Annotated in this window: 47 protein-coding genes (1 of these 47 running past the window's edge); 14 read left to right on the top strand and 33 right to left on the bottom strand. The window is 61.7% G+C overall.

Translation table 11 applies throughout. The features are described from left to right. Positions 1-250: the final stretch of an OprD family porin gene (locus tag ACO6VD_RS15855; protein WP_422420398.1), read on the top strand. The gene continues 1,013 nt to the left of window position 1, outside the view; only the last 250 of its 1,263 coding nucleotides appear in the window; its start codon lies beyond the left edge, outside the window; it ends in the stop codon at positions 248-250. 58 nt (positions 251-308) lie between these two features. Here the strand turns inward: ACO6VD_RS15855 and ACO6VD_RS15850 are convergent, their stop codons facing one another. Continuing rightward, entirely contained in the window at positions 309-1,331 is a 1,023-nt protein-coding gene (locus ACO6VD_RS15850; RefSeq protein WP_422420396.1) for a YeiH family protein, read from the bottom strand. Positions 1,332-1,423: 92 nt separating this feature from the next. On the opposite strand from ACO6VD_RS15850, the gene ACO6VD_RS15845 reads away from it, so the two are divergent. Then, complete coding sequence (locus ACO6VD_RS15845; protein ID WP_422420395.1) at positions 1,424-2,308, top strand: LysR family transcriptional regulator; 885 nt, start codon at positions 1,424-1,426, stop codon at positions 2,306-2,308. A gap of 88 nt (positions 2,309-2,396) precedes the next feature. Here the strand turns inward: ACO6VD_RS15845 and ACO6VD_RS15840 are convergent, their stop codons facing one another. From ACO6VD_RS15840 to ACO6VD_RS15790, 11 genes are all read right to left on the bottom strand, one after another. Continuing rightward, on the bottom strand, positions 2,397-3,749 hold the full coding sequence (locus ACO6VD_RS15840) for a DUF1329 domain-containing protein (RefSeq protein ID WP_422420394.1): 1,353 nt from the start codon (positions 3,747-3,749) through the stop codon (positions 2,397-2,399). Then, positions 3,749-5,569 (bottom strand): DUF1302 domain-containing protein, encoded by a 1,821-nt coding sequence (locus tag ACO6VD_RS15835; protein WP_422420393.1) that lies wholly within the window; start codon positions 5,567-5,569, stop codon positions 3,749-3,751. The genes ACO6VD_RS15840 and ACO6VD_RS15835 overlap by 1 nt, the downstream gene beginning before the upstream one ends. A 96-nt stretch (positions 5,570-5,665) precedes the next feature. Then, a complete protein-coding gene (locus ACO6VD_RS15830) occupies positions 5,666-7,000 on the bottom strand; it encodes an MFS transporter (protein ID WP_422420392.1) in 1,335 nt (444 codons plus the stop codon). Between the two features lie 63 nt (positions 7,001-7,063). Next, positions 7,064-7,798: a carboxymuconolactone decarboxylase family protein gene (locus ACO6VD_RS15825; RefSeq protein ID WP_422420390.1), complete on the bottom strand. Its 735-nt coding sequence runs from the start codon at positions 7,796-7,798 to the stop codon at positions 7,064-7,066. A 29-nt stretch (positions 7,799-7,827) separates the two neighbouring features. After that, the gene (locus tag ACO6VD_RS15820; protein WP_422420389.1) at positions 7,828-8,655 is read right to left on the bottom strand and encodes an SDR family NAD(P)-dependent oxidoreductase; all 828 of its coding nucleotides are present in this window, start codon (positions 8,653-8,655) and stop codon (positions 7,828-7,830) included. Positions 8,656-8,718: 63 nt separating this feature from the next. Continuing rightward, positions 8,719-9,774 (bottom strand): 3-keto-5-aminohexanoate cleavage protein, encoded by a 1,056-nt coding sequence (locus tag ACO6VD_RS15815; RefSeq protein WP_422420387.1) that lies wholly within the window; start codon positions 9,772-9,774, stop codon positions 8,719-8,721. A gap of 159 nt (positions 9,775-9,933) precedes the next feature. Continuing rightward, positions 9,934-10,980, bottom strand: coding sequence for an AraC family transcriptional regulator (locus ACO6VD_RS15810; RefSeq protein WP_422420385.1), 1,047 nt, complete (start codon positions 10,978-10,980; stop codon positions 9,934-9,936). Between the two features lie 23 nt (positions 10,981-11,003). Further along, positions 11,004-12,782, bottom strand: a complete 1,779-nt coding sequence (locus ACO6VD_RS15805; protein ID WP_422420383.1) for an acyl-CoA dehydrogenase C-terminal domain-containing protein — start codon at positions 12,780-12,782, stop codon at positions 11,004-11,006. Between the two features lie 13 nt (positions 12,783-12,795). Next, on the bottom strand, positions 12,796-13,995 hold the full coding sequence (locus tag ACO6VD_RS15800; protein WP_422420381.1) for a 3-oxoadipyl-CoA thiolase: 1,200 nt from the start codon (positions 13,993-13,995) through the stop codon (positions 12,796-12,798). A gap of 23 nt (positions 13,996-14,018) precedes the next feature. Further along, positions 14,019-15,536, bottom strand: coding sequence for a 3-hydroxyacyl-CoA dehydrogenase (locus tag ACO6VD_RS15795; protein WP_422420380.1), 1,518 nt, complete (start codon positions 15,534-15,536; stop codon positions 14,019-14,021). A 3-nt stretch (positions 15,537-15,539) separates the two neighbouring features. After that, positions 15,540-16,310 carry an enoyl-CoA hydratase gene (locus ACO6VD_RS15790; protein WP_422420379.1) on the bottom strand — a complete coding sequence of 257 codons (771 nt, stop codon included), beginning with the start codon at positions 16,308-16,310 and terminating at the stop codon, positions 15,540-15,542. A 285-nt stretch (positions 16,311-16,595) separates the two neighbouring features. On the opposite strand from ACO6VD_RS15790, the gene ACO6VD_RS15785 reads away from it, so the two are divergent. The 4 genes from ACO6VD_RS15785 to ACO6VD_RS15770 all read left to right on the top strand — a co-directional run bounded on the left by ACO6VD_RS15785 (position 16,596) and on the right by ACO6VD_RS15770 (position 22,285). After that, complete coding sequence (locus tag ACO6VD_RS15785) at positions 16,596-17,408, top strand: IclR family transcriptional regulator (protein ID WP_422420377.1); 813 nt, start codon at positions 16,596-16,598, stop codon at positions 17,406-17,408. A 16-nt stretch (positions 17,409-17,424) separates the two neighbouring features. Next, a complete protein-coding gene (locus tag ACO6VD_RS15780) occupies positions 17,425-18,582 on the top strand; it encodes an acyl-CoA dehydrogenase family protein (protein ID WP_422420375.1) in 1,158 nt (385 codons plus the stop codon). Continuing rightward, the gene (locus ACO6VD_RS15775) at positions 18,582-20,126 is read left to right on the top strand and encodes a class I adenylate-forming enzyme family protein (RefSeq protein WP_422420373.1); all 1,545 of its coding nucleotides are present in this window, start codon (positions 18,582-18,584) and stop codon (positions 20,124-20,126) included. The genes ACO6VD_RS15780 and ACO6VD_RS15775 overlap by 1 nt, the downstream gene beginning before the upstream one ends. Before the next feature lie 389 nt (positions 20,127-20,515). Next, the gene (locus ACO6VD_RS15770; RefSeq protein WP_422420371.1) at positions 20,516-22,285 is read left to right on the top strand and encodes a GMC oxidoreductase; all 1,770 of its coding nucleotides are present in this window, start codon (positions 20,516-20,518) and stop codon (positions 22,283-22,285) included. Positions 22,286-22,356: 71 nt separating this feature from the next. Here ACO6VD_RS15770 and ACO6VD_RS15765 read toward each other — a convergent pair whose 3' ends face one another. The 8 genes from ACO6VD_RS15765 to ACO6VD_RS15730 form a co-directional block, all read right to left on the bottom strand. Further along, positions 22,357-22,944, bottom strand: coding sequence for a flavin reductase family protein (locus ACO6VD_RS15765; RefSeq protein ID WP_422420369.1), 588 nt, complete (start codon positions 22,942-22,944; stop codon positions 22,357-22,359). Positions 22,945-22,990: 46 nt separating this feature from the next. Continuing rightward, positions 22,991-24,634 carry a fatty acid--CoA ligase gene (locus ACO6VD_RS15760; protein ID WP_422420368.1) on the bottom strand — a complete coding sequence of 548 codons (1,644 nt, stop codon included), beginning with the start codon at positions 24,632-24,634 and terminating at the stop codon, positions 22,991-22,993. An 11-nt stretch (positions 24,635-24,645) separates the two neighbouring features. Further along, the gene (locus tag ACO6VD_RS15755) at positions 24,646-26,424 is read right to left on the bottom strand and encodes an acyl-CoA dehydrogenase C-terminal domain-containing protein (protein ID WP_422420366.1); all 1,779 of its coding nucleotides are present in this window, start codon (positions 26,422-26,424) and stop codon (positions 24,646-24,648) included. Continuing rightward, on the bottom strand, positions 26,417-28,888 hold the full coding sequence (locus ACO6VD_RS15750; RefSeq protein ID WP_422420364.1) for an efflux RND transporter permease subunit: 2,472 nt from the start codon (positions 28,886-28,888) through the stop codon (positions 26,417-26,419). Before ACO6VD_RS15750 ends, ACO6VD_RS15755 begins: the two co-directional genes overlap by 8 nt. Positions 28,889-28,917: 29 nt before the next feature. Further along, a complete protein-coding gene (locus ACO6VD_RS15745) occupies positions 28,918-29,985 on the bottom strand; it encodes a WD40/YVTN/BNR-like repeat-containing protein (protein WP_422420362.1) in 1,068 nt (355 codons plus the stop codon). Positions 29,986-30,081: 96 nt separating this feature from the next. Further along, positions 30,082-31,440 (bottom strand): DUF1329 domain-containing protein, encoded by a 1,359-nt coding sequence (locus tag ACO6VD_RS15740; RefSeq protein WP_422420360.1) that lies wholly within the window; start codon positions 31,438-31,440, stop codon positions 30,082-30,084. Positions 31,441-31,481: 41 nt separating this feature from the next. After that, the gene (locus tag ACO6VD_RS15735) at positions 31,482-33,437 is read right to left on the bottom strand and encodes a DUF1302 domain-containing protein (RefSeq protein ID WP_422420358.1); all 1,956 of its coding nucleotides are present in this window, start codon (positions 33,435-33,437) and stop codon (positions 31,482-31,484) included. A gap of 85 nt (positions 33,438-33,522) precedes the next feature. Beyond that, positions 33,523-34,089, bottom strand: a complete 567-nt coding sequence (locus tag ACO6VD_RS15730; protein ID WP_422420356.1) for an RBBP9/YdeN family alpha/beta hydrolase — start codon at positions 34,087-34,089, stop codon at positions 33,523-33,525. 276 nt (positions 34,090-34,365) lie between these two features. On the opposite strand from ACO6VD_RS15730, the gene ACO6VD_RS15725 reads away from it, so the two are divergent. Beyond that, entirely contained in the window at positions 34,366-35,373 is a 1,008-nt protein-coding gene (locus tag ACO6VD_RS15725; RefSeq protein WP_422420354.1) for an AraC family transcriptional regulator, read from the top strand. Positions 35,374-35,419: 46 nt separating this feature from the next. Here ACO6VD_RS15725 and ACO6VD_RS15720 read toward each other — a convergent pair whose 3' ends face one another. The 7 genes from ACO6VD_RS15720 to ACO6VD_RS15690 all read right to left on the bottom strand — a co-directional run bounded on the left by ACO6VD_RS15720 (position 35,420) and on the right by ACO6VD_RS15690 (position 41,787). Continuing rightward, positions 35,420-36,430, bottom strand: a complete 1,011-nt coding sequence (locus ACO6VD_RS15720; RefSeq protein WP_422420352.1) for a YeiH family protein — start codon at positions 36,428-36,430, stop codon at positions 35,420-35,422. Continuing rightward, entirely contained in the window at positions 36,427-36,753 is a 327-nt protein-coding gene (locus ACO6VD_RS15715) for a Rieske (2Fe-2S) protein (protein WP_422420350.1), read from the bottom strand. The genes ACO6VD_RS15720 and ACO6VD_RS15715 overlap by 4 nt, the downstream gene beginning before the upstream one ends. After that, complete coding sequence (locus tag ACO6VD_RS15710) at positions 36,750-37,403, bottom strand: DsbA family oxidoreductase (RefSeq protein WP_422420348.1); 654 nt, start codon at positions 37,401-37,403, stop codon at positions 36,750-36,752. Before ACO6VD_RS15710 ends, ACO6VD_RS15715 begins: the two co-directional genes overlap by 4 nt. Then, positions 37,400-38,716, bottom strand: a complete 1,317-nt coding sequence (locus tag ACO6VD_RS15705) for an MFS transporter (protein WP_422420346.1) — start codon at positions 38,714-38,716, stop codon at positions 37,400-37,402. Before ACO6VD_RS15705 ends, ACO6VD_RS15710 begins: the two co-directional genes overlap by 4 nt. Before the next feature lie 108 nt (positions 38,717-38,824). Continuing rightward, on the bottom strand, positions 38,825-39,877 hold the full coding sequence (locus ACO6VD_RS15700; protein WP_422420344.1) for a 3-keto-5-aminohexanoate cleavage protein: 1,053 nt from the start codon (positions 39,875-39,877) through the stop codon (positions 38,825-38,827). A 67-nt stretch (positions 39,878-39,944) separates the two neighbouring features. Further along, positions 39,945-40,793 carry a TauD/TfdA dioxygenase family protein gene (locus ACO6VD_RS15695; protein ID WP_422420342.1) on the bottom strand — a complete coding sequence of 283 codons (849 nt, stop codon included), beginning with the start codon at positions 40,791-40,793 and terminating at the stop codon, positions 39,945-39,947. Between the two features lie 13 nt (positions 40,794-40,806). Next, positions 40,807-41,787 carry a quinone oxidoreductase family protein gene (locus ACO6VD_RS15690; RefSeq protein WP_400170183.1) on the bottom strand — a complete coding sequence of 327 codons (981 nt, stop codon included), beginning with the start codon at positions 41,785-41,787 and terminating at the stop codon, positions 40,807-40,809. A 193-nt stretch (positions 41,788-41,980) separates the two neighbouring features. Here ACO6VD_RS15690 and ACO6VD_RS15685 point away from each other — a divergent pair, with 193 nt between their 5' ends. From ACO6VD_RS15685 to ACO6VD_RS15675, 3 genes are all read left to right on the top strand, one after another. Next, positions 41,981-43,480, top strand: coding sequence for a PLP-dependent aminotransferase family protein (locus ACO6VD_RS15685; protein ID WP_422420340.1), 1,500 nt, complete (start codon positions 41,981-41,983; stop codon positions 43,478-43,480). Between the two features lie 112 nt (positions 43,481-43,592). Further along, the gene (locus tag ACO6VD_RS15680) at positions 43,593-44,654 is read left to right on the top strand and encodes a sugar phosphate isomerase/epimerase family protein (protein ID WP_422420338.1); all 1,062 of its coding nucleotides are present in this window, start codon (positions 43,593-43,595) and stop codon (positions 44,652-44,654) included. Between the two features lie 36 nt (positions 44,655-44,690). Then, positions 44,691-45,959: an MFS transporter gene (locus ACO6VD_RS15675; RefSeq protein WP_422420336.1), complete on the top strand. Its 1,269-nt coding sequence runs from the start codon at positions 44,691-44,693 to the stop codon at positions 45,957-45,959. Positions 45,960-46,017: 58 nt separating this feature from the next. Here the strand turns inward: ACO6VD_RS15675 and ACO6VD_RS15670 are convergent, their stop codons facing one another. Both ACO6VD_RS15670 and ACO6VD_RS15665 read right to left on the bottom strand, forming a co-directional pair. Continuing rightward, the gene (locus ACO6VD_RS15670) at positions 46,018-47,919 is read right to left on the bottom strand and encodes a potassium transporter Kup (protein WP_422420334.1); all 1,902 of its coding nucleotides are present in this window, start codon (positions 47,917-47,919) and stop codon (positions 46,018-46,020) included. Between the two features lie 224 nt (positions 47,920-48,143). Beyond that, a complete protein-coding gene (locus tag ACO6VD_RS15665) occupies positions 48,144-49,022 on the bottom strand; it encodes a Dyp-type peroxidase (protein ID WP_422420332.1) in 879 nt (292 codons plus the stop codon). A 135-nt stretch (positions 49,023-49,157) separates the two neighbouring features. Here ACO6VD_RS15665 and ACO6VD_RS15660 point away from each other — a divergent pair, with 135 nt between their 5' ends. Then, positions 49,158-50,054, top strand: coding sequence for a bile acid:sodium symporter family protein (locus ACO6VD_RS15660; protein ID WP_422420330.1), 897 nt, complete (start codon positions 49,158-49,160; stop codon positions 50,052-50,054). 61 nt (positions 50,055-50,115) lie between these two features. Here the strand turns inward: ACO6VD_RS15660 and ACO6VD_RS15655 are convergent, their stop codons facing one another. The 3 genes from ACO6VD_RS15655 to ACO6VD_RS15645 form a co-directional block, all read right to left on the bottom strand. After that, positions 50,116-51,387 carry a filamentous hemagglutinin N-terminal domain-containing protein gene (locus ACO6VD_RS15655; RefSeq protein ID WP_422420328.1) on the bottom strand — a complete coding sequence of 424 codons (1,272 nt, stop codon included), beginning with the start codon at positions 51,385-51,387 and terminating at the stop codon, positions 50,116-50,118. 105 nt (positions 51,388-51,492) lie between these two features. Beyond that, entirely contained in the window at positions 51,493-53,115 is a 1,623-nt protein-coding gene (locus tag ACO6VD_RS15650; protein WP_422420326.1) for a ShlB/FhaC/HecB family hemolysin secretion/activation protein, read from the bottom strand. Between the two features lie 256 nt (positions 53,116-53,371). Beyond that, on the bottom strand, positions 53,372-53,518 hold the full coding sequence (locus ACO6VD_RS15645) for a hypothetical protein (protein WP_422420325.1): 147 nt from the start codon (positions 53,516-53,518) through the stop codon (positions 53,372-53,374). 227 nt (positions 53,519-53,745) lie between these two features. Between ACO6VD_RS15645 and ACO6VD_RS15640 the strand changes: the two genes are divergently transcribed. The 3 genes from ACO6VD_RS15640 to ACO6VD_RS15630 are packed head-to-tail and all read left to right on the top strand — an operon-like array spanning position 53,746 to position 57,283. Then, positions 53,746-54,510, top strand: coding sequence for an ABC transporter ATP-binding protein (locus tag ACO6VD_RS15640; protein ID WP_422420323.1), 765 nt, complete (start codon positions 53,746-53,748; stop codon positions 54,508-54,510). After that, positions 54,507-55,937 (top strand): ABC transporter permease, encoded by a 1,431-nt coding sequence (locus tag ACO6VD_RS15635; protein ID WP_422420321.1) that lies wholly within the window; start codon positions 54,507-54,509, stop codon positions 55,935-55,937. Before ACO6VD_RS15640 ends, ACO6VD_RS15635 begins: the two co-directional genes overlap by 4 nt. Beyond that, entirely contained in the window at positions 55,934-57,283 is a 1,350-nt protein-coding gene (locus ACO6VD_RS15630; protein WP_422420319.1) for an ABC transporter permease, read from the top strand. Before ACO6VD_RS15635 ends, ACO6VD_RS15630 begins: the two co-directional genes overlap by 4 nt. A gap of 138 nt (positions 57,284-57,421) precedes the next feature. Here the strand turns inward: ACO6VD_RS15630 and ACO6VD_RS15625 are convergent. After that, positions 57,422-57,671: transposase (locus ACO6VD_RS15625; RefSeq protein ID WP_422420317.1), on the bottom strand; the 250-nt coding region annotated here is incomplete at its 5' end.

The raw sequence follows: 57,671 nt of genomic DNA, 5'->3' as shown, positions 1-57,671 counted from the left end.
GTTGGGAGTCAAGTACGCCAAGGGTGAAGACGTCGACCCGACCATGGTCAACACCTCCCAAGCGGCAGGACTACGCGCCAGCGGTGAGTCCGGCAAGGAATGGGAACGCATGACCGACATCACCTATGTGGTCCAGGGCGGGCCGGTAAAAGGACTTGCCGTGCAATGGCGCAACTCCACCAACCGCTCTACCTATGCCGACAGCGCCAACGAGAACCGTCTGATCCTGCGCTACACCTTCAACTACTAACCCCCTCCCCTCAAGCTCATCGCGGGTCATGCCCGCGGTGAGCCCAATAACGTAGCCTTTATATAAGCGTCAACGCACCACCCACGATCATCAGCTGCAGCGTCAACGCAGCTGCCAGAATCAACGGTTTGAGCCCCGCTTTGCGCAAATCGATCAAACGCGTACTGAATCCCAGGGCGGCCATTGCAGCGGCGAGCAGCAGGTCATCGAAGCTGACCAGCACCTGATGCAGGGTTTGATCCAGCGGCAGCCACGAGTTGATCAGCATGCAGGCGATAAAGCCCAGGACAAACAGCGGCACTTTCACCGCCGTAGCGCTGTGCCCGCTGTCAGCTTTGCGGCTTAACCAGATGCCCAGGCCGAGCAGAAAAGGCGCCAGCAACAATACCCGGATCAGCTTGGCGACCACAGCGGCTTCGGCGGCTTGCGGGTCCATGGCCTGCCCTGCGGCGACCACCTGGGCAACCTCATGCAGGGTCGCACCGGTAAAAATCCCGAAGCCGTGGCTATCGCCGAACAGCGTAGGCATCACGCTGAACAGCCAGGGATAGAGCAACATGCCGAGCGTGCCGAACAGCACCACACAGGCAATCGCCACGGCAACCTGATCATTACGCGCCTTGACCACTCCGGCACTGGCCAGAATCGCCGCAGCGCCGCAGATGGCATGCCCCGCGCCGATCAGCACCGCGGTGCCACGCTCCATGCCCAGCACGCGGGTGCCCAGCCAGATCGCCAGGCTGATGGTCGAAAGAATCAGCAGTGCATCGGTGACAAACGCCTGCACACCCAGGGCCTGCACCTGTTGCACCGTCAGGCGGAAGCCATACAGCGCCACACCCACACGCAGCACAGGCTGCTTGCACAGCTGCACACCGGCAGCGGCCACACGATGAACGCTGCCCGGCACAAGGTTGCCGACGGCCAGTCCCAGCAGCATGGCCAGGGTCAGGGTGCCGATACCACTGCCGTGTAATACTGGCGAGGTCGACAGCCACATGGCCAGTGCTGCCAAGGCCAGGCTGCCGGTGACGCCGGTAAGCAGGCCATAGGGAAGCTGGGTACGACTGAGAACAAGCATAACGAAACCTCGTTTGTGGTGACGCTAGCTTGCAATCTCTTATAACCTATATGAAGCTATATATTCTTATTGGTCATATCAGGAAAGCTGATATGCAGTGCCGAATTACGCTTAAACAGCTGGCAACCTTCGTCGCCGTCGCCGATCACGGCAGCGTCACGCGCGCCAGCAAAGACCTGAGCTTGAGCCAGGCTGCGGCGAGCATGTCGCTGCAAGACCTCGAGCACCAGCTCGGCACCCGGCTGTTCGATCGTCATGGCAAACGCCTGGTGCTCAACGAGCACGGACGGCGGTTTTACCCTCATGCCAAGTCCACACTGGAAGGCGCCCAGGAGGCAGAAACGCTGTTTCAGCAGCAACTGACCTGCCACCTGCGCATCGGCGCCAGTACAACGATTGGCGCTTATCTGCTGCCGGAATTGCTGGCCAGCTTCCTCGCCGCCGAACCGCATAGCCGTCTGGAACTCAAGGTCGAGAACACCGAGCGCATCGTCGAGTCGCTGTGTAACTTCACCATCGATGTCGGTTTTGTCGAAGGACCGGTACAGCATCCGGATATCGACGTACGGCCCTGGCGCGAAGACGAGCTGGTGTTGATCGCCGCGCCCAGCCACCCCTTGAGCCGCCTGGCCCAGCCCGACGCTCAGGAGCTGGCCAGTGCCCGCTGGATTACCCGCGAGCAAGGCTCGGGAACGCGCAACATGCTCGAACACCTGATCGGTCCGTGGCTGGGCAGCCCGCAGCAATTGCTCGAGGTGTCCAATGGCGAAGCGATCAAGCACTGCGTGATCGCCGGCGCGGGCATCGCCTGTGTGTCTCGGGTGATGGTGCGCGGCGAACTGGCCCTCGGTCAGCTCTGCACCCTGCCCTGCCCCAGCGGCCCGCTCAAACGCACCCTGTACCGGGTAATCCACAAAGACAAGCAGCCGACCCGCGGCCTCGCGCGTTTTCTCGAGTTCTGCCAAAGCCCGATGTAGCCGCCGCAGCAAATGGCGGACATAAAAAAACCGCTGCATCAGCAGCGGTTGGGTAAAGCGAACCCTCAAAGTGCGTCGATACGCGATGTTATTTGCCGTAGCGGCGCAACGCCGCCGGGCTGTAGTCCTCTTTCTTGGCCAGAGCGTTGAACACCATCTTCTGCGGGTATTCATTGGTCATGAAGTTGGTGGTGTAGCGCGCCGAAATCAGGTCATAGGTGGCATCCATGGCCGGGAACGGTACTTCGATATCGGCCAGTTGCATCGGGTAGTTCTCGTACATGCGCCACAGCTCGCCACGGCTGTCATACATCTCGGCACTGGCGATCTGCCAAGTGTCTTCGTCGATGTAGAAACGGCGCTTGCCGTAGACATGACGGTTGCCCGGTTTGAGGGTTGCCTCTACCACCCAGACCCGATGTTTCTCATAACGCACCAGCTGCGGTTCGATGGTGTTGGGCTTGAGAATATCGGCGTATTTCAGTGATTTGCTGGCCAGCTTGTAGCTGTTGTACGGGATCAGCCGCTCCTGCTTGCCGAGCAATTTCCATTCATAGCGATCCGGTGCGCCGTTGTAGCCGCCGACGCCGTCGCTGGTCAGCTGGCCGTAGCTGTAGCGCGCACTGGTGTCATAGGCCACGGTCGGTGCGCGGCGTACACGGCGCTGGCCGGGGATGTACTGCCAGGCGCTGCGCGGTTCCATGACCTGATTGAGCGGCTCATGCACCATGGTGATTTCTCCGGCTACCCGCGACGGGCTCAGGGCACGGATAACGCTGTAGTACAGGGCATTTTCCTGCTCCGGGAGATCGCTGATCGCCGAGCGCCAGTGCACCGACTGCTGATAGGTGACCAGGGTCGAGCTGCCGTTGGCTTCCACGGTGGCCGATGCCATTTCGCGTTGTACCGAATGGCCGACATAGCGGGCAAGGTGGTTCCACATCACTTCCAGCGGTTCGGTCGGTAGCGGGAACGGGATGCCGTCCTGGTAGCCAACCAGGCCATAACCCGATTCGGCCAGGCTGACGTTGGCGACGTTGGTGCGGGTCGCGGCAGTCACCGCTGCCGGCATATGCGCGGTGCGCTCGCTGGGGTAGACATTGAGCTGATAGCTGGGAAAGCGCTTGAGCATCGCCTGCTGACCCGGGGTCAACAAGTCCTGGTATTGCCCGGCGTTGGCGGCGCTGATCACCATCAACGGTTTTTGTGCAGCGAACGGGTCGGCATAGTCGCCATTACTGGCGGCGGTCAGGCTACCGGGCTTGAGGCCGCCGTTCCAGGTTGGGATGCTGCCGTCGGCGTTGGCGGCACGCTCGCCGCCCATGGGATTCAGACGGCTTTCGAGCTGACCGGCATCCGTACCTTTGGCGTACACAGGCGCCTGTAGGCAGGCAGCCAGCAAGGCAATAACGACAGGCAGTTTTTTCATTGTAATAGTCATCAGAAGCTCACCTTTAGGTTGACCGAGGCAAAGTCGCGGTCGTCGAGGGTGGTGAAGTCGTTCGAGCCGAAGAAATCGTTGTAGGCAAACTCCAACGAGTAGTCATTGCGGTATTCGAACAGCAGCGAAAGGCCGACAGCCTTTTGTCCTTCCTGGAAGTTGGGGCCATAGCCGTCCACGTCATGGCGAAAGTTGATGCTCGGGGTGACCACGGTGGACGGCAGCAAGCCCTCATAGCTCAGCGCACCGCGCAGGCGATAACCCCAGGACCAGTCGGTGAAGAAGCCACGGTTGTCGTTGCAGTTGTCGGCGTTGAGGTTGGCGATTTGCCCAGGACCAAGGTTGGCGGTGCCCGGGGAGACGCAGAAACTGGCCGGGTTGGCCGGGTTGTAGGCACCGGTGCTCAGCTCGCTGCGGCCATAGGCGCCACCGCGACCAAAGCGCTCATCACCCAGATCACCGATATGGTTGACCGCTGCCTCTGCCGCCAAGGCCAGGCGGTTGGCGCCGAGCACGTTGGCGATGGTATCGGTAGCCCCGAGGGAGAACTGGCTGACCGGTTTGCGTTCATACCCCTCGATCGGCGCCCCCAGCTCCGGCGTTACACCCGGTGCCGTAAACGGCGTGTTGGGGCTGCGCAGCAGGTACTGGACGGTATCGTTGCCATTGAAGCCCAATGGCTGGTTAGGTCGAAAACTCAACTCACCGAACACCGCCGTGCCACCGACAACGCCGCTCAGGCTGATGCCGAATAGGCGAATGTCCTCGGGGTATACCGAGTTGTAGCTGGCGGTTTTGAAGTTGTTCAGGCCCCGTGCCGTGACGGCGGTACCGTTGAACGAGGCAAAACGGCTGTGGTAGTTGGCGTAGTACAGGCCCAGCTCGGCATCGTTGAGACTCTCCAGCACCTTGCGCACCGCCAGGCCGTACTGGCCGCCGTCATGCGGGTAATCACTCGGCCCGCGCGGGATGAAGGTGCCGCTCGCCAAGGCGTTGGCCGTGGTGCGGTCGCCGCTGACGGCGGCAATGATCGGGCCGCAGCCTTCCGGGGCGAAATCGGCAGCCTGGAAAAAGGTCCCGCAACCGTCGAGTACCGAGGGGCGGAAGTTGTACTGGTAGAAGCCTTCCAGGCTCAAGGTATCGCTCAGACCGAGGTTGAACGAGAGCATTTCTACCGGCAGCTGGCCTTCTTTGAGCTCGACGCCGGGACGGTTGAACGCCGAGACGTCCAGCGGGTTGATGGCATTGATACCGTTCTGGAAGAACAGTGCCTCACCCCAACTCAGCACCTGTTTGCCGAACTTGACGCTCAGCGCTTTGCCGGCGACGTCGAAGTCTTTCCAGACATAGGCATCCAGGGTTTCAAAGCCCTGGAACTTGGCCAGGTCCGGGTAGCTGGAGTCATCGAACTGCTTGAAGTCGCCATTGCCGGTTTCCAGGGCATGGTCATACCAGTACTTGAAACGGATGAAGGCGCCCTGGCTGCCGTCGTTCAGATCGAATTCAGTCAGGCCCTTGAAGATCTGCGAGATCGGGTCGTGCTTCTTGAAGTTCAGCCGGCCATCGTCACCGTTGGTATCGATGCCCTCGCCGTGCTTGCCGATGCTGGCCGCATCCGGCGCGTACAGCAGGCCAGGATCAGCGTTACGCAGGGCCCAGCTCGAACCCAGGGTGAGTGTGGTGTTGGTGGTCAGCGACCAATCGTCATTGACCTCGAAGGTCGTGGCCCAGGCTTGCGATCCACCGGACAGCGCCAACGCCACGCTCCCGGCCAGCAGGCAGCGGGGATGAGGGGCAAGGCGCAACAGAGTGCTTTTCATGCAGATGTCACCTTTTATTGTTGTTTTAAGGTCAAGCGCTCCCCGTGCCGGTGCGTGCAGGCACCGGCATTGCAGGAGGGAGTAACTAGGGAGAGATCAGCCGCGGTGTTCGCGCAGCAGCCTGGCTGGAATGCCCAACAGCAGAATCAGTGAACCCACTACCAGCAGTCCGGCGATCACATCGAAGGCGATGTACAAGCTACCGGTACTGACCTTGATGCTGCCCACCAGCACCGGGCTGACCATTGCGGCGATGCCGCCCAGGCTGCTGATCAGCGCGATGCCGGCGGCGGCGCCGGCACTGGACAGATACGACGGCGGAATGGTCCAGAACAGCGGTACCGCCGACAGGCAGGCACCCGCCCCCAGGCTCATGAACAGCACCGAGAGCATCAGGTTGCCCTGAAATATGCCGAGCAGGACAAAGCACGCCGCGCCCACCAGCATGGTCGCCGCCAGGTGCCAGCGGCGTTCCAGGTGGCGATCGGAGCTACGGCCCAACAGGTACATGGCCACCAGCGCGACGATGTAGGGCAGACTGCTGATCAGGCCGATATGGCGAATGTCGCTCAGGCCAAAACCCTGAATCAGCGTCGGCATCCAGTAGGCCACGGTATTGGTGCCGGAATAGATGCAGAAGAACACCATGCCGGCCATCAGTACCCGCGGATCGCGCAGCAACTGACGAAACGAGGCGTGTTGTGCCCCGGCCTTGCCCTGCTCAGGCGCCAGTTGCGCAGCGACGATGGCCTTTTCCTGGTCGCTCAGCCACTTCACTTGCTGCGGTTTGTCGTCCAGCCAGAACCAGGCAAACATGCCCAACAGCACCGCCGGGATCCCCTCGAAGACAAACAGCGCCTGCCAGTCACGCAGTCCGTACCAGCCGTGAAAGTGGGTCATGATCCAGCCGGCCAGTGGCCCGCTGACGATCCCGGCGAAAATCCCGGCCATGATGAAGATCGAGGTGATGCGCCCGCGCCGCGCTGCCGGGAACCAGTAGGTCAGGTACAGAATCACCCCGGGGAAGAAACCGGCTTCTGCCACGCCGAGGAAAAACCGTGCGGCGTACAGCTGCTGCGGGGTGCTGACCAGGCTGGTGGCCATGGTCACCAGGCCCCAGAGAATCATGATCCGGGTGATGGTGCGGCGTGCACCGACGCGCTGCATGTACAAGTTGCTCGGCACCTCGAACAGCAGATAACCGACAAAGAACGCCGCCGCACCCAGGCCATAGGCCGCATCGCTAAGCAGCAGGTCTTCGCTCATGCGCAGCTTGGCGAAGGAGATGTTGATGCGGTCGATCGAGTTGATCACATAGGCAAGAAACAGAAACGGCAGCAGGCGCCAGATGATCTTGCGATAGGTCGCTTTCAGCGCCCGGGCTGCCGGGTCGCCAGCAAGCGCCGGGCTGTGTTCGGCCACACTGGTCATGTCGCGATTCTCCTGCATTGGCACGGGGTGCTCATTGTTATTGTCCAGGCTGCACGTCAAGGGTCACTTGGCCAGGCTGTGCAACGCCTGATCCAGCATCGGCACACCCAGCTCGCAGGCTTCGATACCTTGCAGGCTGACGATTTTCAGCACTTGCAGGATCTGTTCGCGGCTGGCGCCCAGTTGCAGCGCCGCCTCGATGTGGCGACGGGTACCGTGGCCGTACATGTGGGTCACCGTGGCATCGCCGGCGATACACAGGAACTCGATCCACAGCGGCGGCAGAATGCCGTCCTGCCAGAGGCCCAGGCCCATGCCGAGAAACTTCTCCAGGTACTGCGGATCCCAGCGATAGAGGGTCTCCCACAGCGGGTTGAACATGCCGTTGGCGCGCACCTGATCGCACACCGGGGTAGGTCCCGCTGTCACGGCGTCATCTTTCCTGCCCGCCTCGGCCAGCGCTTCTTCGAGGATCGGCACGCCCAGGGCACAGGCATGGATACCGACAACGCTGGCAAGTTTGAACACTTCAAGTATTTCCGCGCGGCTGGCGCCCAGTCGCAAGGCATTGCGCACGTGACGGCGCACGCCCGGTGCATACAGGTGCGTGGCGGTGACATCGATGTTCAGGCGAATCAACGCCACCAGCTTGGGTTCGAGCACCTCGTTGGTATGGCCGTCTTCGACCAGGTCCATGTACTGCTCGGTCCACTGCGGCGCCCATTGCGCCAGGCTGTCGAGCGACGCGTCAAACACGCCGGCGGCGCGCAGGGCATTGTATTTCGGGGTATCGGTCATTGTTATTGTTCTCGTAAAGAGTGTCCGGGTCAGATAACCGAGCCGCCGTTGGGGCTGATCACCTGGCCTACCAGGTAGTGTTCACCCGCCAGGTAAAGCACGGTGCTGGCGTATTCCTCGACGGTCCCGAAGCGCCCCAGCGGGCAACCTTGCCAGAGCCGGTTACGAGCCTGCTCGCCGACCTCGTCGAGGTAGGCGTTGAATGCCGGTGTGGCAACGCCGCCCGGCGCCATGGCGTTAACGAAGATGTTGGCGCCGGCCACCTCATAGGCCACAGATTTGGTGAAGGCGATCACCGCGCCTTTGGTTGCGCAGTAATGCGGGCTGTGCACGCTTTTGGTCGACAGTCCGGCAATCGACGCGATGTTGACGATGCGGCCCTCGCGCTGCGGCTCCATCAACTTCAGTGCCTCACGGGTGCAATAGAACACGCCGTGGACATTCACACCCCAGTAGCGGTGCCACTCTTCATCGCTGATGGCGCTGGTGAAACCCAGCGAGCGACGCGGTTCGGGGGTCGAGATGTAGCGATAGAAGGCATTGCGGCGCTCGGTATCCACCGGGCGATTGGGCGTCAACGCCGCGTTGTTGACCAGCACGTGCAGGGTGTCGAAGCGCGCTTTGAGCTGTTCGAACATCGCAGCGACTTCGGCGCTGGACGACACATCGCAACGCAACGCCAGGCACTCGGCGCCGTGTGCAGTCACCGCTTCACAGGCCTGGGCAAGCGCCTCCTGATTTACATCGCAAATCACCAGCTTCGCACCGGCTTTGGCGAAGGCCTCGGCACAGGCTCTGCCAAGCCCCGGGCCGACGCCGGTGACCAGTACCACTTTATCTTTGAATTGCAGGTCCATCACACACCTCAAGGCTGGGTAAAGGAACAGGACTGGCGGCGACGCCGCCAGTCACACGCCTGATCAGACCAGGCCGGGCACGGTGAACCCGCGCTGCCCTGGCTTGCGATTAGGCGCCATGCCCAGCTGGGCAATGGTTTCGTCGGCACTGGCGTAGTGTTCGCCAATCTTGTAGATCGCCCGCGCTTCCTTGCCGCTGGCAATTTCGCGGCCCAGTTCGCGGGACAGGCGCACGGTCTGTTCGATCTGCTGCACCGAGGTCATGCGCTCGCCTTTGCGGCCCCACAGGGTGTCTTCGATCCCCACCCGCACATGCAGCCCCAGGGCAATGGCCATGGCGTTCATCGGCAGCACGGCACGCATGGCGCTTTCCATGGTCAGGATCGAACCCGGTGGCGTGCGTTTGACGAACTCGATCATGTCGGAAGGATCCAGGCCCGCCGCACCACCACCGATGGCGACGTAGTTGAGGATCAGCGGACCGGTATACAGGCCCTTGCGGATCAAACGCTCGACGGTTTCCAGCTGGTGTACGTGGCCGAGCATGAAGTGCGGCTGGATACCGGCCGCCTGCAGGCGCTTGAGGTGTTCGATAAAGAACGAAGGACGCGCATCGGAAACCATCTCCTGATAGGCGTTGAAGTAGCCGGGTTGCTCGAGGATGGTGCCCTTGACGTCGTCTTCGGTCAGCAGCTCGCAGATGTTCATCTGGCTGGTGTTGATGGCGATAGTCACCTGGTCGGGCTTGGGATCGAGTTCGGCGAGCATGTGGCGGGTGTCGTAGTCCAGCCACTGGGCGGCTTCACCTTCACTTTCCGGGGCGAACGAGATCGAGCCCCCCACCTGCAGAACCATCTCGGGCACCGCTTCGCGCAGCAGGCCGAGCATTTCATTGAACTTGCTCAGGCGCTTGGAGCCTTTGCCGGTTTCTTCGCGCACATGAACATGCAGCACCGTGGCGCCAGCGTTATAGCAGTCGATGGCCTTCTGGATCTGGTCATCCATGCTCACCGGGATATCGTCGGAGTCGGCCGGGGTCCATTGCGGACCGTAGGGCGCAACCTGAATCACCAGTTTTTCCTGGTTTTCCGGGAACAGACTGTCGTCAAGAAAATGCATGTACTTCTCCGTCCTGATTTATCGTTATTGAAGGAAACGAGCGCGCGGTGCGGCTCTGGAGTACGGAAGAAGTTACCTGTCGCAGGTGCCCGGCTTTTATCATCCTGGCACTACTTTTTATCATTTCGGCACTTTGCCTGATTGGTTAGCCTGGATGGCTCAGCGGTGTTCTGCACTGCGCAACACGGGCAGCGCCGCACCTTTGCGCCAATCACGTGGAGTACAGGCGTACCAGCGCTTGAACGCGCGGGTGAAGTTGCCTTGCGTCTCGTAGCCAAGGCGCACGGCGACCTCGGCAACCGGCAGGCTGGGATCACCGAGCAATTTCGCGGCGAGGGTCTTGCGCGTCTGTTCCAGCAGCAGTTCGAAGCTGGTCTGCTGTTCGCTCAAGTGGCGGTAGAGGGTAAAACGGTGCACGGCGAAAAACTCGGCGACCTTTTCCGCGCTGCACTCGCCATGCAGCAACAGCCCCTCGATGACCTGAGTGACCTGAGCTGCAAGATCTGAGCTCTCACGGGCCTTGAGTTCACTCAAATGGCTGCGCAGAAAGTCGTCGAGCTGGCGGTCATGACCTTCACGGCGCAGGTCCAGCAGCGACTGGGCAAACAATACTTCATGCTGCGACTGGCCAAACCACACCGGGCAGCGGAAGAAGCGCTCGTAAAGCCCCGCGGATGCCGGCTTGCGGTAGGCAATACGGACCAGCGCCGGGCGCCAGCTGCGGCCGACAATCAGTTCCATAATGGTGACGATGGCCGCCAGGTACGCGGTGAGCAGTTGCTCGGCACCGGGCACGTTACCGTCGATGGACAGCCGCAAACCTGCGTAGCCCTGTTCCTGGGCCAGGCTCAGGTGCAGGCCGCGGTACCACAGGCCGCAATAGCGGATCAGTGACTCGGTGGCATCGCGTACGGTCGGCGCGTTGAGCACCAGAAAACGCAAGGGTCCGGCATTTTGCAGATTGGCCCGCTGGCCCAGCAACAGGCCCAGATGATCACACCCGGACAGTTGCACGGCTGCTTCCAGAATCCGCCCGTGGGTCAGGACTGGCAGTGGCAGCATCGGCTGCTCGAACGACTGGCGCGCGATACCGAAACGCGCCAGCAGCGGCCAGGGGTCATGGCCCTGTTCCTGCAGTACCACTGGCAATGAGGCGAGCGCACCCAGTGGAATGGATTTCTCCGCCACATCGTTCGCTCGCTTCATGACGACCTCAGTTGACTGCAACCTCAGAACTGCTCGGGGTCGAAGGCGCTCAACACCTGGGCCCCGGCCCGGACTCGGTGTAAGTGTATCGCTGTCTGAGGAAGAATTCGCTCGAAGAAAAACCGCGCCGTCAGTTGCTTGGCACGGTAGAACCCGGTGCTGTCATCACTTGCGGCCAGGTGCTTGTTGGCGATCAGCGCCATCTTCGCCCATTGCAGGCCGAAGGCGACCAGAGCAGTCAGGTGCAGGTAGTCCACCGCCGCTGCGCCGTTGGCGTGCGGGTCGTTGCTTTCGAGCAGATAGCCGGTGGCCTGTTCCAGATCGCGCAGTGCCTGTTGCAACGGCACCGTGCACTCTTTCAGTTGCGCACCATGGGCCTCGCAGAAGTCTTCGACCAGGGTCATGAAACGCCCCAGCGCCCTGCCCTCGTTGAGTCTGAGCTTGCGCGCCACCAGGTCCATGGCCTGCACGCCATTGGTGCCTTCATACAGCGGTGTGATGCGCGCATCGCGCAGGAACTGCTCGATACCCCATTCGCGAATGTAACCATGGCCGCCAAAGCACTGCATCGCCAGGCTGATGCTTTCCACGCCCTGATCGGTGCAGTAGGCCTTGATCATCGGTGTCAGCAAGCCCAACAGGTCGTTGGCTGACTCGCGTACTTCAGGATCCGGGTGCTTGTGCGCCAGATCAACCTGCAAGCCCGCCCAGTACGCCAGTGCCCGGCCACCTTCGACAAACGCGCGTTGGGTCAGGAGCATGCGCTGCACGTCGGGATGCGCGACGATCGGATCCGCCACACGCTCAGGCGCAATCACGCCACCCGGCGCGCGCCCCTGCAAACGGTCGCGGGCGTAGCTGGCGGCATTCTGATAGGCCACCGACGCCAGGCTCAACCCCTGCACGCCGACTGCCAGACGGGCACCGTTCATCATCACGAACATTACCTTCAGGCCCTGGTGCGCCTCACCGAGCAGGTAACCGGTGGCGTCATCGTAGTTCATCACGCAGGTCGGGTTGCCGTGGATGCCCATCTTCTCTTCCAGCGATCCGCACTGCACGGTGTTGCGCGCACCCAGCGAGCCGTCGGGGTTGACCAGGAACTTGGGGACGATGAACAGGCTGATGCCTTTGACCCCGGCCGGCGCATCCGGCAGGCGCGCCAGCACCAGGTGGATGATGTTTTCCGCCAGGTCATGCTCACCGGCGGAAATGAAGATCTTGGTGCCGCTGATCCGGTAGCTGCCGTCCGCTTGCGCCTGGGCGCGGCTGCGCAGCAGGCCAAGGTCGGTGCCGCAATGGGGTTCGGTGAGGTTCATGGTGCCAGTCCAGCGCCCGGCAATCATCGGCGGCAGGAACAACGCCTTCTGCGTCGCGCTGCCGCCGTTGGCAATGGCATTGGCGGCGCCGTGGCTGAGCCCGGCGAACATCGAAAACGCGAGGTTGGCGCTGGTCATGATTTCACGCACTGCGACCCCCAGTACGTGCGGCAAGCCCTGGCCGCCGTACGCAGGTGACGCCGTCAGCCCGGTCCAGCCACCCTCGGCGTACAGCCGATAGGCTTCGCGAAAGCCCGGCGCGGTGCTGACCTCGGCGTTTTCCAGGCGGCAACCGAGGTGGTCGCCTACCGCATTGAGCGGTGCCAAAACGCCGCTGGCCAGGCGGCCGGCTTCTTCGAGAATCGCTGTGCTGACATCTTTGGGGGCATCGGCAAAGCCCTCAAGGTCAGCGAATTGTTCCAGTTCCAGCAGTTCATCAAGGACGAACTGCATATCACGCAGTGGTGCGGTGTAGGTTGCCATGGCGGTTGCCCTCTTAAATTCGTTCGATCACGACCGCCAGCCCCTGGCCGACGCCAATGCACAGGCTGACCACCGCATAACGGCCTCCCCTGCGCTCCAGCTCGCGCAGCGCGGTCAACACCAGGCGAGCACCGGAGGCGCCCAACGGATGGCCGAGGGCAATGGCACCGCCATTGGGGTTGATACGCGGGTCGTGCGCGTGCAGGTCGAGCAGGTGCAGGCAGCCCAGGACCTGAGCGGCAAAGGCCTCGTTGATTTCGATCAGATCCATGTCGGCCAGCGTCAGGCCCGCGCGCTCCAGGGCTTTGGGAATGGCATAGGCCGGGCCAATGCCCATCACCCGTGGCGCGACACCCGCCGCCGCGCCGCTGAGGATGCGTCCCCGTGGTGTGACGCCAGCGCGCTCACCTACTGCACGACTGCCAATCAGCAATGCAGCAGCACCGTCGTTGATACCCGAAGCATTGCCAGCGGTGACCACCCCGCCCGTAAACAGCGGGTTGAGCCGCGCCAGTCCCTGGGCATCGGCTTCAGGCCGAGGGTGTTCGTCGTTGCCAACGGTCACGCTGCCCTTGCGGCCTGCCGGTACCTGGACCGGTACGATCTCGGCGTCGAAAAAGCCGTCTGCCAGGGCCTGGGCGTAGCGTTGTTGCGAGGCCAGGGCAAAGGCATCCGCAGCTTCACGGCTGATGCCGTAGTCACGGGCGACGTTATCTGCGGTTTCCGGCATGGTTTCGCTGCCGTAGGCCGCATTCACTTTCGGGTTGGGGAAGCGCGCGCCGATGGTGGTGTCGAACAGCCTGGCCTCACGGCTATAGGCGGATTCGGATTTACCCAGCACGAAGGGTGCGCGGCTCATGCTTTCCACACCACCGGCCAGGTACAACTCACCTTCGCCACAGCTCACTGCGCGAGCAGCATCCAGCACCGCTGCCAGGCCACTGGCACACAAGCGATTGACCGTCTGCCCGGCGACGGTGACCGGCAGCCCTGCGGCAAGCAAGGCATTGCGCGCGACGTTGCGGCTGTCTTCACCAGCCTGGTTGGTGCAGCCGAGGATTACGTCCTCGATCTGTTCTGCGGCAAACGGCGAGCGTGCCACCAGCGCCGTGATCACGTGCGCGGCGAGATCGTCCGGGCGCAGCGGCGCGAGGCCTCCGGCATGGCGGCCAAAGGCACTGCGCAGACCGTCATAGATATAAGCATCAAGCATGGTGAATCCTCAGTTGGGCAGCATCAGTTATCAGCAGTGAGCAACGACAGGCGCAGACTTGCCCGGCGCATCAGCCAGGGGCTTGGGCGGTAACGTGGATCGCGGTAGTAGCTGTACAGCTGGTCGAGCACCTCGAGCACGGTCTCGGCGCCCAGCTCATCGCCCCAGCTCAAGGGGCCCTGGGGGTAGCCCAGGCCGAGGCGGATGGCGTTGTCGATATCCGCCGGGCTGGCGACCCGTTGCTGGGCCATGTCGCAGGCAATGTTGATGATCTGTGCCAACACCCGCTGCGTGACGAAACCGGCGCTGTCACGGATAACGCTGACAGCCACGCCATCGGCGGCCAGCAGCGCGCGGGCGGCCTCGCGCCACTCAGGTGTGGTGGCCACCGTGGTCATCAATACCCGGCGACGTTGCAGAGGGAGAAAGGTATCCAGTGCCAAGGTACGGCACGGGTCCAACTGCTCGGCCTGTGCGCTGAGACTGGCATCGATGCCCAACGGCAGGACGAGGCACAGCGCTTCGGCACTGGGTCGCACGCCAGGCTCAACGGTTACCCCAAGCGTTGCCAACAGGCTGACCACCCGTGCCCGTGCCGCAGGCCGCGCATTGCTCACCCACACCGGAATCTCTGGCAGCGGCCCCGGCGGCACTTCGGCGGGCACCTGTTGCTGGCCGTCGATGTAGCGATAGAAGCCTTCGCCCGTCTTGCGCCCGAGCAGTCCGGCATCCAGCCGTTGGCGGGTGATGACCGTCGGCCTGTAGCGCGGTTCTTGAAAGTACTGCTGGTAGATCGATTCGGTCACCGGGTGGGAGACGTCCAGCCCGGTCAGGTCGAACAACTCGCACGGCCCCATGCGAAAGCCGGCCTGCTCGCGCAGGATGCGGTCGAGCTCGACTGGCTCGGTCACCGCTTCACTGAGCACGCGCATGGCTTCGGTGCCATAACCACGTCCACCATGATTGACGATAAAGCCGGGGGTGTCCTGGGCGCGCACCGCTAGGTGACCGAAGCGTGTGCCCAGGGCCAGCAGGGTTTGCCCGACCCAGGGCGCACTCTGCAAGCCATCGATGACTTCGACGATCTTCATCAGCGGTACCGGGTTGAAAAAATGAAAGCCGCCAACCCGCGTCGGTTGCCGGCATTGCGCGGCGATCGCGGTTACCGACAGCGACGAGGTATTGCTGGCCAGCAGGCAATCATCGCTGACGATGGTTTCCAGCTCGGCGAACAAGGCGCGTTTGGCTGCCAGGTCCTCGATGATCGCCTCGACCACCAGCTGACAATCGGCCAGTTCCCGGATGTCATTGACCGGCAGCAGCCGTTGCGCCGCGGCCAGTACCTGATCGGCGTTCAACTTGCCTTTACCGGCGAGTTTCTCCAGGGTGCCCTGGATGCTTTGCCGAGCAGCCTGGGCCGCGCCCTCACGCTGGTCGAACAGGTACACCGTGACCCCGGCCAAGGCTGCGATCTGGGCAATACCGGCACCCATGACCCCGGCGCCGACGACCGCCATGCAATTGATATCCCGTGGCTGCATGCTTCAGTTCCCCGCATAGACTGGTTTGCGTTTGTCGAGAAAGGCATGCATGCCCTCTTTCTGGTCGGCCGAATCGAACAGCAGCTGGAACGCCTTGCGCTCCAGCATCAGCGCGGTGTCCAGCGAAGCGTCCTGGCCGGCCAGGAGCACTTCCTTGATCTGCATGACCGCCAGGGGGGGCATCGCCGCGATCAAGCCCGCCAGTTCCAGCGCGCGGGCTTGCACCTGCGCGTCGTCTACCACCTCACTGGCCAGCCCCATGGCCAGGGCTTCATCGGCGCTGACCGAGAGCCCGGTCAAGAGCATGCGCATGGCCTGGAACTTGCCCACCGCACGGGTCAGCCGCTGGGTACCGCCAGCGCCGGGCATGACGCCTACGCGCACTTCTGGCTGGGCGAAGCTGGCACTGCGCCCGGCGATGATCAGGTCGGCGTGCATGGCCAGTTCACAACCACCGCCTAGGGCGAAGCCGTTTACCGCGGCGATCACCGGTTTCGGACACTGGGCAATCGCGGCCCACAGGCGCTGGGTCTGGCGCAGCAGCATGTCGATGGCGCCGCGCTCGACCATGTCGCGGATATCGGCGCCGGCGGCAAACACCGTGTCGCCACCGGTCAGGACGATGCAGCGCACGGCAGGATCATGGCCGAGCTGGTTGAAGTGCCCGGCGAGCTGTTCGCGCACCGCCTGGTTCAGGGCGTTGCGCGCCTCGGGTCGGTTCAGGCGTACCAGGGCGACCCCGGGCACAGGGTGTTCTACGCGGGTTTCACTCATGCTTTTATCCTTCTTATGTTTTGCATAGCGGAACTGTATTCCGCAATAAAATCCAGACTACGCAAATTCATCAGGCGTTGTAAATCGCTCTTGTCGCTTAGGGGCTGAAGTTATTTGGCCGACCTGTCTGGATTAACGCTTTCAAGCCCGTTCAGCGACAAAGCCTGCTGGATTAACGAATTTCGCTGTGCGAAACTGCATTTTGATTTCTTGACTCGCCGATTTTTCCTGTGCCAGCATCCGGCCGGCGATCGGTGACCCCTACCCGATCCACGAGGATTTCCCATGGACAAGCGCAAACGCATCGACACCGAAATCGACCTGCAGGCTCTGGAGCCCGATCGCCAGTTCGTCACTGCCCTGGCACGTGGCCTGGAGCTGCTGCGCTGCTTCCGTCCCGGTGAGCGCCATCTGGGCAACCAGGAGCTGGCGGCACGCAGCGGCCTGCCGAAAGCCACGGTGTCGCGCCTGACCTACACCCTCACCCGCCTTGGCTACCTGCAGTACCTGGAGAATCTGGGCAAGTACGCCATCGACACCGGCGTGCTGGCCCTGGGGTATGCCCACCTGAGCGGCCTCGACGTGCGCCGCCAGGCACGGCCGCTAATGCAGGAACTGGCCGATATGACCCAAAGCTCGGTGTCGCTGGGCGCCCGCGACCGCTTGAGCATGGTCTATGTCGAGAACTGCCAGGGCCCCGGCCCGTTGACCCTGCGCCTGGACATTGGCTCGCGCATTCCCATGGCCAGCACCGCCATGGGTCGTGCCTACCTGGCCGCACTGCCCGACCCTGAGCGCGACCTGCTGCTTGACCAGTTCCGCACCCGCCACAGCGACACCTGGCCTGCGCTGCGCACGCAGCTGGACAAAGCCTTTCGTCAGTACCAGGACCATGGCTACTGCCTGGCGGTCGGCGAATGGCAGAAAGATATCAACGCCGTCGGCGTGCCCCTGATCCATCCCGACGGTTCCGGTGTCGTCGCCTTCAGCTGTGGGGGGCCGGCCTTCGTGCTGCGCCAGCACATGCTCGAAGACGACCTGGGACCGCGTCTCGCGCACCTGGTGCGCACTGTCGAAGCCACTCTGGGCCGACAATAACTCCAAGAGGTCTTGCATGATCAACGATCAGGAAACACTCACCCTGCTGCTCGACAGCCTGTCGCGGTTCGTCCGTGAACGCTTGGTGCCAGCCGAGCATGAGGTGGCGGAACACGACCGGATTCCGGCGTCCATCGTCGAGGAAATGCGCGAGCTGGGCCTGTTCGGCCTGTGCATTCCCCAGGATTACGACGGCCTGGGTTTAAGCATGGAAGAAGAAGTTCTGGTCGCCTTCGAGCTGGGCAAGACCTCGCCGGCATTCCGTTCCCTGATCGGCACCAACAACGGCATCGGATCCCAGGGCCTGATCATCGATGGCACTGAAGCGCAGAAGCGCCACTACCTGCCACGCATGGCTTCGGGTGAGCTGATCGGCTCGTTCGCCCTGACCGAACCCGGCGCCGGTTCCGATGCAGCCGCGCTGCGTACCAGTGCGGTGCGTGACGGCGACAGCTACGTGCTCAACGGCACCAAGCGCTTCATCACCAATGCCCCGCAAGCCGGCATCTTCACCGTCATGGCCCGTACCAACGCGCAGATCAAAGGTGCGGGCGGCATCTCGGCGTTCATCGTTGAAGCCGGCACCCCTGGCCTGTCGTTGGGCAAGGTCGACCAGAAGATGGGCCAGAAAGGCGCGCACACCTGCGACGTGATCTTCGAAAACTGCCGCATTCCGGCGGACAACCTGATTGGTGGCGTCGAAGGCGTCGGCTTCAAGACCGCCATGAAAGTGCTCGACAAGGGCCGTCTGCACATCGCCGCAATCTGCGTGGGTGCTGCCGAGCGCATGCTCGACGATGCCCTGACCTATGCGCTGGAACGTCAGCAGTTCGGCCAGCCGCTGGCGGAGTTCCAGTTGATCCAGGCCATGCTTGCCGACAGCCAGGCGGAGATCTATGCCGCGCGCTGCATGGTCCTCGACGCTGCGCGCAAACGTGATCTCAAGCAGGACGTTTCGATGGAAGCGTCGTGCTGCAAAATGTTCGCCTCGGAAATGTGCGGGCGCGTGGCTGACCGAGCCGTGCAGATCTTTGGTGGCGCCGGTTACGTCGCCGAATACGGCATCGAACGTTTCTATCGTGATGTGCGCCTGTTCCGCATTTACGAAGGCACCACGCAGATCCAGCAACTGGTGATCGCGCGTAACCTGATCCGTCGTGCGGGGAACCGCTGATGCACGAGCGCGATGCAATCCTTGCCGAACTGCCTGAACGCCTGCACCAGCTGCTGGACCGTCACGGTCGCGAACACGCCGCCAACCCTGCCCTGCATGAGGGGGATATAACCCTCAGCTACGGTGAACTACGCCTTGCTGTAGACCTGCTGCAGGCGCAATTGGTCCAGGACGGCGTGCGCGGTGGCGACCGGGTGATGCTGGTGGCGGAGAACTGCCGCTTGCTGGTCGCGGCCCTGCTCGCCCTGAGTCGCCTGGATGCCTGGGCAGTAGTCGTCAACGCACGCTTGTCGGCCAGTGAACTGGATACCCTGAAGCGCCATTGCACGCCACGCCGGGTACTGTTTGCCAGCGCCGCTTCGAGCAGTGCCGCACGCCATGCCGAGCGGGTTGGCGCGCAGCCACGTGAGGTTGCTCATCTGGGCAGCTTTCATCTCGGTGAGCTGAACAGCACCTGCCTGGTTGAACCGGTGGAGCACAACGCCGCCGGGCAAGTCGCCGCGATGATCTACACCACTGGCACCACCGGTGAACCCAAAGGCGTGATGCTTACCCACCGCAACCTGCTGTACATCGCCTGCACCGCCAGTCGCCTGCGTCAGTTGCGCCGGGAGGATCGAGTTTATGCGGTGCTGCCGATTTCCCATGTGTTTGGCCTGACCGCCGTGTGCCTGGCAAGTCTTTACAGTGGCGCCGCGTTGCAACTGCAGGCGCGCTTTGACGCTGCGGAACTGGCGCGGGCGCTGGCCGAAGACGGCATCACCCTGATGCAGGGCGTGCCTGCCATGTTCGCCCGCTTGCTGGAGCTTGCCGACAGTGACTGCCTTGAACTGCGCGCACCGCAGTTGCGTTTCATGTATGCCGGCGGCTCGCCGCTGGACATGAACTTGAAAGATGCCGTCGAGCAACGCTTCGGTGTGCCGCTGCACAACGGTTACGGTTTGACCGAAAGCTCGCCAACCGTCAGCCAGACCCGCATCGAAGCACCGCGCGGCGATACTTCGGTGGGCCGGCCAATTCCAGGGCTGGAGATTCTCTTGCTCGACAACGCGCGGCAGAACGCCGTGCCGCGGGGTGAAGTCGGAGAATTGTGGGTGCGTGGGCCCAACGTGATGAAAGGCTACTACCGCGCCGCCGAACAGACCGCGCAGGTGTTGACCGCTGACGGTTGGTTGAACACCGGTGACCTGGCGCGCCAGGATGATGAGGGCGCGTTGTTTATTGTCGGGCGCAGCAAGGAACTGATCATTCGCTCGGGCTTCAACGTCTATCCGCCGGAAGTCGAAGCGGTACTCAATGCCTTTCCCGGTGTAGTGCTCTCGGCCGTGGTCGGGCGCCCGGTGCCGGGCAATGAAGAGGTGGTGGCGTTCGTTCAGGTGGCGGATGCCGAAAGCTTCGACCTGGTTGCGCTCAAAGCGCACCTGGTCGAGCACTTGTCTCCGTACAAGCGACCCAGCCATGTACGGGTACTCACTGCCCTGCCCTGTGCAGCGACCGGTAAAGTGCTCAAGCATCAGCTCAAGGCCATGAGCCTGGAGCTTTGACGTAATACCTGAACCGTGGGAGCTGGCGCTAGCCGGCGATCGACCGCACAGCGGTCGCAAAACCCGGCTGCAGTTTGTTGTGGTCTGTACCGGCCCCTCGCTGGCTTCGCCAGCTCCCACAGGATTAACCCTGCAGACCACCAAGCCGGCTTAAGATCAGTTTCGAATGAAGCAATATGGCTTGATTTCGTTCCTGACAATGCGTGGGAGGCGGCCTTGTATACCGGGCCGCGATACCGTGCAGCGGGCCCGGATTACTGCAAGCAACACCGCTCATCTACCGATTGCCGCTCCCCTTGAAATGCCACTTTGCTCTGCTAGCGTTAGGCGGGCTGTACAGGCGACACAAGGACGATTACCCCTCTGCCCGTTTGCAATGGAGGCAACACATGAGCGCAGTCACCAGTTCAACCAACTTCGGTCACGGCTACCCTACTCCCGGACCACAAACGCCCACCGCACAAAAAGTGCTCGACCACGTGTTCTTTCTCTCGGAAAGCCAATGGAAGCAAGTCCGCGAAGAAGAGCAATTCGATTTCATCATCATCGGCACCGGTTTCTGTTCGCTGGCGTTCGCCGAACGCATTCTCGACAGCAAACCGCAGGCGCGGATTTTGATGATCGAGCGCGGGCCGTTCTTCCTGCCCGAACACTTCCAGAACTTGCCGATCCCTTACCAGAAAACCCTCGGCGGTTTTTCCGAAACCTTCCCCTGGACCCTGTCTGCCCGCACCGCCAGCCAGCCGCCTGGTCATATCGGCTGGCAGCACGGGATGGTGCCGTTCTTCGGTGGCCGCAGCATCATGTGGAGCGCCTGGTGTCCACGTCCCACCAAGGAAGAAATGGCGTTCTGGCCGGAGCAGACCATTGCCGCGGTGCAGGCCCGGTTTAAATCGGCTGAAGCACTGCTCAACGTGATCCCCGCCGACAAGATCGACACGCAACTGGATCCGCAACAGCGTGAACAGGTCACCCAGCAGCGTCCGGTGTACGGCACGATGCAGTTGTCTCTACAGGACATGCTCAACCGCAACATCGGCAAGATCGACTCGGCAACCCGCTGGCTGCCTGCGCCTCTGGCGGCGGCTGCCGATCGTGCCGGTGGCGTGGACTTTGCGAAGTTCTCCACCCCGGCAGCAATCATGGAACTGGCCAGTCGCCAGGCCGATCTTGCGACGCGGGGCAAGGGCAGCCCGCTGCGGATCGTCACCGAGTGTATTGTCGAACGCATTCACCAGCAGGATGGCGCTGCCACGGCCCTGCAAACCTCGCGTGGCGTGGTCAACATCGGCAACGCCAAGCTGATCCTGGCAATGGGCACCCTGCCCCCCGCCACGCTGCTGATGAACTCCTTCCCACAGGTCAAACGCGCAGGTGACCGCTTTACCGCCCACTTCATCACCTCCGTGGTCGCCCGCGTGCCGCGCAAGGACTATCCGTTCGCCGACAAGCTCGGCGAGCTGGAGCTGGCCGCGATCTACCTGGCCGGACAGAACAAGCACAATGCCATGCAATTCCATGTGCAACTGTCGGTGCTGTCTGATCGTGAGCCGCTGAAGAACGCGCAAAAAGCTGCGCGCTACATGCCGGATGTGGTGGCTACCGCGTCAATGGCGCAACTGGAGTCGTCGAAAGACCAGCTGGTGTTCGTCTGCGCGGTGCTTGGCGAAATGGATTTCCGTAACCCGGAAAACCACTTCCACCGCAACGATCAGGAAGACCCGACCACCAACGTCACCCTGCAGGTACTGGCCAGTGAAAACGACCGCCTGACCTGGGACACCATGGATGAAGGCACCTTCCAGATGATGGAACGGGTCTTCGCGCCTGAGGGTAACGTCGAGTACTGGCACGGGGATCCGAACCAGGGCAGCTGGAGCGCCGAACGCCCCGGTGTCGAAGCCCGCCGGGTAGCCGGGCTGGTGCATGAGGGATCGACACTGTGGATCGGCGACAAAGATGAAGGTGTGGTCGGCCTGGATTACCGTCCCCATGGTGTGGAGAACGTGTATGTCACCGGCGGCGCACTATGGCCGGCCAGTGGCTCGTGGAACCCGACCATGACCATGGTAGCCCTGGCGCAGGACCTGGCTGATCAGCAGCTGGACAACGTCAATAGCACCAAACAACCGCCGACATCGGATTTGACTGAGGTCTGATCCGTATTCCAGGCGTGACCGGGGCTGCGGCACAAAGTTATGTGCAGCAGCCCCGGTTTTTTTTTCAGCGCTCAATCCTCATTATCGACCTTAGCCGTCAGCACATCGCCAATGGCATAGAAGTGCCCACCGGCAATGTAGTGCAGGCTGCGCAGTGCAGGGTCAGCTTGTTCGAAGTGCCAGTGACCGTCCTTGAATACCCGCGTATCGGCCCAGGCGTCGATGACTTCGCCAATGAACAGGTCGTAGGCTTGCTGGTTGTGCGGCTCAGGCACTAGCCGACAGAGCAGCCAGGCGGCACAACCGGCCACGAACGGTTGTTCATGGCCGGGCATGCGCATCAGTTCGACACCGGCGCGCTGCAACTTGTCCGGCGTGTCGGCCAGGCTTTTGGTGCCCACATCATGAGTGAGCTGAACCTGGGCCGCCGTCGGCACCTGGATCACGAACAAGCCGCTTTGCTCGACCAGCGTGCGGGTTTGCGTGGCCTTGTCGAGCACCACGGTCAGTTTCGGCGGCATGAAGTCCAGGGCACAGGCCCAGGCCGCCGCCATGACGTTGTCGACGCCCGCATGGCAGGCGGAGACCAGCACGGTGGGCCCGTGGTTGAGCAAGCGGTAGGCCTTGGCCAGTTCGACCGGGGCGATAAAATCGTTCATGCAGCACCTTGATTCGGGCAGTGGATGAACGATTGTAAGCGCGTCGTTATCCCGCGTGCATCTCGCGAATCAGCTTCTTGTTGATCTTGCCGACACTGGTTTTCGGAATCTCCTCGACGAACCGCACCTGGCGCGGCACCGCCCATTTGTTCAGACGCCCGCTGTCGACAAACTGTTGCAGGTGCTGCGCCAGGGCTGGCTGGTCCAGCTGCATACCAACGACGGTGACCACCAGGGCCAACGGCTGCTCGCCCCACTGCGCATCGGCAATACCCACGACCGCCACCGAATCGACGGCCGGGTGCTGGCTGATCAGGCTTTCCAGCGCCACCGAGCTGATCCATTCGCCACCGGTCTTGATCACGTCCTTGATCCGGTCGCGAATCTGCACCACTCCGCGGTCGTTGATACAGGCCATGTCGCCGGTGTGCATCCAGCCGCCCGCCCACAGCGCAGCGCCTTGCTCCGGTTCCTTGAGGTAACCCTGGGTCAGCCAGGGTGCGCGCACCACCACCTCCCCCAGGGTTTCACCGTCATGCGCCACGTCCTTGCCCTGCTCATCGACAATGCGCAGATCCACCAGCGGGATCGGCACACCGGCGTTGATCCGCAGCGGCACCTGCTGCTCCATGGGCAGTGCCAGGTCTTCGGCGCTCAGGCTGGTCAGGCACAACAGCGGGCAGCTCTCGGACATTCCGTAACCGCAGTGCACGCGAATCCCGCGAGCACTAGCGCGTGCCGCCAGGCCCTGGGTCAAGGCGCTGCCGCCGAGGAGCATTTTCCAGCCGCCCAGATCAGTCTGCCGGCCTTCTTCGCAGTCGAGCATCATCTGCAGCAGGGTCGGTACGCAGTGCGAGAAGGTCACCTGCTCTTCCCGGAACAGGCGCACCAGCTGGTTGGGTTCGTAACGCCCGGGGTAAACCTGCTTGATTCCCAGCGCGGTGGCCACATAGGGCACGCCCCAGGCATGCACATGGAACATCGGCGTGATCGGCATGTACACGTCGCCCGAACGCAGCAACGGCTCACCGCCACAGGCGGCAAAAGTGCCCAGCTCGTTGAGCGTATGCAGCACCAGCTGGCGATGGGTGAAATACACGCCCTTCGGGTTACCGGTGGTGCCTGTGGTGTAGAACAGTGTCGCCAGGGAGTTCTCGTCGAAATCGGGGAATTCGAACTGGCTGTCTGCGGCTGCCAGCAAGGCCTCGTATTCACCGCGCACAGGCAGACCGGTGGCACAAGGTTCGGCATCGCTGAAGCGGATATAGCCCTCGACCGTGTTCAGTTCACCTTGCAACTGCTCCATCAGCGGCAGGAAATCGTCATGCACCAACACCAGCCGGTCCTCGGCGTGGTTCATGGTGTAGAGGATCTGTTCAGCCGACAGGCGCACATTGACCGTGTGCAGTACCGCGCCAAGCATTGGCACGGCAAAAAAGCATTCCAGCGCGCGATGGCTGTCCCAGTCGAGCAAGGCCACGGTGTCACCCGGTTTGACGCCGGCCTCGACCAGCACATTGGCCAGGCGCTGGATGCGTTCAAGCAGGGTCATATAGGTGTAGCGCAGCTTGTCGGCGTAGACGATTTCCTGGCCGGGCTGATAGCGCACGCCCGACAGCAGCAGACGCTTGATCAGCAATGGGTAGCTGTAGGCTCCCGGTGCAGGAGCTATGACGCGAGTGTTGATCATTTCTGCATCCTTCACAGTTGTTCGGCGTCAAGCAGGAACAGGCTGGCGCTGCCGGCCTTGACGGTGGCGCTGAGCGACTGGATACGCGGCAGCAGGCGGGCAAAGTAGAAGCGCGCGGTGCCCAGCTTGCTGGCATGGAAGTCGCTGCGCGTATGTTGCTCGAGGGCGACATCGGCCATCTGCGCCCACATATAGGCGTACAGCGTGTAGCCGAACACATGCAGGTACTCGACCGCCGCGGCGCCGATTTCCTGAGGGTTGCCTTGCGCACGGTCGAGCACCCAGGCCGTTAGTTCTTCGAGATTGTCGACGGCGCCCAGCAGCGGCGCGCTGAACTCGGCGCGTGATGGGTCGAGCCCTTGGGCGAATGCCTTGATCTGTGCGCACAGCACGTTCAGCGTGCGGCCACCGTCGGCAACCAGTTTGCGCCCCACCAGGTCCATGGCCTGGATACCGTTGGTGCCCTCGTAGATCTGAGTGATGCGGCAGTCACGAATCAGCTGTTCCTGGCCCCATTCACGGATGTAACCGTGGCCGCCAAATACCTGTTGGCCATGCACGGTGGTTTCCAGGCCCATGTCGGTGAGGAACGCCTTGGCCACCGGCGTCAACAACGCCACCTGCGCTTCGGCGTTGCTGCGCTCGGCGGCGTCTTCGCTGTATTTGGCCAGGTCCAGTTGCAGCGCCACATAAGTGGAAAATGCGCGCCCGCCTTCGTTCAGGGCTTTCATGGTCAGCAGCATGCGCCGCACGTCCGGGTGCACGACGATCGGATCGGCCACCTGCTCGGCCGAAACCGGGCCGGTCGGTGCGCGGCTTTGCAGGCGCTCGCGGGCGTAGTCGATTGCGTTCTGGTAGGAGCGCTCACCCAACGCCAGGCCCTGGATACCGACGCCCAGGCGTTCGTAGTTCATCATGGTGAACATGGCATTCAAGCCTTTGTTCAGGTCACCGACCAGATAGCCGATGGCACCATCGAAGTTCATCACACAGGTGGCCGAGGCCTTGATCCCCATCTTGTGTTCGATGGAGCCACAACCGAGGCTATTGGCCTCGCCCAGCGATCCGTCATCTTCGACCATCACCTTGGGCACCAGGAACAACGAGATGCCCTTGGCACCTTTTGGCGCATCCGGCAGCTTGGCCAGCACCAGGTGGATGATGTTCTCGCTCAGGTCCTGCTCGCCACCGGTGATGAAAATCTTCGTCCCGGTGATACGGTAGCTGCCGTCGGCCTGAGGCTCGGCGCGGGTGCGGATCAAGCCCAGGTCGGTACCGGCATGCGGTTCGGTCAGGCACATCGAGCCGGTCCAGCGGCCTTCGTACATGGCCGGCAGATACTGGGCCTTGAGTGCGTCGCTGGCGTGATTGAGCAACGACAGGCAGGCCCCGGCGGTGAGCATCGGGTACAGACCAAACGACAGGTTGGCGGCGTTGAGCATCTCCTCGACCTGGGCGCCAATGACCTTGGGCATGCCCATGCCGCCGTACTCCACGGCGCCTGCGACACCGACCCAGCCATCTTCGGCATAGGTGCGATAGGCCTGGGCGAAGCCATCGGGGGTGATTACCCGGCCGTCTTCCCAGCGGCAACCTTGCTCATCGCCACTGCGGTTCAACGGCGCCACTACCTGGGCGATGACCTTGCCCGCCTGTTCGAGAATGGCCTTGGCCGTGTCGGCGTCGACATGCTCGGCCAACGCTGGAATCCGTGACCAGATGGCCGGAATGTCGAAGACCTCGTTGAACAGGAAATCCATGTCGCGCAAAGGTGGACGGTAATCAGACATGATGCGAATACTCGACTTCTTTGGTGGTGTTTTGCAGCCCGCTAGGAACGGTGCTGTGAGCAGTGGCCTGGGCTTTTGTGCCAGGCAGGAGGAAATGCGAGAGCGCCGGAATCAGGATCAGCGCGCCGAGCATGTTCCACAGGAACATGAAGGTCAGCAGGATGCCCATGTCGGCCTGGAACTTGATCGGTGACCAGGCCCAGCCGACCACGCCGGCGGCCAGGGTGATACCGACCAGGCCAACCACCCGGCCGGTGAAGGCCACGGCGTTCTCATAGGCCTCCGACAGCGGCATGCCCTTGCGCTGGTAATGTAACTGCACGCTGAGCAAGTACAGCGCGTAGTCCACGCCGATACCCACGCCGAGAGCGATGACCGGCAAGGTCGCGACCTTCACGCCAATGCCCATCATCACCATCAGCGCCTCGCACAGCACCGAGGTCAGTACCAGCGGCAGCACGGCGACAACCGTGGCGCGCCAGCTGCGGAAGGTAATCAGGCAGAACACGGTGACCGCCAGGTACACCAGCAACAGCATGGTGCGGTTGGCATCGCGGACCACGATGTTGGTCGCCGCTTCGATCCCGGCGCTGCCAGCGGCCAGCAGGAACTGGCGGTCCTCACTGCTGTTGGCCTGGGCGAAGCGCTCGGCGACGGCGACCACTTCGTCCAGGGTGTCGGCCTTGTGGTCCTTGAGGTAGGCGATCACCGGCATCAGCGAGCAGTCGTTGTTGAACAGCTCCGGGGCGTTGACCGAGGCCTGTTGCGCCGCGTAGTTGAGTACATCCTGGTTGCGCTGAATGCTATTGAGCTTGGGGTTGCCTTCGTAGGTACCGGCGGTGATCTGGCGCACCGCGTTGGTCAACGACAGCGTGGTCTGCACCCCGGCATGTTGCTGCAGCTCCCAAGCCAGGCGGTCGGCGAGTACCAGGGTCTGATAGCGCAGGCAGCCTTCGGGAGCGGTCTTGATCATGATCGCGAAGGTGTCGCTGGACAGCGCGTAATGGCCGGTGATGTAGGCGTTGTCGCGGTTGTAGCGGGAATCGGCGTGCAGTTCCGGAGCGCCACTGTCGAGGTCGCCGATCTTCAATTGCAGGCTCATGGCAAAGCCGCCAGCCCCCAGCAGCGCAGCCACGATCAATGTCGCCGTCGCCCATTTACGCGTGGTGAAGCGATCGAGCAGGTCCCAGAGCTTGCCGAAGCCACGGTGCTCGGCGGCCCGCGAGTCGATGCGCAAGGCGCGTTCGGCGGCTTTACGGCCGACACCGACATACGACAGCGCCACCGGCATCAGCAGCAACGAGGTGAAGATCAACACGGCTACGCCAATACTGGCGGTGATTGCCAGGTCCTGGATGACCGGGATGTCGATCAGCATCAACACGGCAAAGCCCACCGCGTCGGCGAGCAGCGCGGTGACACCGGCAATGAACAAGCGCCGGAAGGTATAGCGCGCGGCCACCTGGCGATGGGTGCCGCGGCCGATGTCCTGCATGATGCCGTTCATTTTCTGCGCGGCGTGGGACACACCAATGGCGAAAATCAGGAACGGCACCAGGATCGAGTAAGGGTCGATGGCGTAACCCAGCCAGGCGACAATACCCAGCTGCCAGACCACCGCCGTCAATGAACACAGCACCACCAGCAGGGTACTGCGCACGCAACGGGTGTAGAGGTAGATGATCACCAGGGTGGTGGCCACCGCCAGGGCAAAGAACAGCATGACCTGGATCAGCCCGTCGATCAGGTCGCCCATCAGCTTGGCAAAACCGATCACATGAATCTTGTAGTTACCCTGGGACTCGTACTGGCTGCGCAGCTGCTCGAGCTTCTGCGAAAAGGCGTAATAATCGATGCCACGGCCGGTGGCCGAGTCCTGGTCCAGCAGCGGCACAATGAGCATGCTCGATTTGAAATCGCGGGCAACCAGGCTGCCGACGATGTTCGCGCGCTCGATGTTCTGCCGCAGTTGCTCGATGTCGGCCGGTGAGCCCTGGTAGCTGTCGGGCATCACCGGTCCGCCCTGGAAGCCCTCTTCGGTGACTTCGGTCCAGCGCACGGCCGGGCTCCACAGCGATTTCATCCAGGCGCGGTCGACGCCCTGGCTGAGAAACAGCTCGTCGTTGATATGGCGCAGGGTCTGCAGGTAGTCCGGGTCGAAGATGTCGCCCTGAGTGTTCTCCACCACCACCCGCAACGAGTTACCCAGGCCGCGCAACGATTGACGGTTGTCGAGGTAGTTCTGGATGTAGGGGTGGCTCTGCGGAATCATTTTCTCGAAACTGGGCCGCAGCTCCAGGCGCGTCACGGCCATGAACCCCAGCACCAGGGTCGCCAGCAGCATCAGCAGCATGAACGGCAGACGATGATTGAACACCAGGCGTTCCAGCCAGTTGCCGGAGCGCGTGTCAAATTCGCCGAGGGTGCGGATCACCGGCAAGGTGTCTTGTTGGATAGTGGCCATCAGGTTATCTCTTGTTATGGGGACGGCATTTATTCGACGGCGAGCGTGCGCACGCCACGTTCGCCTACCAGCACCAACTCGGTCGCGGCATCGAATGCCGCCGCACTGATCGGTGTGCGTGCCGTTTGCTTGACCTGGGTGAAACTGGCACCGTCGTCGCGGCTGAGCAGCACGTGCCCGGCCTGACTCAACAGCCACAGCTGTCCGCCACTGTCGAGGCTGCCCGCGGTAATGCTGTTGGCAACCCCGGTGTTCACCGGTTGCCAGTGCTGGCCACCATCGGTGCTGCGCAACACATGGCCGCGCAAGCCATAGACCAGCAGCACGCCTGGTTTGCCGACGGCGCCAAAGAAGGTACCGCTGTAAGGTGTGGTCAGGCGGGTGAAGCGCTGGCCATCGGCGTCGAGCTTGAGCAACAGGCCCTGCTCACCGGTGATGTACAGCGCACTGTCGACGCTGGCCAGGCTGGTCAGGTGCAGCCCTTGCGGGTTGTCGCTGCGCTCGAGCCATGGGGTCCAGTGCTGACCGCCGTCTCGGGTGTGCAGCAGCAGGTTGAAGACCCCGACAGCAAAGCCGTTTTGTTCGTCAGCGAACCAGACATCCAGAAAGGGTTTGTCGGCGCCTTCTTGTACCAACCGTTCGCCTTCGGCAATCAGCGTTGGCCAACGCTCGTCGTCCGGTGCGGCCTTGGCCTGGGCGCGGTAGTAAGCCAGCACCTGCTCGCCCAGTACGCGACCATCCAGTTGTTTCTGCCAACTGACACCGCCATCGCGGCTGTGCAGGATCACCCCGTCATTGCCCACTGCCCAGCCCTGCTCGGCACTGGGAAAGCTCACGGCATTGAGGTCGGCACTGGCCGGGACACTGGCTTGCTGCCAATGGCCGCCGTTGTCATCGGAATACAGAATGTGCCCGCGTGGACCGACAGCCACCAGGCGCGCGCCGACGTTGCTGACGTCACGCAACGGGCTGGCGGTCGCCAGGGCACTGGGCATGGCCGGCAGATCCAGCACATCCATGTAAGGTGCGGCCTGTGCCGCACCTTGAAGGGCGGTCCACGTCAGCATCAACGCAGTACAGCGCTTGAGAAAATACATACCGGGTCCTCCGGGATCGCCGCTGCACGCAGCAGACTGCTCAACAAAGGCTCCGCCATCCTCGGATGGCGGAGCTCACACTAGCTGCGGACGAACTCAGCGAATGCCGGCCCCGGCCAGGGACTCAGGCGACCACTGGGTCTTGGACAGCGGCTCGATGTAGCGGATGCCGCCGTACGCGCCCACTACACCATTGAGGTTGTAGGTGCCGCCGACCAGGTCGTAGATCATGAAAGGCGTGGCGTCCGGGGTCTGTTTGTCGTAGCTCTGGCTGAGGAAGGCGAACGAACCACGGTACAGCTGACCACGCGCGTCATACTGATCGGATGCCAGAGCGATCCAGCTGTCTTCGTCGAGGTAGAAGCGGCGCTTGTGATAGATGTGACGGGCGCCGTCCTTGAGCTTGCCTTCGACGACCCACACGCGGTGCTTCTCCCAGCGCACGAATTGCGGCGCCAGATGGTTGGGGGTGATGAGCTGCTTGATGTCGGTGTTGTAGGTGAGCTTGTAGGTGTTGTAAGGCACAAACATTTCCTGTTTGCCCACCAGGGTCCAGTCGTAGCGGTCCAGGGCGCCGTTGAAGACGAACACGTCATCATAGGTACCCGAACCCGAGGTGCCGGGGTTTGGCGTGTCATACGCCAGGTTCGGCGCGAGCTTGACCCGACGCTGCCCCGGCAGGTACTGCCAGGCGCTACGTGGTTGCACCAACGGGTTGGCGGCGTCACGCAGCATCATGGCCTCACCGGCACGCCGGGCAGGTGCGGTGTACACCAGCTTCATCTGGTAGTAGGTATCTTTGGCCCCGATGGTTTTGCTCATGTCCTCATAGATCGGGTAGCTGATGTTGGCTTGACCGGTGGTGGACAGGGTCGGCACACCGGCGGAGTCGACGTTCCACGAGTCGTACTTGGCCGCCATGCTCACGCCCTGATAGCGCAGCAGGAAGTTCCACATAGCCTCGGCACCGGTCTGGGGAATCGGGAACGGAATACCCGGCAGCACGTTTTCAACGGCTGCACCGCCCTCCTTGCTCTGCGCGCCGACAGCGTTTTTCGCGGTGTTGTCCAGCACCGGCTGAGGCAGCGCCACGGTACGGTGGGTCGGATAGACATCGACCGAGAAGGTCGGGAAGCGCTTGAGCAGCTCCTGGGTCGTTGCGCTCAGTTGCCCCTTGTATTGATCGGCGTTCTTGCCATTGATGACCAGCAGCGGCTTTTCACCGGCAAACGGGTCCGGGCGCATGCTGTCGCCGCTCTTGAAGCTGGCCGGTGGGGTAACCAGGCCGCCCTGGTAGGCAGGAATGGAGCCGTCGGCGTTGGCGGCGCTTTCGGCACCGATACGGGTCAGGCTGGTGCCGAGGCGGGCTGCCTGGTCGCTGGAGACAGCGGCCTGGGCGCAGTGGATGGAAGCCAGTGACAGGCAGGTGGCCAGCAGTGTACGCATATAGTTCATGATGATTGTTTTCCTGCGTGATGTCTGAAGGAAGACGTGACTCAAAAAGTGGTTTTAACGGTGAGGTACAGCGCGCCACGGTCCTCAGTGGTCGCCCCGCCGCCAGAGAAAGAGGCATAGCCTCCGCCGTAGCAGGTGTAATCCTGCTCGCCGTCCAGGGCATTGGGAGTCGTGCCATCGGTCTGGCCGTTGTTGCACGACTGCGACTTGCCAAAGCTGTCGACATACTTGAGGTCGACGAAATACTGGTTGTACACCGCGGCGCTGACGCCCACGGCATAGGTGCCGGTGTCTTCGGCGCCGCCGCCCTGCACCGGTGAGATGCCATCGAGGCCGACGTTGATCGACAGCGGCATGCTCATGTCGACACCGGGCATGACCTGGTACCAGGTCGGGGTGAAGTTGACGGCGATACCCCAGTTGTCACGGGTCGGCTTGTCGATCCCGCGGTAGCTGCTCTTGCCCTTGTACAAGGCCTCGTTGTGGCCATCGAGCTTGAGCAGGTTGCTGTAGAACAGCTCGCCCAACAGGGTTGCGCTGTCGAACAGCGGCGTATCGGCGATGGTCATCAGGCCGTTGAGGGTCCAGTGCAGCGTCTGGCCGGTGGCACCCATGCCGTCGCCATCACTGGGCACGTCGTAGACCACACCGCTGCTTGGCAGGCGCGGCGGCAACAGACCGAAGCCGCCACCCAGGCCACCTTGGCCGGGTGCGCTGACGATTGCCGGAATGCTCGCCAGCGGCATGTTATGGCGGATGTTCAGGTCGCTGCCGACGCTGATGCCGGCGACGTCCTTGGACAGGCTCAGGCCATAGACGTCGATGTTGTCGGCGTAGGCGAACTGGTAGGTGGCGCTCTGCAGCGAGTTGTAGAGGTTGCCTACTGCGCCCTGGCGGCCGGCTGGCGGATTGCCGAACGGGCCACGGGCAACGGTCAGGCCGCGGGTATCGAGCCAGGCTTGCGGGAGAATTTCCGAAGTCTTGCGGTAGTAGAAACCGAGGGTGCCGCCCAGCCATTCCGGCGACCACTTGGCCATGATACCCCAGTCACCACGTTTCTCCGGGTTCAGGTCTTCGCCGCGACGGATGCTGGTCAGCGCACCGCGCACCGGGATCAGCCCTGGCGTGCCGGTGTGACCAAGGAGGAAGCTCTGGGCGCCCTCACCCACCACATCGGAACCGCCGTAATAGGTGCCGGCTTCCGGCAAGCGAGCGGCATCCCATTCGAAGAAATACTGCGCGCCGATGGTCAGTTCCGGGTTCACCAGGAACGAGGTCGACAGCTGGTTGCGCGGTACGAACAGCTCCTTGGCTTCAGTACCAGGCGACGCCGCCAGCTTTGCCAGGTCCAGACCGGACTGACCATAGCTGAGCGAGTGCACCGGATTGAGCAGGGTCTCGCCCCAGAACAGGTTGTGCTGGCCAAGTTTGCCGCTCAGTTGCGAACTCTCGCCGATGTCGGTGCTCATGAACACGAAGGCATCGAGCACTTCACCGGACGGGCCGCTGTAGTAACGCTGGGCGTAGTTGCTCAGGTGCGGGCTGCCCAGCGGCGTGCCGGTACCCGGCAAGCCATTGAGGCTCGGAACGATGCCGGAGCTGTCGCCATTACCGTTGACGAAAGGATTGGAGTTGGAGCCAGTGTTGTCATAGGCCTTGTCGTACCAGCTGGCGGCACTGACGCGAAAACCCATGTGGCCCTGGTAGATCACGTCCAGTTCAGTCAGCAGGTCGACGCGGTTGGTGATGTTGGTGCCGGCCTTGCGGAAGTTGTAATCGCCGTCGTTGTTGTTCGGCGTTGCCAACATGCGCTTGTCGGCGCTTTCGGTACGTACGCCGTAGTTGTACTTGACCGTGTTGTCCAGGCGCACGGCCCAGTCTTCATTACCGGTATCGACTTCGAACGCCTGGGCGCCAGGCAGTGCGAGCAGGCTGATGGCGCAGGCGAGCAGACAACGCTGCGACGGCACAGCGCAGAGAATGCGGTGTTTTGGCATTACGATGACTCCACGAATTGTTATTTTTGTTCTCGCCGCCCGACTTTTGCGGGCGTTGGTCAAGCGTCCATGCGCGACGGCAGGGTTAACGGTCCAGGCTTTGAATGAATGTTTCGGCTTGCGGCCAGGCACCGAATCCGGCAGCCGGGTTCAGGTGCCCGACAGCGCCCAGCAGCTCCAGCTCGCTGCCCCAGCCCTCGGCCATGGCAGTAACCGCCTCAAGGCTGGCCAGGTGGTCGTTGCTGCTGGCGGCGACAATGCTCGGGAACGGCAACGGGGTGATCGGCAGCGGTGCCCAGCCGTTGGCGCGCAGAGTGTCCGGGCTTGGATATGCCTCAGGCCACTGCGCGTTAAGGTCCGGTGGTGCGGCCAGCAACGCGCCTTTGATCGGTCGGTTAAAGCGCGCGGCCCAATGGGCGACCATCAACACACCGGCGCTGTGCGCGACCAGCACTACTTCACCTTCGATCTGCTCCAGCTCGCGCTGGATAGCTTCGACCCGGGCGTTGCAGTCCAGGCCATTGACCTGCAGCGGCGGTACCGCGCGGACTTTGGCCAGTTTCGCCTGCAGCAGGGTCTGCCAATGTTCGGCGACATGGTCGCGCAGGCCGGGGACGATCAGGACGGTAGCGGCGGTATGCAATCTTTCCACATCAGCACCTATGCTCAGGACAGTCGGCTCACCACCTAAGGTGAGCGCTTCGAGAGCCACACTAATCCCCCCTCCCCCCGGGTGCTTTACATTGAACGTCAGTGACTTCACATTTGATGACAGGGGTGCGGGCAGCCGTCCGCTATGCTTGAGAGGCCGGCATTTTGTGTCAGCTTGGAGGCAGGAAACGGCTTTTCATTTGACGACACTCAGGCTATAAAAAGCGACCCGCCACAGAAGCGGGACGCCTAATGAGAACGCGTGGAAAACAATAAAATGACCGCCCTCGTCCGTGCTTCAAGCTTGACCAATTACCTCGAAGTGTCGCGCCATGTAGGCCTGAACCCGCATTCCTTATTGGCCCAGGTCGGCCTGAGTGCCGCGCTGCTGGATGATCCCAACCAACGCCTTGCGGTCTCCAGCGTGATAACCCTGCTGGAAGAGTCGGCGCGGGTCAGTGGCTGTGAAAGCTTCGGCTTGCGCATGGCCGAACTGCGCCAGTTATCGGACTTTGGCGAAATCAGCCTGCTGCTCACTCACCAGCGCACTTTGCGCGGCGCCTTGCAGGTAATCGTGCAATACCGTCACCTGCTGAACGACGCCCTGGCCATCCATATAGAGGACGCGGGCAAAACCGTGATCATTCGTGAAGAAGTGGTCAGTGACCTGCCGTACAGCAGTCGCCAGGCCACGGAGCTGGCCATCGGCGTGATGCGCCGTTTATGTGCGGCGGTCCTCGGTGCTCACTGGCATCCAATCAGTGCCAACTTCACCCACAACGCGCCGGCCGACCTTGCCATTCACCGGCGGATTTTCGGTTGCAAGCTGGTGTTTGGCAGTGAGTTCAATGGCATTGTCTGCCCGGCGGCTGACCTGGATGCGGCCAATCCCCTGGCCAACGAGGCCATGGCGCGCTTGGCCCAGCGCTACCTGGATACGCTGGCCGGGGGCAAACTGTCGCTGGAGCTGGAGATGCGCAAGACCATCTACCTGCTGCTACCCATGGGGCGCGCCACCATCGAGCAGGTGGCGCAGACTCAGGGCATGAACGTACGGACCCTGCAGCGCCGGCTGGAGGAATGTGGGGTGACCTTCAGTGATTTGATCAACGGCGTGCGGCGCGATCTGGTGATTCGTTATCTGGAGAATCCCAGTTACTCGTTGGGGCGGATTGCCGACATGCTGGGGTATTCGATGCCCAGCTCGTTTACTCGCTGGTTTATTGCGCAGTTTGGTGTGCCGCCGGCTACCTGGCGGGTGCAGCATGGTGTACAGCCGCGCTGAGGGGGTAAAGCACCTGTGGGAGCTAGCCCCACAGGTGCTATCAATCCTACAATCCCCAGTGCATCAAGGCCAATACCAGCAATACCAAAAACACCGTCTCCCCTACCATCAAGGCAATGGGCTTGAAGCCGACCTTGGCCAGTTCCTTGAGCTGGGTCTTCATCCCCAGCGCACTGATCGCCACCACCAGACACCAGCGCGACAGGTCATTGATCCCGCCCTGCACCAGCGTTGGCACCCAGCCCGTGCTGTTCAGACATGCCAGCAACACAAAGCCCACCGCAAACCAGGGCAACAACGGCGGCCGCTGCCCGCTGGCATCATCCCCGGCGCGCCGGGTAATCATCGCCGCACAGACAATCACCGGCAGCAACATCGCCACCCGCATCAGCTTGACCACGGTCGCAATGTCACCGGTCTCGGTAGACATGCTGTACCCCGCCCCCACCACCTGCGCGACATCGTGAATCGTGGCGCCGAGAAACACCCCGGCCTGTGGCGGCGACAGCTGTAACCAGCCGGCAATCATCGGATAGAGGATCATCGCCAGGGTCGACAGCGCCGACACGCCGATCACGGTAAACAGCGTCGCATGTTCCTTCTGCTTGTGCTGAGGCAACGCCGCTGCCAGCGCCAAGGCCGCCGAAGCACCGCAGATTGCCGTCGCACCACCCGTGAGCATGCCGAACAGGCGGTTGAAGCCCAGTGCCTTGGCGACCACCATCGATACGCTGATCGTCACCACGACAATAATGACCACCAGGGCCACCGGCTTCCAGCCGAGACTGGCGATCTGCTCCAGAGTAATGCGCATGCCCAGTAACGCCACCCCGATGCGCAACACCGTGCGTGCGGTGAATTCGATACCGGCCTTGCAACTGCCGTCAGCGGAAAGGAAGTTCAGCGCCATGCCCAGCAACAGGGCAAACAGCATTACCGGCGCACCGTAGTGCTCGCTGAGAAAACTGGCTGCAGCCGCGGCGATCAGACTGACCACAAACCCCGGCGCAAGTGTGCGCACCCGATTGTTGACGGCGGCAATGGCGACAGTGCTCATACACCGCCCTCCTCGGAATCGATAACAATGAACAGCTGCTCGCCCTGGCGCTCGACCGGGTAACTGGCGACCTTGAGCTGGGTGGAATTGAGCAGATAACCGCTGGCCAGATCGAAACGCAGGCCGTGGGCGCAACACTGGATCACGCGCCCTTCCAGGCGCCCGCCACACAACGACGCACCCTGGTGCGGGCAGCTGTCATCGATGGCGTAGAAATGGTCGGCGACGTTGAACAGCGCCAGGCTCTTGTCGGCAAAGGTCAGCAATACACGGCTGTTGCGCTCTGGAACCTTGGCTGTCGGCACAGGATAGCGATAACTCATGCCAGCACATCCTGTTCCAACGCTTCACACATGACCTCGAGCAGTAACTCGGCGGGCTGGGCGCCGCTCACCGCGTGATAGCGGTTGAAACGAAAATACGGCACACCTTCGCCCATGTGGTCGTTAGCATCCATAAACGGACTGGCATCGCCACGCAGGCAATCGGCGACCTGCAACGGACTCAGTCCGCAGTCGCGGGCAATCTGCAGCAAGGTAATCGGATCACCGAGATCCTTGCCCTGCTGAAAATAGGCCGCAAACAGCTGAGCCAACAGAGCTTCAACCCGCGCCGGATCACCCAGCGCGACCGCGCGTTGCATCAACCGGTGGGCGTCGGCCGTATTGGGCATGCGGCTGATACGCGAGAAATCGATGCTTACCCCCGCAGCACTAGCGGCGGCGCGCACCTGGGCCTGGCGTTGACGCACCGCTTCATCACTGCCCAGACGCTTACGGTAGAACGCTTCGAACGGCTGGCCGGTCCTGGCCATATCGGGCAGCAGTTGCACACCCCGCCAGCGCAGGTTGACCTCGACATCTGGCTGCTCGCTGCGCAGTTGCTCAAGCGCACGCTGCAGTTGGCGTTGGCCAATCAGGCACCAGGGGCAGATGAAGTCGAAAAATACATCGATGGTTAAGGTTTGTTTCACGGTTTTACCTCTTGAAGCGGTGTCGCGTCAGCTTGTGGCTGCGCACCGTCCAGACGAGCCATGTCGCTGTGGTAGTGGCGCTTGGCAATAAAGAACACTGCGGCGGAGACAATGCTGATCAGTGGTACCAGCTGGAATGCCGCCTGCAGGCCGATCACGTCGGAAACCCGGCCGGTAATCAGCGGCCCGGTCGCCAGGCCCAGCAGGTTGTTGGACAGGGTCAGGGTGGCGAAGGCGGTGCCATGCACCGAGTAATGCGTCAGGTTGGCGACCATGGCGCTGGACGGTCCGTTGGTGCCGACCGCGATCATCATGCCCAGACAGATCAGCACCAGTTGCGCGGTGCCCGAAGGCAAGGCAAAGGCCAGCGACAGCAACAGGCAGCTGCCCAGGCAATAGGCGATGGCCAGGCTGATCTTGCGGTCCGGACGCTGACGACCGAGGCGGTCACAGAGCATCGCGCAGAGGATCGTGCCGATGCCGCTGCACAGTACGATGATCGCGGCGACCACGCCCGCCTTGTCGGTACCCATGGCGTAATAGCGGTTCAGGTAACTGGGCATCCACACGATTACCGTGCCACCGACGAACAACTGCAAGCCGCTGGCAACATAGGCGGCGATGACCGAACGGCTGCTGTACAAGGTGCGCAACGGACGGGATGCCTTGCAGGGCACCTGCGAGCGTTTCGGCGAAATCTTGGCCTCTTTGACCAGCAAGGGATAGACCAGCGCCAGGATCAGGCCGAACAAGGCCATGCCGGCAAATGCCCAGCGCCAGCCGAGGTGCTGGGCCATGACACCGCCCAGGGCCATGCCCAGGACCGAACCGAACATGCCACCGGCCATAAAGGCGCCGGCCAGGGTCGCGCGCATGTCCCGGGGGAACACCGCGACCACCACGGCGATGCCGACGCTGCCGTAAGCGGCTTCGCCGACACCTACCAGAAATCGGGCAATAAACATCTGCTGGTAGTTCTCTGCCAGCGCACAGCCCAGGGTGGCCAGGCTCCAGAGCACCGCCATGAGTACCAGGCTTTTGATCCGACCAAAGCGGTCGGCGAGCAAAGACAGGGGAAAGGTCAGCAGCCCGACCATCAGCGCGACGATGCCGCTGAGCAGGCCAAGCTGGCTGTCGGTCAGCGCCCATTCACTTTTGAGCAGCGGGAATACCGCATTGAGCACCTGACGCGACATGTAGTCGGAAATCAGCAGGCCAAAGGTCAAGGCGAAGACAATCCAGGCATAACGCCTTGGAATGTCACGTGAAGTGTCGGCGCCATCATCTGTGGCGCTGGCGATATAGGCGGCCATGCTGCCTCCTCGGTTGTCTGGCGTTAGTCTTGTTGTTATGAGAAGCCTGACTAACAGCGCGTTGGGCTGGGTGGGTCGGCACCGCCGTCACAGGCCGACCCAGTCCGGTCAGCCGCGCTGTGGCACACCCTTGTGACCCGGCAGGCGGTTAGGCGCCATTCCGTTGGCTTTGAGTGTTTCTTCGATGCTGCTGTACTGCTGGCCGATGCGGTAAATGGCACGGGCCTCTTTGCCGTTGGCGATTTCGCGTCCCAGTTCGTGGGCTACGCGCACGGTCTGCTGGATCTGCTGCACCGAGGTGAAGCGCTTGCCGTGGTGGTCGATGATGGTGTCTTCGTTGCCGCAGCGCGGGTGCAGGCCCATGGCCAGGGCCATGGTGTTGAACGGCAGCACGTTCTTGAGCAGCGATTCTGCGGTCAAGGTGCAGCCATCCGGCGCGCGATGAATGAAGTTGAAGAAGTTGAACGGGTTCGGACCGTCAAAACCGCCACCGATGCCGATCCAGGTCAGGTTCAGCGGGCCCATGTAATCGCCGCGGCGGACGATGCGCTCAAGGGTTTCCAGGGCATGCATGCCGGTCAGCTGGAAGTGCGGCTGAATATTGCTCGCCTGCAGGCGGCGCAGGTGTTCGCGTACCCAGGCAGGGCCTGCCGGTACGGTCATCTCGCTGTAGGCGGCCTGAATGCCAGGGTTGGCCAGGGAGGTGCCTTCCAGGTATTCCGGATACAGCAGCTCCATGATGTTCATTTGCGTGGTGTTGATGGCCACGGTGACCTGATCAGGCTTGGGCGTCAGATCGGCGAGCATGTGGCGGGTGTCGTCGGACAGCCATTTGGCCGCTTCGCCATCACTTTCCGGGGCGAAGGAAATCGAACCGCCCACTTGAATGATCATCTCCGGTACGGCTTCGCGCACACCGGCAATCAGTTCGTTGAATTTCGACAGGCGCTTGGAGCCCTTGCCGTCCAGCTCACGTACATGCAGGTGCAGTACAGTGGCGCCGGCTTCGTAGCAGTCAACAGCCTTCTGGACCTGTTCGTCCATGGTCAGCGGAATGTCTTCGGGAAAGTCCTCAGGCATCCATTCCGGGCCATAAGGGGCGACGGTGATGACCACCTTTTCCATGTTTTCCGGGTGCAACGAATCGTCGAAGAATTGCATGCTTCAGTCCTCGGTCTTGTTATTGTTGGTTTCCGCCGTCAAGCGGAGGGGTAATGCTGGTCCGCTGTCAGTAGGTGCGGTCGCCCTTGATCCCGGCGCGCTCCATCTTGCGATGGCAGGCCGGGTAGTCCATGACTGCGTAATGCTGGGTGCTGCGGTTATCCCAGATGGCGATGCTGTTGGGCTTCCAGCGCCAGCGCACCTGATACTCGGGCAGGTACGCCTGGCTGATCAGGTAACGCAGCAGATCGCTTGCACCGGGGTTGGCGTCCTGGCCGAAACGCACCCGTTGCGGGGTGTGGTAGTTGCTGAAATGGGTGGTAAAGGCATTGACGAACAGCACCTGCTCGCCGGTTTCCGGGTGCGTGCGCACCACCGGGTGCTCGGCGTCCGGGAACTGCGCCTTGAGCGCCAGGCGCTTGTCCAACGGCATCGCCGCGCCAAAGCTGGCCTCGATGCTATGGCGGGCGCGCAGGCCTTCGATCTTCTGCTTCACCTCATCCGGAAGGTTCTGGTAGGCCAGCACCATATTCGCCCACATGGTGTCGCCACCTACCGGTGGGCACTCCACGCAGCGCAACACACAGCCCATCGGCGGTGCCTCGCGCCAGGTGGCGTCGGTGTGCCAGGCGTTTTCGTAGCGGTCGGCGGGTTGGTCCGGGCGCTTGTAGATCTGCACCAGACCCGGATGTTCCGGGTCGCTGCCAGCTACCGGGTGGTCTTCCAGTTCACCAAAGCGCCGGGCAAAGGCCACATGCTCGGCGCGGCTGATGTTCTGGTCACGCAAAAACAGCACCCGGTGCTTGAGCAATTGCGCCCGGAGCTGGTCGAACAGATCGTCATCGTGCACTGCGTCCGCCAGGTTGACCCCGGACACTTCAGCACCGATGGCGCAGGTCAGTTGTTCGATGTGCATGTTGCAAGCCTCTTCAGATGACGAAGATTGACGAACCGGTGGTTTTGCGCGCTTCCAGGTCACGGTGCGCCTGCACGGCATCCTGCAAGGCGTAGTGCTGGTTGATTTCGATCTTGATGCGGCCGCTGCTGACATGGTCGAACAGCTCACCGGCCAGATCAGCCTTCTCCGCCGGGTCGGCGATGTAGTCGGCCAGTGCCGGTCGGGTCAGGTGCAACGAGCCTTTCATGGCCAGAATCTGCGGATCGAACGGCGGGATGGTGCCGGAGGCAGTACCGACGCATACCATCAGGCCACGGCGCTTGAGCGAGTCGAGCGAGGCCATGAAGGTGCTTTTGCCAACGCTGTCGAACACCACATTGACGCCGACGCCATCGGTCAGCTCGCGCACACGCTTGGCCACGTCTTCATGGCTGTAGTTGATGGTGTGCGTGCAGCCATGGGCCAGGGCCACTTCGGCTTTGGCTTCCGTGGATACGGTGCCGATCACGTTGACGCCGAGCAGTCGCGCCCACTGCGAAACGATCAGGCCAACACCACCGGCGGCGGCGTGCAGCAAGATGGTGTCGCCGGGCTTGAAATCGTACAGGCGGCGCATCAGATAGGCCGAGGTCAGACCACGCATGGTCATGGCTGCGGCGGTCTCGAAGGCGATGGTTTCCGGCAGCTTGATCAGCGCAGCCGCACCGATCAGACGGTCGGTGCAATAGGCACCCAGGGTATTGAGGAAACCGGTGTAGGTCACCCGGTCGCCGACCGCGACGTTGGTCACGCCCTCGCCTACGGCCTGCACCACCCCGGCTGCCTCGACGCCCATGCCGTTGGGCATCGGAATCGGGTAGGTGCCGTTGCGGAAATAGGTGTCGGCATAGTTCAGGCCAACCGCAACCTGGCGCAAGCGCACCTGGCCCGGGCCAGGCTCGCCGACCTCGGCGTCCTCATAGCGCAGCACCTCAGGACCACCAGTTTCATAGAAACGTACGACTTTGGACATTCTTGTCTCTCCAATCATCGATCTGGACGCACTGCGTCAGTTCAGGTGATTGGACTCTATGCCCAACGTCTACGGGGTGCTTCGCATCCGGCGACAAGGTGTTTTCATTTCATGACAAGCCTGTGCCACTGGCCGCCTGGGGTCCTTTCTCGTACGATGGCGAGGCCTTCTTGACCTTGCCAATGAGCCTTGAATGAAGTCCCCAGCCGGTTTGCTGTTATCAGGTATTGAGCTGGACCGCGACAGTGCCACCCCGCTTTATCGCCAGCTTTACCTGCAGATTCGCAAGCAGATCCTCACCGGCCGGCTGCAAGGCGGCATACGCCTGCCTTCGACACGAACCCTGAGCCAGGAGCTGAACCTATCGCGCATTACCCTGCTCAATGCCTTCGATCAATTGATTGCCGAAGGCTTCCTGGTGTCGCGCACCGGCGCCGGGACCTACGTGGGGGATGAATGGGAACGCTCCGGCCAGGGTGACCAGGAGCAAACGCCCACGCCACCTCGGTTGTCCGACCTCAGCCAGTCGATGTTGTCGCTGCGCAGCCATCATTTTCGCGGGGTGTCCTACGCACACTACAGCCCGGACACGCCAACGTCCTTTTTGCCCAGCCACGGCGCATTCGAGGCCTTCCCTCAGCATATCTGGAAGCGTCTGATCAACCGCCATGTGCAAAAGCCGAGCAAGGCCCTGCTCGGCTACGGCGAGTTGCAGGGGCTGGAGGGTTTGCGCCAGGCCATTGCCGAGTACGTGTTCGATGCCCGTGGCATAGACTGCAGTGCCCAGCAGGTGGTAATCGTCTCCGGTGCCCAGCAGGCGTTCAACCTGCTGGCAATGCTGCTACTCAACCCTGAAGACCCGGTGTGGATGGAAGATCCCGGCCATATCGCCGCACGGATCGCCCTCCAGGCCCACGGCTGCCAGGTCGTACCGGTGCGTATCGACGACCAGGGCATCGATGTGCAACAAGGCATCGCCGACAGCCCCGAGGCCCGTCTGGTATTCACCACCCCTTCACGTCAGCACCCTTTGGGCGTCACCCTCAGCCACAGTCGGCGCCTGGAACTGATCGACTGGGCTGCGGCCAATCAACGCTGGATCATCGAAGACGACTGCGACAGTGAGCTGCGCTACAGCGGGCGGCAATTGCCGGCGTTGTACGCCATGGACCAGAGCGACCGGGTGATCTACGTTGGCACCTTCAGCAAAGTGCTGTTCCCCTCCCTGCGCCTGGGCTATGTGATTCTGCCGCACGCCCTGGTCGAGCCGTTCTGCACCATCCGCGCGGTGATGGACCGCAGCCCGCCGACCCTGTTGCAGGCGGTGACCGCCGACTTTATGGCTGAAGGTCACTTCATCGGCCATATCCGCCGCATGCGTGCGCTCTATCAGGCTCGCCAGACATGCCTGCTGGAAGTGCTTGAACGCAGGCTCGGGCATTTCTTCAAAGTTGCCCCGGTGGAAGCCGGCATGCACCTGATCGCCTGGCTGCCGCCCCACCTGGACGACCAGGAAGTCGCCCGTCAACTGGCCTTGCAGGGTGTGCATACCTACGCCTTGAGTGACTACTGCCTGCAGCGCTACCTGCCCCCTGCCCTGTTGATCGGTTTTGCCGGCACGGCGCAGGAGCACGCCGAAGCCAAGGTCGAGGCGCTGGTACAAGCGCTCAAGGCCATGGGCCACGCGCTTTAGCCATCGGCCAGTGGCCTTATCATTTGCTTCGTAATGGATCTATCGAGAGTTCCTCCCCGGCGCGATAAAGAACGCGCCGGTAGAACCGGTGCCCGCACCAGGAACGACTCGAATGAATGCTATCCAACAACGCTTCACCCGGTTGCTCAATAACAAGACCAAAGGCGCTGCAGCGCCGGTGCTGTTGACCCGCGAACTGGCCACACGGCTGATCGAGCGAATTGATCAAGCGCGCCTGTTTGCCCATGCCTATCCGTTACTGACCAACCTCACCCACGGGCGCCTGACGCCCTTCGACCTGCTCGACTTCGCCTATCGCCATGAGCTCAAAGGCCTGAGCCTGCATATGCTCGATGGCGAGCACAACAGCCTCTCGCAAATGAACGCAGCGCAGTTGCGTGCCTTCGCTGACAAAGCCCGCGAGCTGGAGCTTGAAGTGCATCTGGAGATCAGCAGCACGCGCAAGCAGGACGTTGATGCCGCGATCGCCGTGGCCACTGCCATCGGTACCCGTAACATCCGTGTGTATTCGCGCTATGAAGGCAGCCTGTCACAGGTCATGGACACCATTGGTGGCGACTTGCTGTACCTCGCCCACCAGGCTGACATGCACAACCTGTACTTCGATTTCGAGCAGCACGAAGAACTCAAGAGCGACGAGATCGCCCAGTTGCTGCGTCAGGCCAACCATCCGCGCCTGCATGCGCTGTTCGACTTCGGCAACATGATCAACGCCTGCGAGCAACCGCTACAGGCGCTGTCAAACCTCGCACCGCACATTCGCCAGGTGCATCTCAAAGGCGTGCGTGTCGTCCCTGAAGCACAGGGTTTCGGCCATTACGGTGTGCTCCAGGGCAGCGCCGAGGACGACCTGCCCGGCGCGCGCATGCTGTTCGAGCTGTTGATGCTCGGCGAACAGCATCCGCAAGTGATCGCCTTCATCCTCGAACAGGAAAACCACTACATCGCCCCGGCCTTCCGGCAAACCAACGAGCCTGCCGACCCCTTCATCGCTTACCGCGAAATGAGCGAAACGCCCCTGCCTGCGGGTTTCTCCCTGGAGCAGATGCTGGCCGGCGAGCAGCGCTGGGCGAACAACCAGGTCAGCTACGTCAAAGGCCTGCTCGCCGAACTGCGCACCCTGGCCGAACTGAGCCTGGCCACCAGCGCCTGACACCGCTACCCCCCCCACTACGCCTGGAGAATAACAATGACTGCGCACGACAAGGCCAAATGGTTCAAATTCCTGATTCTGATCCTCGGTGGCGGCACCATCTACAAGCTGGCCAACCTCAAGGACGCGTTCTATGTACCGATGCAGACGTTCATGGGCCTGTCCCATACTGAAATCGGTCTGCTGCTCAGCGCCAATGCCATCATCGCCACGGGTTTGTTCGTCGTCGGTGGCCTGCTCGCTGACCGCTTCGATACCCGCAAGCTGATCCCGCTCGGGTTGCTGGGCACCGGTGCGCTGGGCTTGTACCTTGCGACCTTCCCGCCGTTCAGCAGCTTGATGATCGTCTTCTGCCTGTTGGCGGTCTGCGCCGACTGCATCTACTGGCCTGCGCTGCTCAAAGCCATTCGTGGCCTGGGTGATGACAAAGAGCAAGGGCGCCTGTTCGGCCTGCTCGAAGGCGGACGCGGTGTTATCGACACGCTGGTGGCGTTCTCGGCCCTGGGCGTGTTCATTGCCATGGGCGCTGCCGAAGCGGGTCTGAAGGCCGCGATTGTTTTCTACTCGGTGATCGACATCGCCGCGGGTGTATTGACCTGGTTCCTGCTCAAGGGTAGCCAGAGCGCGCACACCACCACGACGAAGAAAAACCCGCTGGCCAATCTGATGGAGGCGGTCAAGGTGCCGGCGATCTGGGTGGTCAGTTGCAACGTGTTCATGGTCTACATCGTGTACTGCGGGTTGACCTACTTCATCCCCTACCTGAAAGAGGTGTATGGATTGCCGGTCGCGCTGGTCGGTGCCTACGGCATCATCAACCAGTACATGCTGAAGATACTGGGTGGTCCCGCTGGAGGCTTTCTCGCCGACAAACAGTTCAAAAGCCCCAGCCGTTACCTGAAGTGGGCGTTCCTGGCGCTGCTGCCGATGATGGCGATCATCCTCATGGTGCCCAAAAGCCCCGGTTACATCTACGCCGGGATGGCCGCCACGCTGTCGTTCGCCTTTATCGTGTTCTCGATGCGCGGCGTGTTCTGGGCGCCCATGGGAGAAGTGGGCATCGCCCCGCATATTACCGGCTCTGCCTTCGGTATCGGCTGCCTGATCGGTTATGCGCCGGGCATGTTTGCCTATGTCGGTTACGGCGCGATCCTCGATCACTTCCCCGGCCAACAAGGCTACAACTATGTGTTCATGGCCATGATGGGGCTGGCGGTGATCGGCTTTGTGGTTGCCAGCCTGATGCACCGGCTGGTGCGCAGCAATGCCCAGGTTGCCGGGGTGCACGCGCAAACAGCGGTGTAAAGAATCGCGGGGCAAGTCGAGTCGTCGCACCGCCGCTCCCACAGTGCCCCGCGATAAATCACATCTCGACCTGCGTCCCCAACTCGATCACCCGATTGAGCGGCAGGTTGAAATACTTGAGGTTGCTGTTGGCATTCTTCAGCAGGAATGCGAACAGCCCCTCTCTCCACCGCGCCATGCCGATCCGCTTGGTCGGTATCACCGTCTCGCGGCTGAGGAAATAGGTGGTGCCCATCGGACTGAAGTCCAGCGCCGGTACGTGGCACAACTGCAGTGCAGTCGGCACATCAGGCTCTTCAATAAAACCGAAGTTGAGATTGACCCGGTAGAAGCCGTCACCAAAGACCTGTACCTCGAAGCGCTCGGATATCGGTACCCGCGGGCGATCCTGGGACACCACGGTCAACAGCACCACCCGCTCATGCAGCACCTGGTTATGCAGCAGGTTGTGCAACAACGCATGCGGTACCGCATCGGCGCGGGCCGTGAGAAACACGGCGGTGCCCTGGACCCGGTGCGGCGGTTGCGCGCGGATGCTGCTGATGAACAACGGCAGCGGCAAGGCCGACTCATCCAGGCGCTCGACAATGATTTTGCGTCCGCGCTTCCAGGTGGTCATCAGGATGAACAGGGCGATACCGGCGATCACCGGGAATGCCCCGCCCTGGAAGATCTTCGGTGCATTGGCCGCAAAGTACAGGCTATCGACCAGCAGAAAGCTCAGCAACAACGGCACCGCCAGCCAACGCGGGGTTTTCCATAGCAGCAGGACCACCGCCGCCGACAGCAAGGTGGTGATCAGCATGGTACCGGTCACCGCCACCCCATAGGCCGCAGCCAGCGCACCGGAAGACTCGAAGCCGATCACCAGCAGTACCACACCGACCATCAACGCCCAGTTCACCGTGCCGATGTAGATCTGCCCTTGCTCCTGGCTGGAGGTGTGCTGGATGAACATGCGCGGCACATAGCCCAGCTGGATTGCCTGACGAGTCAGCGAGAAGGCCCCGGAGATCACCGCCTGGGAGGCAATAATCGTCGCCAGGGTGGCAAGCCCGACCATCGGCAGCAAGGCCCAGCTCGGGGCCAGCAGGTAAAACGGGTTACGCACCGCCTCGGGGTTGCCGAGGATCAGCGCACCCTGGCCGAAGTAGTTCAGCACCAAACCGGGCAACACCAGCAGGATCCAGGCACGGGCAATCGGTTTGCGGCCAAAATGACCCATGTCGGCATACAGTGCTTCAGCACCGGTCAGGGCCAGGACCACAGCACCGAGAATGGCCACACCGATCCCCGGATGCACCACAAAAAACTGCACCGCCCAGGCCGGATTGAGTGCCAGCAGCACTTCCGGGCGCTGGACAATGCCATACACACCCAATGCCCCCAGCACGGTGAACCACAGGACCATGACCGGGCCGAAGAGGATACCGATACGTGCAGTGCCGTGTTTCTGGATCAGGAACAGGCCCACCAGCACTACCACCGCAATCGGCACCACCCAATGATCGATGCCATCAAAGGCCAGCTGTAGGCCTTCCACCGCCGACAACACCGAGATTGCCGGGGTGATCATGCTGTCGCCATAGAACAGTGCGGCCCCGAACAGCCCCAGCAACACCAGCACCCGGCTCAAGCGCGGATAAGGGGCTGCGGCCCGCCGGGCCAGCGCCGTAAGGGCCATGATGCCGCCCTCGCCCTGGTTGTCGGCACGCAGCACGAACAGCACGTACTTGATGGTGACCACCCAGATCAACGACCAGAACACCAGCGACAGAATGCCGAGCACGCCGTCATGGTTGGCCTGCACGCCGTAATGGCCGGCGAAGACTTCTTTGAGGGTGTACAACGGGCTAGTGCCGATGTCGCCATAAACCACACCGGCGGCGGCGATAAGCAGGCTTAGTGACGAGGTTTTTACGGGGGAATGGGCTGTTGCGGAGGATGCGGCTTGGCTCACGGTAGGACATCTCGAAACGTAAGGTCTGGAAACCTGGCCAGTATCCCTTTATGCGTTACGAGGCCTCGTAAAGAGTCCGTAATTTTTTTTAACAAATTCGACTGTAGGAGCGGATTTATCCGCGATGGACTGCATAGCAGTCCCATCTTTTGGGGCCGCGTTGCGCCCCATCGCGGCGGTCCGGCGTCCCGGTGAATCCGCTCCTACAGGAGGCCTAATGCTGCTTATCCGAGCAACGCGCTCAAGTCGAGGCCTTGGGCACCGAGCGGCGGGCACCAGTAGTAGCCACCGGTGAGCGGACGGCTAAACCGGTACAACGCATCGACCACACCGTCTTCCAGACCACTCATGCGTCGCAGCTGTACTTCAAAGGCGTCGAACGAGTGACCGAAGGCCAGAAACGCCAGGCCCGCACCGCGCTCGTCAGCCCACGGCATGGAGCGACGCACGATAAATGCTTCCGGGTCGTAGCTCTCCTGGGCGGTGCGCTTGACGTGAGCCGACTCCGGCGCGTCATCGAGCTCTTCGTTGTCCGCCTTGCGCCGGCCAATGATGTCGTCCTGTTCGGCCTGCGGCAGTGCCTTGAAGCAGTCCAGGTCGTGGCGCCACAGCTGGAACGCGGCAAAGCTCGAACCGCTCATGCCAGGCAGATCAGTGGCCAGGATAGCCGCGTCCACCGCCGCGTCCTCTACGGGGTTTTCCGTGCCGTCCTCATAACCGGTCAGGTCGAAGCCGGTTTTGTGGCGGAAGGCATCGGTCGCTTCAACCAGGCTCAAGGCCGGTGCCAGCAGTTTTTCCAGCGTCTGGCTGAGCAACCAGATGTCGCCACGGTCTTCGCCGCGAACCCACAGCCACAGGTCGTGCTGGGTGCATGGGTTGTCTACCGCTGCAGTCAGTTGCGGGAAGCTGCGCAGGCCCTCGATGCTGCGACCCAGCGCCTGCACCAGCGGCGCGCCGAAACCGGCCACCACGCGGCTACCATCCACGTGCTGCTGCAAGGCATCGAGTACCCCCGGCAGTGCGGCCGGTGTATGCAAGGCGAAAAACAGGTGGCGGGCTTGGGCGGGAATCGGGGCGGCGAGAATGCCTGGCTGGAATTGCATTGGTGATCGGATCCTTAAATAAAGCGTGAATGCTACTGCCTGACGCCTGGGTCCACAAGGATCAGCGGGGACTGGACTACACGGGTCAGAATCCTCGCCTACACTGCCGTTCATCCCCTTTTGTGAGCCTCCGATATGACTGCATCGCCGCTGCTCAGTGCTTTTCTGCCCCTAGCCTTGGGCTTCATCATGCTCGGACTGGGCCTGACCCTGACCCTGGCCGATTTCGCCCGGGTGGTGAAATTCCCCAAACCGGTACTCATCGGCCTGGCCTGCCAGATTCTGCTCCTGCCTTTTATCTGCTTTCTGATCGCCAAAGGTTTCGGCCTCGCCCCTGCCCTGGCGGTCGGCCTGATGCTGCTCGCCGCCTCCCCTGGCGGCACCACGGCCAACCTGTTCAGCCACCTGGCCCATGGTGACGTGGCGTTGAACGTGACCCTGACAGCGGTCAACTCGCTGATTGCGATCCTGACCATGCCGCTGCTGGTCAACCTCTCGCTGGCTTACTTCATGACTGCCGATCAGGCCATTCCCCTGCAATTCGCCAAAGTGCTGCAGGTATTCGCCATTGTTCTGGTGCCGGTGGCCATCGGCATGCTGATCCGCCGCCTGGCCCCGGGGTTTGCCGCGCGCATGGAGCGGCCGATGAAGATCATTGCCGCGCTGTTTCTGGTATTCACCATTGTCCTGGCCATGGTCAAGGACTGGCAGACCGTCGTTGACTATGCCCCGGTGGTCGGCGGCGCGGCGCTGTTGTTCAACCTGCTGAGCCTGGGTATCGGCTACTGGCTGCCGCGCTTGCTGCAGATCCCCAAGCGCCAGGCGATCGCCATCGGCATGGAGATCGGCATTCATAACGGCACCTTGGCCATTGCCTTGGCGCTTGCTCCGAGCTTGCTGAACAACTCGACCATGGCCATACCGGCAGCGATTTACAGTTTGATCATGTTCTTTACTGCGGCCGGGTTTGGCTGGTGGGTGAGTCGTGGCCGCGAGCCGGTTGTTGTGGAAGCGGGCTTGTCCCGCGATTGATCTGCATCCTGGCAAATGAAACGAGCCGCACGGGCGGCTCGTTCTGTTCCATCAAACACAATCAACGGTTGCTTCGTTGAAACCAGTTTGAGCTGAACTTACTTGCCATCAGTTCATTCATATTTTGCGTATTCGAGGCGAAGCTGGCCGGCATGCTGCTGGAGCCGAATGCAGCTGCCATCGTGTCATTCATCTTCTTCGTGCCATCGAACACGCTGCTCGTGTTGCTGATGCTTGCCTTGCTGCTCATCCCGCTCGAGCTGCTCATGCTGCTCATGCTGCTCATGCTGCTCATGCTGCTAGTGCTACTCATGCGGACCGAGCTACTCATGCTACTCATGCCGCTCGAGCTACTCGAGCTGCTCATACTGTTGTTGATGCTCATACTGGGCCTGTTCTGCGTATTCAACTCCCCACCGGACGCCAACAAGACTTGACCAGTACTGCTCACGTTCAGGTTGCCGGATACCGCCTCGACCTTGCCTTTGACGTTTACCCCTACCCCTGCCGATGAACCGACCATATAGATCGAGTCGGCGTGGATACTGCCCAACTGACTCACATCGATGGCGACTTCAGGCTGGCTGCCGTAGGAGACTCCCTGCGAGCTGTACTGGCCAGGTGCGGAGGCGGCCACCGAGCCCTCGATGGCAGAGGCATTGAGTTTTTTCGCCTGCAGAGCGGCGTTCACTTGCAAGGTGCGGCTGATCAGATCCACTTGATCGACGTTTGCGGCATTCAGCCCGGCACCCTCGACCCGAATCTGGCCCTTGTCGGTTCGGAAGCCTTTCAGTGCGTTGTTCTGGTCAAACTCCAGCTTCCCTGCCACCAATGACACGCGGTTGGCGTTGATGAAGCCGGCACCGTTGGCGGTCACGCCGTTGGGGTTGGCGATGATCACATGTGCACTTTTACCCGCGACTTCCAGCTTGCCCTGCAGGTTGGAGGCAGCGTTGCCAGTGACTTCGTTGAGGATCACGCTCGCCGCTTTTCCACCAAGCTGGCTGTTGCCGGCAATGGCGCCGGCAAGCGTGGTCTGACTGGCGTCACCGCTGTTGTTGAGGATCACCCCCTGCTGACCGACGTTGAAGTCGGTGAATCGGTTGTGTGAAAGACCATTGCCATCCGCAGCGACGATGTTGACGATCGGCGTACCGTTGGCCGCACCCGACAACTCGGGCCGCAGCCCGGCGTTTGGGTCAACAGTCAGTCCAGGCGCGGCATGGACACTTTGGTAGAACGCAGGTAAAGCCAGGATCAAGGCAAGAACCAGCTTGCCAGGTTTGCAGGGGGCTCGATCAAGACCGAGGGTGTTGCGCGAAGGGATGCTCATAGAAATCTCACTATCAAGAATTGAAAAGCACGAAGCCAAACGTTTGGGAGCGTTCAAGTACTCATAAATTGATCACCATGGCTGAGGGGAAAGGATGGAACGTGTCTAGAAGCGGCGGCTTAACAGGAAATCCACGCTGGGTTCGCGACTGTGAAGGTCGCCTGGTTTGTTGATGGGCAGCCCCAGTGAAAAGTCGTAGCCAAGCGCCTGCCCCTGGCCACGGATACCGAGCGAAGTACCGATCAACGCGTCGCTGTGTGTGGGTCGATTGCCAACGGAAAACACCTGACCGGCATCGAGCGCCGTGTAGGCCTCGCTACCCGAAAAAACGGCCGTAGCGATTTCATTGCGCCAGAGCCATCCGTCAGGGCCATTGAGTGTGGTGTCGCCGTCAAAACCGCGAACCGTGTAGCGACCGCCGATTTGCACATACTCGGTCGAGGGCACAGGGTCAGGGGCGTGTTGCAGGAGTACCGAACCCAGGTAGTGCCAGGCCCTGCCGCGCAGGGAGAACAAGGTCTCGATGGCCGCCCTGGCCGTGAAGATTTCATAGCGCCCGTGCCAGTCCTGCTTTTCATAAACCGCACCCGGCGATCGGCTCAAACCCGGCAGTCCTCCCCGAACCCCCAGTGCCAGGTCAAGGGTGCTGTTTGCCAACTTTTCCCGGTGGGCAACGCCGAGTTCATAGCTGGTGATATCCCGATGCCACTGCTGCAGTTCGGTCGAACTGACCCAGGAGCGATCCTCCCGGCGCACCAGCCGCGCGTGTACGCTGCCCTTGCTATGACTTGAGCGGTACACCACGTAACTGAGACCGACATCGAAACGCCGGGTTTTGCCGCTAAGGGGTACGCTGTTGCCCGCAGCGTCACGCAGCAGTTCCTGCTTGTTCGTCCATTCACTGGCGCCAAGCGATACTGAGGCGTACCCCACAGGAAGGTTCCAGGCCAGACTCTTGGAGCTGGAGCCCAAGGTGTGATCGTTGAATTCGGCATCGGTGTTGTAGGTCAGCAGCAGCTGGTCATACAGCCCCAACGGGGAGTTGAGCACCACCGCTGCGCCCAACTGATGGCGGCCGGTGGCGGTTGTGCCGGTATTGTCGGCGGTCAGTACGCCCACGGCCCGGCGCGGGGCTTGCGTGCGCTGGATGACAATGTCGCTGTCGCCAAGGTGCATGCCCGGGACCAGGGTAAAAGCAGTACGTGCCTGACCTGGCAGGCGCCGGATATTTTCCAGCGCCTGATCAAGCGCCCGCACATTCAGCAGCTCGCCGCTACCGCCGGGAAACACTGAGTGAGGAGTGGCTAAAGAGGCGTTGTCATCCCGGATCGTGCCGATGCGTCCGGGAAGGATGTCGATAACCAGCCGGCCTTGAGTCAGATCTTGCGCGGGTACGCTCACCTGTGAGGTAACAAAGCCGCGCTCCAGCAGTTGCCTGGCCACCCACTGTCTGTACAGTTTGAGGCCTTGACTGCCGATACACGCACCGATCACCGCAGCGTCGACGGCCAGCCAGGGGAACTCGGAAGCATTGCGCAACTCAACCGAACGGATGACAAAACACGGGGACTCATTCGGGAACTGAGGTTTGTCAGTTACTTTCTGCGGTGCAGTTGAAAGCACATCTGCCTGTTCAAATGCTCTTTCTCGCAACCTGTCCAGTTGTTGCTCTTGGCGTACGGTGGGTGCGCGGTCAATGGAGGTCGCAGCCTGAGTAGTATTCCCCATACAAACAGCCAAGCACGCGAGGCCCAGGAAGTATCCAACTTTGCTTTTATAGTCGACAGCTTTAGTTCCCACAGCAAATAACACTGGAATATACCCACCGAACTAAATTTCGATAACGATAGATTTCAACAAGAACAGCGACGGGCCTGTTACTTGAAGTAATGGAAAGTGTTAAACATCAGCCGGATTACATAAGGCGCTAGTAGTTCGTCCGTGCTTGCCGCCGCTGCACGTCAGCAGGGCAAACACCAGGAAGTCAGTGTGTCGTGACTTTTTTCAACAGCGCGGCTGCCGCCAACTTAGTCGGCTGCTTTAATTGATTACGATATTTTGCGAACAGCAAAGCATTGTCCTCGACCGGGTCCGGGGTTGGGCGTTTGTCATCGCGCTTTGAACGGGTCATGGCGTACTCCTTAGTTCTGCACCGACGCCCGAGGCTAAGCCTGGGCAGCATTTCCTTTAAAAATCTAATCAGCTGCAGCCTCCAATCCAATAGGAATAGGACTAAAAACGCCTGCGCCGAAGAGGACTGTCGGGACACCAGGGTTGATTGCGCGCGCAAGCATAAAACGTTATGTTATAACACACCAAGCCACGTTTCTTTGTCCTCTGCATCCAAAGGTTTCCTTCATGTACGCGACACAGCCTGGCACCGGCAGCACTTCGCTCGCCGAAGAAAAAGCAGCAGTACTCGACATCCATTCGGTACAGGTGCGCTATGGGGAAAACCTGGTCCTCGATTCGCTGACCCTTAACGTACATCGCGGTGAAATCTATGCGTTGCTGGGCGCTAACGGTGCGGGGAAAACAACCACGCTGAATGTGCTTCTGGGTTTCGTCAAACCGAGTGCGGGCAGTGTCCGTATCAATGGCGTCGACCCGGTCAGCCACCCCGACCAGGCTCGACAGAATGTGGCCTACATTCCAGAGAACGTCTCCCTCTATGGGCACCTGAGCGCCCGGGAAAATATCGCTTACTTCCTGGACCTGGCCGAGCAGAGCGAGGACGATCAATTGATTACCTGCGCCCTGGATACGGCCGGCCTGGATCGCGCCATGCATGACCGCAGAGTTGGCCGGTTTTCCAAAGGTATGCGGCAAAAAGTGGCCATCGCGCTGGCACTGGCGCGCGAGGTTCCAGTGCTGCTTCTGGATGAACCCGCCTCAGGTCTGGACCCCCGTGCAACAGCCGAACTCAATAGCCTGTTAAGCCGATTGCGCGAGCAACACGTGGCGGTGCTGATGGTTACCCACGATCTGCTGAGCGCTGCAGATATTGCTGACCGGGTTGGCTTTCTCGACGCCGGGCGCCTGGTTGAAGAAGTGGCCGCCGATGGCAGTGAGCGCTTCGATGTACGCGCCCTGCATCGGCGTTTCGCGGGGCAAACGGCATGAACCTGACGCTGCGTATCGCCACTGAAGAGTGGCGCTATATGGCCCGCAATCGTGTCGCGGTTGCAGGTTTGCTCCTACTGGCTTTGTTGACGTTGGTCGTGTCACTGACGGCTTTCGAGCAGCAACGCAACACCAGCGCTGAACGCGATCGCTACCAGACACAGGCCAATGACGCCTTCGCGGCGCAACCAGATCGGCATCCTCACAGGGTTGCCCACGCCGGGCACTTCCTGTTTCGTCCGCTAAGTGCCTTGGCCGCCTTTGACCCGGGCATCGACGCCTATACCGGGCAAACCGTCTTTCTCGAAGCCCATCGGCAGAACGGTATGAGTTTTGGCGACGTAAACCAATCCTCACTGCTACTGCGCTTCGGCCAGTTGACGCCGGCCTTTGTACTCCAGGTGCTGGCGCCGCTTTTACTGATTTTCATCGGCCATGCTGCAGTGGCCAGAGAAAAGCAGTCCGGCGCGCTACGGGTGTTACTAGCCCAGGGCATAAGCAGCCGTCAGATCATTCTGGGTAAGCTGCTGGCGCTGTGCAGCATTGCGGCGCTGGCGCTGTTGCCGACGGTGCTCGCCCTGGGCTGGCTGGCGTACTACCAGCAAGCCTCCTGGTTGTTGTCGACCTGGCTAGTGCTGGGCTATGGCCTCTGGCTGTTGATCTGGTCGATAGCGGTCGTGCTGGTGTCCGCACTCGTTGCTCGCGGCCGTGATGCGTTGCTCAGCTTGCTCGCACTGTGGACGGTACTGGCGATTCTGCTGCCACGCGGGGTAGCGGATATCGCCAATGTCGTTGTCGCCCTGCCGAGCAAGTTTGAAACCGACATCACCGTGGCGCGTGACTACCTGGCCCTGGGCGATGCGCATAACCCGGACGACCCGCATTTCGGTGCCTTCCGCCAACAACTGCTAGCCAGGTACGGGGTCGCCAAGGTTGAAGACTTGCCAGTGAATTACAAAGGCTTGTTGAGCATGGAAGGTGAGCGCGCCTCCAGTGAGTTGTTCAACCGCTACGCCGCGCAAACATTCAACCAGCAGCAAGCGCAGCTAACGCTGGTTGATCGATTCGCCTGGCTCATCCCCACCTTGGCATTGCGACAGCTATCCATGGCCGCGTCTGGTACCGACCTGCTCACCTTTCAGCGCTTCCTCGAACAGGCCGAACACTATCGCTACACCCTTGTTCAGCGCTTGAATCAGCTTCAGGCGCAAAGGCTCAGCTACAAGGATGACACCAACCCGAACAAGGAAAACCGCATTGAGCACAGCCACTGGCAGCAGTTTCCGACCTTTGACTATCAGCCTGAATCGGTGAGCACTGTGCTGCAGCGTTCGCTGTCGTCAGTCGGCGTGTTGGCGATCTGGTTACTGTTACTGGTGGCTGCCGTGTTTGCAGCAGGCAATCGCTTGGGGAGCACAGTCAAATGAGCTGGATCACCTTCGAACTTCGGCTGCTCATGCGCTCCAGGTTGTCGCTGGCGACCTTCATATTGATGCTGGCGTTAGCGGGCCTGGCGGTGGCGATGGGGCTGCATGAGGTCAACCGCCAACACCACACCCTGACCCGGCTCAACGCCTTGCAAAGTCAGGATGTGGCAGCCGTTGCCGAGGGCTTCAAATTGCCTGATGAAGCCGGCAAGGCGGCCTATTACACCTTCTACAACACCTGGAACCCACCTGCGTCGATGGCCTTCGCCGCGCTCGGCATGCGGGATGTCGCGCCTTACGCCATGCGGGTAAGAGCCTTGGGGTTGCACGCCCAGCTGTATGCCGGCGAAACCTTGAACCCGGAACTCGCCCTGGTGGGACGATTCGATTTCGCCTTCGTGCTGATCTACCTGGCGCCGTTGTTCGTCATTTCACTGTTCCACGACCTGATCTCCAGCGAGCGGCAGTCCGGCCGCCTGGGGCTGCTGCTGTCGATGCCCGGCCCCCCAGGACGGTTGTGGGTGCGCCGTGCAAGCCTGCGTTTCACCCTTATGTTCGCCTGTCTGGGTTTGCCGCTACTGGTCGGGGCAACACTGTCAAACGCCGCGCTCCCCGACATGGCACTAACACTGGTGCTGATTGCCAGTTACCTGGCGTTCTGGACTGGTCTCTCACTATTGGTAGCGAGCCGCCGCTGGCATGCGACCACCCAGGCCATAGCCTTGATGGCGATCTGGGTCACCCTGACGCTGGTACTGCCAACACTGGCGAACATCGCCCTGAGCCGATCGCTGCCGGTCAGCCAGGGCGTCGAGCTGATGATGGCACAACGCGACAAGGTGCACGGCGCCTGGGAAGTCCCCAGAGAGAAAACCATGCAGGCGTTCTTCTCCAGCCATCCGCAATGGCAAAACACGCCGCCATTGCCGCAGGGCTTTCATTGGAAGTGGTACTTCGCCTTCCACCAGGTTGGCGATGAAAACGTTGCCGAGCAGGTTCAGCACTATCGCAACGGCTTGTTGGCGCGGCAACACTGGACCGAGCGGCTCGGATGGCTGTTGCCCGGTGTCGCGGCGCAAGGTGCGCTGCATCAGCTTGCCGCTACTGACCTGCCTGCACAACTGGCCTACCTGGACGCCACGGCACGCTTCCACGAACAGATTCGCGGGTTCTATTACCCCTACCTGTTCAATGATCGCCCTTTTGGCTTGGATGACTTTGCCCAGCGACCGGTGTTTTCGCCCCATCAAGTGAAGTCGGTAGGCTGGACAGCTGACACACTGGTCCTGATGCTGATCTCGGCACTGATGCTCGGTTTGGGCATGAGGTCGCTGCGTTGGCACTGAAGCGGGCTGCAATCCCCGTAGGAGCAACTGTCTGTCACCTGGTTAACTGTAGGATCTGGCGATAGCCGGCGATGGGGCGCGTAGCGCCCCTGGCCCGGCTATCCCGGGCATCGCTAGCAACCACGGATTCAACCGCCTTCAAGTCAACTGCTCGCGCCACGGTGTTCCGTTTTTGAGCATGGCATTCAATCGCACGATCAATACCCGCATGCAGGCAACCACCGCTACCTTCGCGCATTTCCCTTGCGCGCGCAGCGCGTTGTAGCGCGTGCCGAAGTCCTTGTTGTGCCGAATAACGATCCAACAGGCCATGTACAGCGCTCGCCTGACCCGCGACCGACCACCCCAGATCGAGCGTTTGCCTGAGTGCTTGCCGCTGTCCTGGTTA

Origin of the sequence: Pseudomonas sp. GZD-222 (genome assembly GCF_049310525.1) — a bacterium.
In the GTDB taxonomy this organism is placed as follows: Bacteria; Pseudomonadota; Gammaproteobacteria; order Pseudomonadales; family Pseudomonadaceae; genus Aquipseudomonas.
This window is presented reverse-complemented; position numbering and strand designations above follow the sequence as displayed.

Excerpts from the sequence above, each read along its gene's own strand:
- ACO6VD_RS15850 (WP_422420396.1), bottom strand. The coding sequence starts at position 1,331 with ATGCTTGTTCTCAGTCGTACCCAGCTTCCCTATGGCCTGCTTACCGGC.
- ACO6VD_RS15845 (WP_422420395.1), top strand. The coding sequence starts at position 1,424 with ATGCAGTGCCGAATTACGCTTAAACAGCTGGCAACCTTCGTCGCCGTC.
- ACO6VD_RS15840 (WP_422420394.1), bottom strand. The coding sequence starts at position 3,749 with ATGACTATTACAATGAAAAAACTGCCTGTCGTTATTGCCTTGCTGGCT.
- ACO6VD_RS15835 (WP_422420393.1), bottom strand. The coding sequence starts at position 5,569 with ATGAAAAGCACTCTGTTGCGCCTTGCCCCTCATCCCCGCTGCCTGCTG.
- ACO6VD_RS15830 (WP_422420392.1), bottom strand. The coding sequence starts at position 7,000 with ATGACCAGTGTGGCCGAACACAGCCCGGCGCTTGCTGGCGACCCGGCA.
- ACO6VD_RS15825 (WP_422420390.1), bottom strand. The coding sequence starts at position 7,798 with ATGACCGATACCCCGAAATACAATGCCCTGCGCGCCGCCGGCGTGTTT.
- ACO6VD_RS15820 (WP_422420389.1), bottom strand. The coding sequence starts at position 8,655 with ATGGACCTGCAATTCAAAGATAAAGTGGTACTGGTCACCGGCGTCGGC.
- ACO6VD_RS15815 (WP_422420387.1), bottom strand. The coding sequence starts at position 9,774 with ATGCATTTTCTTGACGACAGTCTGTTCCCGGAAAACCAGGAAAAACTG.
- ACO6VD_RS15810 (WP_422420385.1), bottom strand. The coding sequence starts at position 10,980 with ATGAAGCGAGCGAACGATGTGGCGGAGAAATCCATTCCACTGGGTGCG.
- ACO6VD_RS15805 (WP_422420383.1), bottom strand. The coding sequence starts at position 12,782 with ATGGCAACCTACACCGCACCACTGCGTGATATGCAGTTCGTCCTTGAT.
- ACO6VD_RS15800 (WP_422420381.1), bottom strand. The coding sequence starts at position 13,995 with ATGCTTGATGCTTATATCTATGACGGTCTGCGCAGTGCCTTTGGCCGC.
- ACO6VD_RS15795 (WP_422420380.1), bottom strand. The coding sequence starts at position 15,536 with ATGCAGCCACGGGATATCAATTGCATGGCGGTCGTCGGCGCCGGGGTC.
- ACO6VD_RS15790 (WP_422420379.1), bottom strand. The coding sequence starts at position 16,310 with ATGAGTGAAACCCGCGTAGAACACCCTGTGCCCGGGGTCGCCCTGGTA.
- ACO6VD_RS15785 (WP_422420377.1), top strand. The coding sequence starts at position 16,596 with ATGGACAAGCGCAAACGCATCGACACCGAAATCGACCTGCAGGCTCTG.
- ACO6VD_RS15780 (WP_422420375.1), top strand. The coding sequence starts at position 17,425 with ATGATCAACGATCAGGAAACACTCACCCTGCTGCTCGACAGCCTGTCG.
- ACO6VD_RS15775 (WP_422420373.1), top strand. The coding sequence starts at position 18,582 with ATGCACGAGCGCGATGCAATCCTTGCCGAACTGCCTGAACGCCTGCAC.
- ACO6VD_RS15770 (WP_422420371.1), top strand. The coding sequence starts at position 20,516 with ATGAGCGCAGTCACCAGTTCAACCAACTTCGGTCACGGCTACCCTACT.
- ACO6VD_RS15765 (WP_422420369.1), bottom strand. The coding sequence starts at position 22,944 with ATGAACGATTTTATCGCCCCGGTCGAACTGGCCAAGGCCTACCGCTTG.
- ACO6VD_RS15760 (WP_422420368.1), bottom strand. The coding sequence starts at position 24,634 with ATGATCAACACTCGCGTCATAGCTCCTGCACCGGGAGCCTACAGCTAC.
- ACO6VD_RS15755 (WP_422420366.1), bottom strand. The coding sequence starts at position 26,424 with ATGTCTGATTACCGTCCACCTTTGCGCGACATGGATTTCCTGTTCAAC.
- ACO6VD_RS15750 (WP_422420364.1), bottom strand. The coding sequence starts at position 28,888 with ATGGCCACTATCCAACAAGACACCTTGCCGGTGATCCGCACCCTCGGC.
- ACO6VD_RS15745 (WP_422420362.1), bottom strand. The coding sequence starts at position 29,985 with ATGTATTTTCTCAAGCGCTGTACTGCGTTGATGCTGACGTGGACCGCC.
- ACO6VD_RS15740 (WP_422420360.1), bottom strand. The coding sequence starts at position 31,440 with ATGAACTATATGCGTACACTGCTGGCCACCTGCCTGTCACTGGCTTCC.
- ACO6VD_RS15735 (WP_422420358.1), bottom strand. The coding sequence starts at position 33,437 with ATGCCAAAACACCGCATTCTCTGCGCTGTGCCGTCGCAGCGTTGTCTG.
- ACO6VD_RS15725 (WP_422420354.1), top strand. The coding sequence starts at position 34,366 with ATGACCGCCCTCGTCCGTGCTTCAAGCTTGACCAATTACCTCGAAGTG.
- ACO6VD_RS15720 (WP_422420352.1), bottom strand. The coding sequence starts at position 36,430 with ATGAGCACTGTCGCCATTGCCGCCGTCAACAATCGGGTGCGCACACTT.
- ACO6VD_RS15715 (WP_422420350.1), bottom strand. The coding sequence starts at position 36,753 with ATGAGTTATCGCTATCCTGTGCCGACAGCCAAGGTTCCAGAGCGCAAC.
- ACO6VD_RS15705 (WP_422420346.1), bottom strand. The coding sequence starts at position 38,716 with ATGGCCGCCTATATCGCCAGCGCCACAGATGATGGCGCCGACACTTCA.
- ACO6VD_RS15700 (WP_422420344.1), bottom strand. The coding sequence starts at position 39,877 with ATGCAATTCTTCGACGATTCGTTGCACCCGGAAAACATGGAAAAGGTG.
- ACO6VD_RS15695 (WP_422420342.1), bottom strand. The coding sequence starts at position 40,793 with ATGCACATCGAACAACTGACCTGCGCCATCGGTGCTGAAGTGTCCGGG.
- ACO6VD_RS15690 (WP_400170183.1), bottom strand. The coding sequence starts at position 41,787 with ATGTCCAAAGTCGTACGTTTCTATGAAACTGGTGGTCCTGAGGTGCTG.
- ACO6VD_RS15685 (WP_422420340.1), top strand. The coding sequence starts at position 41,981 with ATGAAGTCCCCAGCCGGTTTGCTGTTATCAGGTATTGAGCTGGACCGC.
- ACO6VD_RS15680 (WP_422420338.1), top strand. The coding sequence starts at position 43,593 with ATGAATGCTATCCAACAACGCTTCACCCGGTTGCTCAATAACAAGACC.
- ACO6VD_RS15675 (WP_422420336.1), top strand. The coding sequence starts at position 44,691 with ATGACTGCGCACGACAAGGCCAAATGGTTCAAATTCCTGATTCTGATC.
- ACO6VD_RS15665 (WP_422420332.1), bottom strand. The coding sequence starts at position 49,022 with ATGCAATTCCAGCCAGGCATTCTCGCCGCCCCGATTCCCGCCCAAGCC.
- ACO6VD_RS15660 (WP_422420330.1), top strand. The coding sequence starts at position 49,158 with ATGACTGCATCGCCGCTGCTCAGTGCTTTTCTGCCCCTAGCCTTGGGC.
- ACO6VD_RS15655 (WP_422420328.1), bottom strand. The coding sequence starts at position 51,387 with ATGAGCATCCCTTCGCGCAACACCCTCGGTCTTGATCGAGCCCCCTGC.
- ACO6VD_RS15650 (WP_422420326.1), bottom strand. The coding sequence starts at position 53,115 with ATGGGGAATACTACTCAGGCTGCGACCTCCATTGACCGCGCACCCACC.
- ACO6VD_RS15645 (WP_422420325.1), bottom strand. The coding sequence starts at position 53,518 with ATGACCCGTTCAAAGCGCGATGACAAACGCCCAACCCCGGACCCGGTC.
- ACO6VD_RS15640 (WP_422420323.1), top strand. The coding sequence starts at position 53,746 with ATGTACGCGACACAGCCTGGCACCGGCAGCACTTCGCTCGCCGAAGAA.
- ACO6VD_RS15635 (WP_422420321.1), top strand. The coding sequence starts at position 54,507 with ATGAACCTGACGCTGCGTATCGCCACTGAAGAGTGGCGCTATATGGCC.
- ACO6VD_RS15630 (WP_422420319.1), top strand. The coding sequence starts at position 55,934 with ATGAGCTGGATCACCTTCGAACTTCGGCTGCTCATGCGCTCCAGGTTG.